The 57,671-nt window shown below is 33.9% G+C and carries 56 protein-coding genes (1 of these 56 running past the window's edge); 14 read left to right on the top strand and 42 right to left on the bottom strand.

The features are described 5' to 3' along the window. The 9 genes from CBP76_RS05820 to CBP76_RS05780 all read right to left on the bottom strand — a co-directional run. A protein-coding gene (locus CBP76_RS05820; protein WP_102196006.1) for a hypothetical protein crosses the window boundary here: on the bottom strand, nt 1-186 show its 5' end (the start). The gene continues 522 nt to the left of window position 1, outside the view; the window shows 186 of its 708 coding nt (coding positions 1-186); the start codon lies at nt 184-186; the stop codon falls past the left edge of the window. Then, nucleotides 176-2,548: an ATP-dependent DNA helicase gene (locus tag CBP76_RS05815; protein WP_102196005.1), complete on the bottom strand. Its 2,373-nt coding sequence runs from the start codon at nt 2,546-2,548 to the stop codon at nt 176-178. The genes CBP76_RS05820 and CBP76_RS05815 overlap by 11 nt, the downstream gene beginning before the upstream one ends. Before the next feature lie 140 nt (nt 2,549-2,688). Continuing rightward, complete coding sequence (locus CBP76_RS05810; RefSeq protein ID WP_102196004.1) at nt 2,689-3,516, bottom strand: putative RNA methyltransferase; 828 nt, start codon at nt 3,514-3,516, stop codon at nt 2,689-2,691. An 11-nt stretch (nt 3,517-3,527) separates the two neighbouring features. Next, the gene (locus CBP76_RS05805; protein ID WP_102196003.1) at nt 3,528-4,094 is read right to left on the bottom strand and encodes an SOS response-associated peptidase; all 567 of its coding nucleotides are present in this window, start codon (nt 4,092-4,094) and stop codon (nt 3,528-3,530) included. 83 nt (nt 4,095-4,177) lie between these two features. Next, nucleotides 4,178-4,600 (bottom strand): DUF805 domain-containing protein, encoded by a 423-nt coding sequence (locus CBP76_RS05800; RefSeq protein ID WP_102196002.1) that lies wholly within the window; start codon nt 4,598-4,600, stop codon nt 4,178-4,180. Nucleotides 4,601-4,611: 11 nt separating this feature from the next. Next, nucleotides 4,612-4,956, bottom strand: coding sequence for a fluoride efflux transporter FluC (locus CBP76_RS05795; RefSeq protein ID WP_102196001.1), 345 nt, complete (start codon nt 4,954-4,956; stop codon nt 4,612-4,614). Then, a complete protein-coding gene (gene crcB, locus CBP76_RS05790) occupies nt 4,953-5,369 on the bottom strand; it encodes a fluoride efflux transporter CrcB (protein WP_102196000.1) in 417 nt (138 codons plus the stop codon). The genes CBP76_RS05795 and crcB overlap by 4 nt, the downstream gene beginning before the upstream one ends. A gap of 142 nt (nt 5,370-5,511) precedes the next feature. Continuing rightward, nucleotides 5,512-6,417, bottom strand: a complete 906-nt coding sequence (gnd, locus tag CBP76_RS05785; RefSeq protein ID WP_102195999.1) for a phosphogluconate dehydrogenase (NAD(+)-dependent, decarboxylating) — start codon at nt 6,415-6,417, stop codon at nt 5,512-5,514. A gap of 123 nt (nt 6,418-6,540) precedes the next feature. Then, nucleotides 6,541-7,101: a hypothetical protein gene (locus tag CBP76_RS05780; RefSeq protein ID WP_102195998.1), complete on the bottom strand. Its 561-nt coding sequence runs from the start codon at nt 7,099-7,101 to the stop codon at nt 6,541-6,543. A gap of 233 nt (nt 7,102-7,334) precedes the next feature. On the opposite strand from CBP76_RS05780, the gene CBP76_RS05775 reads away from it, so the two are divergent. Beyond that, the gene (locus tag CBP76_RS05775) at nt 7,335-8,723 is read left to right on the top strand and encodes a hemolysin family protein (protein WP_102195997.1); all 1,389 of its coding nucleotides are present in this window, start codon (nt 7,335-7,337) and stop codon (nt 8,721-8,723) included. 643 nt (nt 8,724-9,366) lie between these two features. Here CBP76_RS05775 and CBP76_RS05770 read toward each other — a convergent pair. The 5 genes from CBP76_RS05770 to CBP76_RS05750 all read right to left on the bottom strand — a co-directional run bounded on the left by CBP76_RS05770 (nt 9,367) and on the right by CBP76_RS05750 (nt 13,845). Further along, a complete protein-coding gene (locus CBP76_RS05770) occupies nt 9,367-10,119 on the bottom strand; it encodes a class I SAM-dependent methyltransferase (RefSeq protein WP_102195996.1) in 753 nt (250 codons plus the stop codon). 25 nt (nt 10,120-10,144) lie between these two features. Next, nucleotides 10,145-11,845 carry a glycosyltransferase family protein gene (locus CBP76_RS05765; protein ID WP_102195995.1) on the bottom strand — a complete coding sequence of 567 codons (1,701 nt, stop codon included), beginning with the start codon at nt 11,843-11,845 and terminating at the stop codon, nt 10,145-10,147. Nucleotides 11,846-11,983: 138 nt separating this feature from the next. Further along, entirely contained in the window at nt 11,984-12,349 is a 366-nt protein-coding gene (locus tag CBP76_RS05760) for an iron-sulfur cluster biosynthesis family protein (protein ID WP_102195994.1), read from the bottom strand. A gap of 12 nt (nt 12,350-12,361) precedes the next feature. Continuing rightward, the gene (locus CBP76_RS05755) at nt 12,362-13,177 is read right to left on the bottom strand and encodes a hypothetical protein (protein WP_102195993.1); all 816 of its coding nucleotides are present in this window, start codon (nt 13,175-13,177) and stop codon (nt 12,362-12,364) included. Between the two features lie 5 nt (nt 13,178-13,182). Beyond that, complete coding sequence (locus CBP76_RS05750) at nt 13,183-13,845, bottom strand: HAD hydrolase-like protein (RefSeq protein WP_102195992.1); 663 nt, start codon at nt 13,843-13,845, stop codon at nt 13,183-13,185. A gap of 87 nt (nt 13,846-13,932) precedes the next feature. Between CBP76_RS05750 and CBP76_RS05745 the strand changes: the two genes are divergently transcribed. Next, a complete protein-coding gene (locus tag CBP76_RS05745) occupies nt 13,933-16,266 on the top strand; it encodes an HAD-IC family P-type ATPase (RefSeq protein WP_102195991.1) in 2,334 nt (777 codons plus the stop codon). A 106-nt stretch (nt 16,267-16,372) separates the two neighbouring features. On the opposite strand, the gene CBP76_RS13150 is transcribed toward CBP76_RS05745, so the two are convergent. The 4 genes from CBP76_RS13150 to CBP76_RS05735 form a co-directional block, all read right to left on the bottom strand. Further along, nucleotides 16,373-16,528 (bottom strand): hypothetical protein, encoded by a 156-nt coding sequence (locus CBP76_RS13150; RefSeq protein ID WP_166667199.1) that lies wholly within the window; start codon nt 16,526-16,528, stop codon nt 16,373-16,375. 58 nt (nt 16,529-16,586) lie between these two features. Then, on the bottom strand, nt 16,587-16,748 hold the full coding sequence (locus CBP76_RS13145) for a hypothetical protein (RefSeq protein WP_166667198.1): 162 nt from the start codon (nt 16,746-16,748) through the stop codon (nt 16,587-16,589). A 62-nt stretch (nt 16,749-16,810) separates the two neighbouring features. Continuing rightward, nucleotides 16,811-18,922 (bottom strand): SLAP domain-containing protein, encoded by a 2,112-nt coding sequence (locus CBP76_RS05740; RefSeq protein ID WP_166667197.1) that lies wholly within the window; start codon nt 18,920-18,922, stop codon nt 16,811-16,813. A gap of 150 nt (nt 18,923-19,072) precedes the next feature. Then, nucleotides 19,073-19,276 carry a hypothetical protein gene (locus CBP76_RS05735; protein WP_102195990.1) on the bottom strand — a complete coding sequence of 68 codons (204 nt, stop codon included), beginning with the start codon at nt 19,274-19,276 and terminating at the stop codon, nt 19,073-19,075. A 234-nt stretch (nt 19,277-19,510) separates the two neighbouring features. Here CBP76_RS05735 and CBP76_RS05730 point away from each other — a divergent pair, with 234 nt between their 5' ends. From CBP76_RS05730 to CBP76_RS05715, 4 genes are all read left to right on the top strand, one after another. Then, the gene (locus CBP76_RS05730) at nt 19,511-19,888 is read left to right on the top strand and encodes a hypothetical protein (protein ID WP_102195989.1); all 378 of its coding nucleotides are present in this window, start codon (nt 19,511-19,513) and stop codon (nt 19,886-19,888) included. Nucleotides 19,889-20,001: 113 nt separating this feature from the next. Then, entirely contained in the window at nt 20,002-20,370 is a 369-nt protein-coding gene (locus CBP76_RS05725) for a hypothetical protein (RefSeq protein WP_102195988.1), read from the top strand. Between the two features lie 101 nt (nt 20,371-20,471). Then, nucleotides 20,472-20,945 (top strand): DUF2975 domain-containing protein, encoded by a 474-nt coding sequence (locus tag CBP76_RS05720; protein ID WP_102195987.1) that lies wholly within the window; start codon nt 20,472-20,474, stop codon nt 20,943-20,945. Between the two features lie 9 nt (nt 20,946-20,954). Further along, nucleotides 20,955-21,161: a helix-turn-helix domain-containing protein gene (locus CBP76_RS05715; protein ID WP_102195986.1), complete on the top strand. Its 207-nt coding sequence runs from the start codon at nt 20,955-20,957 to the stop codon at nt 21,159-21,161. Nucleotides 21,162-21,224: 63 nt separating this feature from the next. On the opposite strand, the gene CBP76_RS05710 is transcribed toward CBP76_RS05715, so the two are convergent. The 3 genes from CBP76_RS05710 to CBP76_RS05700 form a co-directional block, all read right to left on the bottom strand. After that, a complete protein-coding gene (locus tag CBP76_RS05710) occupies nt 21,225-22,667 on the bottom strand; it encodes a glycoside hydrolase family 1 protein (protein WP_102195985.1) in 1,443 nt (480 codons plus the stop codon). A 202-nt stretch (nt 22,668-22,869) separates the two neighbouring features. Then, complete coding sequence (locus tag CBP76_RS05705) at nt 22,870-23,850, bottom strand: ribose-phosphate diphosphokinase (RefSeq protein WP_102195984.1); 981 nt, start codon at nt 23,848-23,850, stop codon at nt 22,870-22,872. 16 nt (nt 23,851-23,866) lie between these two features. Then, nucleotides 23,867-24,247 (bottom strand): YueI family protein, encoded by a 381-nt coding sequence (locus CBP76_RS05700; protein ID WP_102195983.1) that lies wholly within the window; start codon nt 24,245-24,247, stop codon nt 23,867-23,869. Nucleotides 24,248-24,368: 121 nt separating this feature from the next. Between CBP76_RS05700 and CBP76_RS05695 the strand changes: the two genes are divergently transcribed. Further along, entirely contained in the window at nt 24,369-24,608 is a 240-nt protein-coding gene (locus CBP76_RS05695; RefSeq protein WP_102195982.1) for a hypothetical protein, read from the top strand. 100 nt (nt 24,609-24,708) lie between these two features. Here the strand turns inward: CBP76_RS05695 and CBP76_RS05690 are convergent, their stop codons facing one another. The 9 genes from CBP76_RS05690 to CBP76_RS05650 form a co-directional block, all read right to left on the bottom strand. Next, entirely contained in the window at nt 24,709-25,686 is a 978-nt protein-coding gene (locus CBP76_RS05690) for a helix-turn-helix transcriptional regulator (protein ID WP_102195981.1), read from the bottom strand. Between the two features lie 74 nt (nt 25,687-25,760). Then, complete coding sequence (locus tag CBP76_RS05685) at nt 25,761-26,705, bottom strand: helix-turn-helix transcriptional regulator (protein ID WP_166667196.1); 945 nt, start codon at nt 26,703-26,705, stop codon at nt 25,761-25,763. 196 nt (nt 26,706-26,901) lie between these two features. Then, a complete protein-coding gene (locus tag CBP76_RS05680) occupies nt 26,902-27,405 on the bottom strand; it encodes a MerR family transcriptional regulator (RefSeq protein WP_102195979.1) in 504 nt (167 codons plus the stop codon). Nucleotides 27,406-27,417: 12 nt separating this feature from the next. Then, the gene (locus CBP76_RS05675; protein WP_102195978.1) at nt 27,418-28,248 is read right to left on the bottom strand and encodes an SDR family NAD(P)-dependent oxidoreductase; all 831 of its coding nucleotides are present in this window, start codon (nt 28,246-28,248) and stop codon (nt 27,418-27,420) included. A 175-nt stretch (nt 28,249-28,423) separates the two neighbouring features. Continuing rightward, nucleotides 28,424-29,092 (bottom strand): type 1 glutamine amidotransferase, encoded by a 669-nt coding sequence (locus CBP76_RS05670; RefSeq protein WP_102195977.1) that lies wholly within the window; start codon nt 29,090-29,092, stop codon nt 28,424-28,426. Nucleotides 29,093-29,168: 76 nt separating this feature from the next. Continuing rightward, nucleotides 29,169-29,981, bottom strand: coding sequence for a MerR family transcriptional regulator (locus CBP76_RS05665; RefSeq protein WP_102195976.1), 813 nt, complete (start codon nt 29,979-29,981; stop codon nt 29,169-29,171). Nucleotides 29,982-30,050: 69 nt separating this feature from the next. Continuing rightward, entirely contained in the window at nt 30,051-31,001 is a 951-nt protein-coding gene (locus tag CBP76_RS05660) for a zinc-binding dehydrogenase (RefSeq protein ID WP_102195975.1), read from the bottom strand. A gap of 239 nt (nt 31,002-31,240) precedes the next feature. Beyond that, complete coding sequence (locus tag CBP76_RS05655; RefSeq protein WP_102195974.1) at nt 31,241-33,028, bottom strand: SLAP domain-containing protein; 1,788 nt, start codon at nt 33,026-33,028, stop codon at nt 31,241-31,243. A gap of 218 nt (nt 33,029-33,246) precedes the next feature. Further along, the gene (locus CBP76_RS05650) at nt 33,247-34,008 is read right to left on the bottom strand and encodes a glycosyltransferase family 2 protein (protein ID WP_245865628.1); all 762 of its coding nucleotides are present in this window, start codon (nt 34,006-34,008) and stop codon (nt 33,247-33,249) included. Between the two features lie 67 nt (nt 34,009-34,075). On the opposite strand from CBP76_RS05650, the gene CBP76_RS05645 reads away from it, so the two are divergent. The 7 genes from CBP76_RS05645 to CBP76_RS05615 all read left to right on the top strand — a co-directional run bounded on the left by CBP76_RS05645 (nt 34,076) and on the right by CBP76_RS05615 (nt 44,432). Further along, entirely contained in the window at nt 34,076-34,828 is a 753-nt protein-coding gene (locus tag CBP76_RS05645) for a tyrosine-protein phosphatase (protein WP_102195972.1), read from the top strand. A 298-nt stretch (nt 34,829-35,126) separates the two neighbouring features. After that, the gene (locus tag CBP76_RS05640) at nt 35,127-36,734 is read left to right on the top strand and encodes an SLAP domain-containing protein (RefSeq protein ID WP_102195971.1); all 1,608 of its coding nucleotides are present in this window, start codon (nt 35,127-35,129) and stop codon (nt 36,732-36,734) included. An 80-nt stretch (nt 36,735-36,814) separates the two neighbouring features. Beyond that, nucleotides 36,815-38,011: a sensor histidine kinase gene (locus CBP76_RS05635; protein ID WP_102195970.1), complete on the top strand. Its 1,197-nt coding sequence runs from the start codon at nt 36,815-36,817 to the stop codon at nt 38,009-38,011. Beyond that, nucleotides 38,004-38,627 carry a response regulator transcription factor gene (locus CBP76_RS05630; RefSeq protein WP_102195969.1) on the top strand — a complete coding sequence of 208 codons (624 nt, stop codon included), beginning with the start codon at nt 38,004-38,006 and terminating at the stop codon, nt 38,625-38,627. Before CBP76_RS05635 ends, CBP76_RS05630 begins: the two co-directional genes overlap by 8 nt. Nucleotides 38,628-38,808: 181 nt before the next feature. Then, nucleotides 38,809-40,749, top strand: a complete 1,941-nt coding sequence (locus CBP76_RS05625; protein ID WP_102195968.1) for an ABC transporter ATP-binding protein/permease — start codon at nt 38,809-38,811, stop codon at nt 40,747-40,749. Nucleotides 40,750-41,011: 262 nt separating this feature from the next. Further along, nucleotides 41,012-42,370, top strand: coding sequence for a zinc ribbon domain-containing protein (locus CBP76_RS05620; RefSeq protein ID WP_102195967.1), 1,359 nt, complete (start codon nt 41,012-41,014; stop codon nt 42,368-42,370). Nucleotides 42,371-42,503: 133 nt separating this feature from the next. After that, nucleotides 42,504-44,432, top strand: a complete 1,929-nt coding sequence (locus tag CBP76_RS05615; protein WP_133120387.1) for a hypothetical protein — start codon at nt 42,504-42,506, stop codon at nt 44,430-44,432. A 400-nt stretch (nt 44,433-44,832) separates the two neighbouring features. On the opposite strand, the gene CBP76_RS05610 is transcribed toward CBP76_RS05615, so the two are convergent. The 12 genes from CBP76_RS05610 to CBP76_RS05555 all read right to left on the bottom strand — a co-directional run bounded on the left by CBP76_RS05610 (nt 44,833) and on the right by CBP76_RS05555 (nt 57,414). Beyond that, a complete protein-coding gene (locus tag CBP76_RS05610; protein ID WP_102195965.1) occupies nt 44,833-45,576 on the bottom strand; it encodes a glycerophosphodiester phosphodiesterase family protein in 744 nt (247 codons plus the stop codon). Between the two features lie 102 nt (nt 45,577-45,678). Continuing rightward, nucleotides 45,679-46,839 (bottom strand): N-acetylglucosamine-6-phosphate deacetylase, encoded by a 1,161-nt coding sequence (gene nagA, locus CBP76_RS05605; protein ID WP_102195964.1) that lies wholly within the window; start codon nt 46,837-46,839, stop codon nt 45,679-45,681. A 151-nt stretch (nt 46,840-46,990) separates the two neighbouring features. Continuing rightward, nucleotides 46,991-48,151 (bottom strand): N-acetylglucosamine-6-phosphate deacetylase, encoded by a 1,161-nt coding sequence (nagA, locus tag CBP76_RS05600; RefSeq protein WP_102195963.1) that lies wholly within the window; start codon nt 48,149-48,151, stop codon nt 46,991-46,993. A gap of 63 nt (nt 48,152-48,214) precedes the next feature. Next, a complete protein-coding gene (locus CBP76_RS05595; protein WP_102195962.1) occupies nt 48,215-49,387 on the bottom strand; it encodes an SIS domain-containing protein in 1,173 nt (390 codons plus the stop codon). A gap of 28 nt (nt 49,388-49,415) precedes the next feature. Then, nucleotides 49,416-51,431, bottom strand: a complete 2,016-nt coding sequence (locus tag CBP76_RS05590) for a hypothetical protein (RefSeq protein WP_102195961.1) — start codon at nt 51,429-51,431, stop codon at nt 49,416-49,418. Continuing rightward, nucleotides 51,424-51,849, bottom strand: a complete 426-nt coding sequence (locus CBP76_RS05585) for a PTS sugar transporter subunit IIA (protein ID WP_102195960.1) — start codon at nt 51,847-51,849, stop codon at nt 51,424-51,426. Before CBP76_RS05585 ends, CBP76_RS05590 begins: the two co-directional genes overlap by 8 nt. A 13-nt stretch (nt 51,850-51,862) precedes the next feature. Beyond that, complete coding sequence (locus CBP76_RS05580; RefSeq protein ID WP_102195959.1) at nt 51,863-52,678, bottom strand: PTS system mannose/fructose/sorbose family transporter subunit IID; 816 nt, start codon at nt 52,676-52,678, stop codon at nt 51,863-51,865. After that, a complete protein-coding gene (locus CBP76_RS05575) occupies nt 52,665-53,603 on the bottom strand; it encodes a PTS mannose/fructose/sorbose/N-acetylgalactosamine transporter subunit IIC (RefSeq protein WP_102195958.1) in 939 nt (312 codons plus the stop codon). Before CBP76_RS05575 ends, CBP76_RS05580 begins: the two co-directional genes overlap by 14 nt. A gap of 23 nt (nt 53,604-53,626) precedes the next feature. Continuing rightward, the gene (locus CBP76_RS05570) at nt 53,627-54,115 is read right to left on the bottom strand and encodes a PTS sugar transporter subunit IIB (RefSeq protein ID WP_102195957.1); all 489 of its coding nucleotides are present in this window, start codon (nt 54,113-54,115) and stop codon (nt 53,627-53,629) included. A gap of 33 nt (nt 54,116-54,148) precedes the next feature. Continuing rightward, a complete protein-coding gene (locus CBP76_RS05565) occupies nt 54,149-54,865 on the bottom strand; it encodes a GntR family transcriptional regulator (RefSeq protein WP_102195956.1) in 717 nt (238 codons plus the stop codon). A gap of 440 nt (nt 54,866-55,305) precedes the next feature. Next, nucleotides 55,306-56,232 (bottom strand): L-lactate dehydrogenase, encoded by a 927-nt coding sequence (locus CBP76_RS05560; protein ID WP_102195955.1) that lies wholly within the window; start codon nt 56,230-56,232, stop codon nt 55,306-55,308. A gap of 267 nt (nt 56,233-56,499) precedes the next feature. Next, nucleotides 56,500-57,414 carry an L-lactate dehydrogenase gene (locus CBP76_RS05555; protein ID WP_102195954.1) on the bottom strand — a complete coding sequence of 305 codons (915 nt, stop codon included), beginning with the start codon at nt 57,412-57,414 and terminating at the stop codon, nt 56,500-56,502. Nucleotides 57,415-57,671: the final 257 nt, after the last annotated feature.

The raw sequence follows: 57,671 nt of genomic DNA, 5'->3' as shown, positions 1-57,671 counted from the left end.
ATCATTTTTCGTAACCTTTAATTCATAACAACGCCATTCAATTTGATCACCTATTTGCTGATAACTCAAAGTGTCAACTATTCCCTTACTCTCAGGCATTGAAACCTCTTCAACTACGTATGATCCTTGTTCATAACAATATTGATAAAGAGTGCTCTCCAAATTCTTTGTCAATTTAGTTTTCATTTTTATGTTCCTTCCAAAAGTTATCCACCGAACTTGTTAATTGTTTAAGTGAATTTATTCTTTGATAGTTTTGCCAATGTTGTGGAAAAAGTTTCGTATAACGAGTCATTGAAAATCGCTGATCTAATAATAAAATTATTCCTACATCGTGACTACTTCTAATCAATCTACCAGCAGCCTGTAAAACATTATTAAATCCTGGTAACTGATAAGCATATTCAAATCCTTGATGACTTTTTTTATCATAATAGTCACGAATCAAATTATTTTCAGCACTTAATCCTGGTAATCCTACACTGACTATTGCTACACCTATTAATTTCTTACCACGTAAATCAATTCCTTCAGAAAATATGCCACCTAATACACAAAAACCTACAAGTGTATCTTTATTTTGAATTTGAAATTGATCTAGAAAATCCTGACGATCCTGATTATCCATTTCACCTACCTGAGAAATAGTTTTTACCTCTGGATAACTGTTCTCAAAAGCTGTCTTTATTTGCTGTAAATAAGTATAGGATGGAAAGAAAAATAAATAATTTCCTTTTTGTCCATTTACCAATGCTTTCAAACTCTCAATAATCTTTATCTGGTTTGCTTCCCTTTCACGATAAGTCGTTTGAATATAATTAGTAATCAAGATTTCCTGATTGCCAATTGGGAAAGGCGATGGTAATTGATATGCTAAACTTTTTTCCGTACCGCCTAAAACTCTTTGATAATAGTCAATTGGTGATAACGTGGCCGAAAATAAAACTGCACCTAAACCTAAATCAAGCGACTTATCAATAAAATCACTTGGATCTAAGCAAAGTATTTTCACAACGATATTCTTACCATTTGAAAATATTCTAGTTTTATAACTTTTATTATATAAGGCTCCAATTTTAGTGAATGTTAGGCAATCGAAAAAATAATCTTTCACATCTTCCAGAAAGTCAGACGGTTTTTGTTCTGCCATCCAATCACTCGCAAAATCACTGAATTTACTAATTGCTTTTAACAGTTCCTCTGGTTCATCTTCAGTAATTAGCTCTTCTTTAAATTCATCCTTCAAAGTCCGTTTAATTCTATTAAAAATTAGACGAACTTTTTTTAATTGCTTTTGAAACTTCTCACTCGATTTTGTGGGAATATCTTTAGACTCTTTCAATAACTTGGATATTTTATTATCACTAATTTCAGCCGAATACATTGATCTGGCTCGGCCAACCAAATTATGGACCTCATCAATCAAGAAAAAGTTATCAGTATCTTTTTCAACAAAGAACCTTTGTAAATATACTCGTGGGTCAAATAAATAATTATAATCACAAATAATGACATCACAAAAAAGTGAAGCATCAAGTGAAAACTCAAATGGATCCACACTATGTTCTTTAGCATATTTTTCAATCACACTTCTAGTAATCGAATCTTCATTATTCAATAAATCAGCTAACGCTGGTTTAAGTCGATCATAATACCCAATCATATATGGATCTTCTTCTGGTGGAACATCTTGCTCTGGAAAACGGATTTTATCCTTAGCTGTTAGCGTTATACTCTTAAGCCTCAATCCCTTTTCAGACATTAAATTTATCGCTTCCTCTGCCACATAACGCGTGCTTTGTTTAGCAGTTAGATAGAATAATCTCTGAATCATTTCCTGGCCCATTGCTTTAATTGCGGGAAATAAAGTTGAGATTGTCTTTCCCGTTCCAGTAGGTGCCTCTACAAATAAGCGTTTTTGAGAATAAATTGTTTTGTATACTGCCCCTGCTAATTCATGTTGACCAGTTCTGAATTTTGGAAAGGGAAAATCTAAGGCCTTGATAGAATCATTTCTGGTTTTCCTTAGTTTGGAACGTAGAGTGACCCAATATTCATATTCATCAATTAAACTTTGAAAAACCTTTGTTAATTCATCACGTGTAAAAATCTTTTCATCAGTTGTTATTTCTTCTGTGCTGACGCGAAAGTATGTCAATCGTAGCGTTACATTATCTAATTGTGGGTGTTCCTGTAAAGTTAAATATCCATAGACCTTTACCTGTCCCCAATATAAATCCAAAGTATTATTGCTTAATTCTTCATATGGTTGATCTGACGTTTTGATTTCCTCAATCAATATTTGATCATCTGTGATAGTCACCCCATCAGCGCGACCTGATAAAACAAAGTCTTGACCATTCAAAGTTAAATTTTTTTTGAGGTAGACTTCACTTTCATAATTAACGTCCTTTGACCTTATCTTTTGTAGTCGACGATGAATTCGTGAACCATTTTGAACAGTGTTTTGGCTATTTTTAGTCTCATTCAAGTCGCCGCTACGCAAAACAAATTCTACTAGCTGACGAATCCCAATTTTGGTCGACATAATTTACTTCCTCTCAAATCACTAAATAATATTGTAAAACATACGTTCGATTTTGTCTGCAATGATTTTATCAAATTTTTCAAAAAAAAATTCTAAGCAAAGGATTCAATCTTTACTTAGAACTAATCTTAAGTTACTTATTATTTAGATTTTCCAACTAAAATAGTAGCGCCAACAGTAATCTTATTAACTACATCCCAGTCTATCAAACTATTATCAACATTAAACAATAACGGCGTCATATTGATAAAAGCAGCTCTTTCTTCCTTAGAAACTGTATAGGTCTGAGTGGCATCAATCTGATCCATTATTTGATAATGTTCTTCGAAATAGTCCAAAACTTTCTTATTAGAATACTTTGGCTGTTTCAATTGGCCTTGGGCCTGTTGCCTCAATTCCTGAACATGATATTGATTGGGAATTACCTTCAAAACATATCCATTTGGAGATAGAATTCGATTAAATTCATCATAATTTGCTGGCGAGAATACATCTATTATTCCATTAATTACACCGTTTTGAATCGGTAAATGTGCTAAATCACCAATAAACCACTTTACCGGTGTGTTTATCCCCCTGGCCGCTAACTGAATTGAATCCTTAGAAATATCAAAAGCTAAAATATTATTAGTGATTTGAGAAATCTTTTTAGAATAATAACCTTCTCCGCAGCCTACATCCAAAATATTACTCAATTTTAGATCCGTAACCAATTTAACTAATTTATTAGCAATATGATCGTACATTCCCCGTTCCAAAACTAAATGACGATTTTCAAAAGATTCCAAATCATAATTTTTTTGTTGCTTATTATTCAATATCAAATCAACAAAACCTTTTTTGGAAATATCAAAATTATGACCATTACAGCAAATTAAACTATTTTCATTAAAACTCAAATTCTCTTTGCAAATTGGACACTGAAAGAATTGATTACTGTCACTAAATTTTTGAATTTTATTATTCATTAAAAAACACCTTATTTTTCCTCTTGAGATACTAACTGTGGCATATCATTCTTTAAAAACTTAGCTGCAAAATCATTGTCATAAATCCAAGCATTAATTTGGCTTTTAGACAAAATCAAAGGCATTCGATCATGTACTTTAATCATAGATTCATTTGGCTGGGTTGTGAATAGGATGCTCCGTGGCACATTGTCAAAATAATTATAACAGCCAGCAATAAATAAAGTTTCCGGATCATTACTAAAATTAAATTTGTACTTCTGTTTAGACTTATTCCATTCAAAAAATCCTGTAGTAGGGTATACACAACGCCGCTTTTGAAAAGAATCTGCAAACATTTGTTTTTGCATAACGGTTTCAGAACGAGCATTTATAATTGATTGTCCTGCTTTAAAACCTGAAAATCCCCAATTCATTCCAACAACCTGTACTTGTTTTTGACCAGCAATTATTAGAGCTGTTTCATCAGTAGGAAAAACCTCCCCCGTTTTGGGATCATATCCATTATCAATTGCTAATTGATAGATCCTTTTGATCTCCGGATTTCTATCTGGTTGAAACATATAGCGTCCACACATACAAATTCCTCCAAAAAAACGAAACAAAGCACTTTGTCTAAAACAAAATACGCCTTGTTTCGTAAGTTAGAAACTATAAATAATTATAGACTCTTAGGCCACCTATTACCGAAATCACGTTGTGGCAGACAAAGTAAGATCAATAGTGCAATATCCCCAATAAAAGGAACCAAACTAATCAATATCCACCAACCACGCAACTTACGATCATGTAATCTTCTAATCATGGCTGTAAAAACTGATATCCAATAATAACCTAAAGTAATTGCTAAGGCCACTCCTAAAATTGAACTCCAATAATAATCATTAACTGGCATTCTAGTAATGGCAAAACCTAATACTGAAATAATGAGACATGCCACAATTGTCATACCAAAATAGCCCCACCAAAAATCTTTACGGCTCATTCTTTTGGCACCAACAAACAAATCCTGAAAGTATAACTTAGTTGAAGAGATAATTCCCGGTCGGAAACTCTCGTTCCATATTTGTTCCTTCATTTGCATTTTATTATCTCCTAAATGTGAATTCCAACGATAAAACCTAATATACCAAATATATAAGTCAATAAAAAGTAGATAAAGCAACGACCTAAACGGTGTTGAAACCACAACTGACTTAATTCCATATTGAACGTTCCATAGGTGGTAAAGCCACCACAGAATCCAGTCCCTAGCAATAATAATATCGCACCATTATGAATTTGTGCAGTTAAAATTCCTAAAAGTAATGCACCTGAAATATTTATTAATAACGTAATGATTGGGAAATCAATCTTTAACTTTGATTGTTGCAAAGTAAATTCATTTCTCAAAAATGCTCCAATGGAAGCACCCAATCCAACTAATAAGAAATTTGTCATTCTTTCTTACCCCTTTTAACATAATCATTAAAAGCTTGAGTAGCCGCCCAATAGTTTCCCAACAGAGCCAAGGCAAATCCCCCTACGATCGTTAAGGTTAAGTATAGTAACAAAGCCACCCATTGTTCATTTTCAAGCAAGCGATAAGTATCCGCAGTAAATGTTGAAAAAGTAGTATATGAACCTAATACTCCAGTACTTAAACTCAAAACCACCTTTGAGGAAAGCTTATAACGGTCCTGCAAATAATGAATTAAAAATGGCAAAATGAGAGCTCCACTCAAGTTAGCAACCAATGTGCCAAGAGGAAAACCGTGGCTAGTTTTAAATATTAAGCTTTCCAAATATCTCAGATCACTACCAAAAAATGCCCCTACAAATAAAAATAAAAATACTTCTCCTCTTTTTTTCATTGCAATCATTTCCTTTCCAGATCAAAAAATTATAACTTCTTTAAAGGTTTGACACAAAAATATTATTGATTAAAAAATAAGACCTAGTGAGCATTTTCAATGGCCACTAGGTCTTATTTTGTTATTACATATCAGCTATGTTTTAATCTTTTTTACTTTCAACGGCGTGGCCACCAAATTCTTTACGTAATGCCGCCACAACTTTTCCTGTAAAAGTATCATCCTCAAGTGAACGATAACGCATCATTAACGATGCGGCGATAACTGGCGTTGGAACTTGCAACCTCAAAGCCTCGTCTAAAGTCCACTTGCCCTCACCAGATGAATGCATAACACCTTTAATTTCATCTAACTTAGGATCTTTTGAAAATGCAGATTGAGTTAATTCCATCAACCATCCACGAATAACCGAACCATGTTCCCAGACTTTAGCAACTGCTTCATTGTCATAATCAAATTGGCTATGCTCTAGCACGTCAAAACCTTCGGCAATGGCCTGCATCATTCCATATTCAATACCGTTATGAACCATTTTTAAATAATGACCACTTCCGGCTTTACCTGTATATAAATAACCGTCAGTTTGAGCAATTCCTTTGAAAATGGGTTCAATATATTCAAAGGTTTTTTCATCATCTCCACCAATCATGAAGTTTCCATCACGATTAGCACCACTCATTCCGCCTGATGTACCAACATCGAAGAATTTAATATTCTTATCAGTTAAAATCTTATTATGTTGCAATGAATCTTTGTAAAATGAATTTCCGCCATCAATTACAATGTCGTTTTCATCAAGAATTTCACTCAAGGTATTGATTGTTTCATTGGTTGGGTTCCCCGCTGGTAACATTACCCAAACAATACGAGGTGTGTTCAAAGCTTCAACAGCTTCTTGCAAATTATCTTTCACTTGCGCACCTAAGGTCGAAGCATCATTTTTAGCTCCATCGCTTAAATCAAAAGCAACCACTTCATTACCATTACGAATCAAATTCTCGGTTAAATTAATACCCATCTTACCGAGCCCAATCATTGCTAATTTCAAAATTAATCCTCCTAAGTTGTCTTCTCACAAGTTCTAATTATACATAAAAAAGCCGCACCCAAAATAACATTTTGGTACGACCCGATTACTTAAAAGGTTGACGTTATAGGCATAATTGGTTGATTAACCCATGAAACGGTTCCACCAATGTCCCTTCTTATCATCATTAACTTTTTCGTTTACACGTTCTTTAATATTTTCATCTTTTTTTGGATCATTATTTTCAATTTTTTCTTCAGCTTGTTGCTTCAAAGTATCTAATTCAACTTGTAATTCTTCTTTTGATTTTTGAACATCGGCAAGCTCTTCTTGTAAATCTTTGATCTTTAGTTCTCTTTTTTTATTTTCAGATTCTAATTTAGAAACTGTCGTCTGCAACTCAGTGATCTCATCACTTTGTTTGGTCTCTGTCTTATCCTTTGCATCAGTGGTTGGATATATCTGAGCAGCCGATGTTTCCAAAGTCATTTTAGGACCATGACTTAGTTTGACCATTTCTTTGAAGTCTTCGATATTTTTTTGAGTATATAAGCGATTATTCTGACTATTGCGTTCAAAATATTTGCTATTCTCAGTCGTACGCTCAACTATCAAAGAATATTTACGCAATGTAGCGACACTTATCCCCAAATCTTTAGCAGCTTGTGCAGGAGTTAATAAATTATTCGTTTTTACTTTACTCAAAAGGATTCCCCCAAGGTTGTTTCATTCTCTTCATTATAAAAATAATGATTGCCAACTTCAACCACAAAATTATAACGCTCTTAATTTAAAGTTGTCCTTGGTATATTTTAACCTTTAAATTAGATATACTAAAGAATAGGTGTAAAAAATAAAAATATTTACTCTTAGCCGATACAGTCGGTTTTTCTTTGGTGTATAATTCGTCTTACAAGAATAAAAGGGGAAATCATATATTGTCAAGTTCTACAATTACAACAAATTTTATTATCATACTGATAACCTTTATTTTTGCTTTCTTCTTTGTGGCGGCTGAATTTGCTTTAGTCCAAACCAGAGCTAGTCAACTAGAAGATGCAATTCAAAAGGGTACTGGTAACAAAAAGAAGCTTCAACGTGCTTTAATGATGGTCAACAATCTAAACGAATATCTATCGACAACTCAAGTTGGTACAAGTATTGCTGGTATCATCTTAGGTTGGATCGGTGAGAGTACTATTGAATATCTACTGGTTGAAGTATTTGGTGTTGTTCATATCTCTGCCGGTGGCAGTAGTGGTTTACACGCTTTGAGTTCAATTATTGGTGTTTTATTACTAACATATTTGGAGGTTGTTTTAACTGAAATCGTACCTAAAAATATTGCTATTGATTTACCTATGCCAACATTAATGTTGGTCGTTACACCGCTACGATTTTTCCATCTCGCTGTATATCCATTTGTTTGGTTATTAAATGTTTCCGCATCAGGAATTGTTCGTCTGATGGGTATGAAACCAGCTGATTCAGAAAATGAGGTTTTCTCCCAGTCAGAGATCCTTAGACTTTCCAAATCGTCAATCAAAGGTGGCGATATGGAGCCAGACGATGTTATTTTTATGCAACGTGCGTTCGAACTAAACGATAAAGTTGCAAAAGATATTATGGTCGATAGAACCAGTCTTTATGTTGTTGATATTACCGACAAAGTTAAAGATGTTATTAAAGACTACTTACAACAAGGTTTCTCAAGGTTCCCAGTCGTTGCAGATAATGATAAAGATAAAGTCCTTGGCTATGTTTATGCTTACGATATTGTTCGTCAAAATCAAGTTGATGGAGATGTTGGTATCAGTCGTATTTTGAGATCAGTTAATACTGTTCCCGAGACAATGCCTATCCAAGACATTCTATCCAAGATGATCAAGAAGCAAACTCCTATTGTAGTCGTTGTCGATGAATACGGTGGGACTAGTGGTATCGTCACCGATAAGGATATTTATGAAGAATTATTTGGAACAGTTAAAGATGAAATTGATGATGTCTCTGATGAGTACATCGTTAAAAATGAAGACGATTCTTATAATGTCTCTGGTAAAACTACCTTATACGATTTTGAACGTTACTTCAGAACCGATGTAAAAGAATTCCAGAATTCAGATATCATCACTGTTGGTGGTTATCTGATTGAAAAATATCCTGATTTACAAAATGGTTCTAAAATCGAACTCGGTAATTTCAAGTTTGAAGTTGTTGAATTCGATCATGGTTTCGTTAATTGGTTTAAAGTTAAAATTGATAAAACTGCCGTTACCAAGCAAGATAATCTAGCTTCATTAACAGATGTCGACGATTTAAAAGAATAATAAAAAAATACGATCCAGTGACTATGAATAGTTGCTGGATCGTATTTTTTTACTTCAAGCTTAGTTAGAGTGTAAGTGCTAGGTATGGAATGGATGCCGCACTCCACTGCGAAAGGAACGATTTGGAACGGAGTGGCCACAGTTTTAAGCCAATTCTGCGAACTGTCTCAAAATCTGGGCTTTTTGTAACCAGCAAGCTGTTAACAAAAATTTCACTCCTGAAATCGTCCTTTCTCCGTTGCGTGCTAGATGGCTATTGACTTTTTAAATTTAATATTGCATCAAGTGTAAATAAATTTATTCTAAGTTTTTAAAATATACAAAAAAATATACTGTATTAACTTTAACTACGCTTCTTAAATATAATGCAGTCTATTTATTTAGATAAATTGAAATTATTTTAATAACAATATATACAACAGTTGTATAGCCCGGAACAAAAATTGAAATCGGCTCAGCTATGAAATTTTACTTAGCGAATGATTTTCCCGCTTAGTAAAAGACCGAGCTTGGAAATCACGCGTTTTTTGCGTGAGTTTCAAGTCGTGTCCATAGCGTTCCGGCCGAATTTCAATTTTTGTGGAGGGCGACAAGCACTTACACTCTAACTAAACTTAATACAGAAAAAATTTATACAATTTTATTACTTTTTAATTGAATAGCTGGCCCAAAATGTAGGAATATTATAATCGCGAAGTTTTCCTTCACTATTGTAGTCTTCATACAAATCAACAATCTGAAAGCCAGCCTTGATCTGGCCTCGAATCTGTTCATCCAACGTATGTGAAAATTGAACTCCCTCTTCTTCTAAAGGAAAATCCTTACTAACTGAGGAATCTTTCAGTGGATTATAAGGTAAAGGGCGATATAATTTTGTTTCTGATTTATCAAAAATATAATTAATACCATTGTCTAAGCCGACCAAAAGACGACCGCCTTTTTTCAAAATACGAAAACTTTCATCCCAAACATGTTGCACATTTTCAATATAACTATTAGCAACTGGTTGAATTATCATGTCAAAACTTTCTTCTTCAAAAGGTAACAACTTAGTCATATCGCCACGAATGATTTCAATATCATATCCTTCTCTTTTTGCCACCATTTTTTCAGCATCGAGTTGTTTTTGCGAATAATCAAATACAGTACAACTAGCACCCAAGGTACTCAAAATTGGCATCTGTTGACCTCCACCAGCAGCTAATCCGAGAATTCTTTGTCCTTCCATAGGGTTGGGAAACCAATCCTTAGGGACGGATTTTGTGGGTGTTAAGACTATCTTAAAATCTCCTTGTTTGGCCTTAAGATATTCTTCATGACTGATTGGCTTTCCCCATTCCCAGCCGTCTTCAACCCATTGATCAATTATTTTTGAATTGTACTTTGTATAATCCATAATTTCTCTTTTCCAAATAAAATTTTTATTTTGATCTAATACCCTCTATCTTTTTAAAATCTACCAAATTCAACTTATTAATAAATAGAAGAGCTACGACAATTAGTAGCGATAAAAATGAAATCCTACGTGTCACTTTTTGAGTTGTAGTCTCAAAATAATCTATAACTACTTTCCCACTACCATTAATTTTAACTTGTGCTAAATTATTATTCCTAACATCAACCTTTAGTTTTGAAACCTGCCCTTTAGATTGGGACGATTGGAATCCATAATAAGCGATTAGCGGAACATCAATTTTAGCATGCTTGGCTTTTTTAAAATCAAAACTCATTCGGGTACCGTATTGTTTAAAATCACTTATTTCAGCTCGTCCACTTATAATTTTAGGTTTGTGAGACATCCTCTGTAAACTACTCAATCTAGTTCCTACAGGTAAAAAACTCCGATTCTGATCCAAATTATAAGAATCCAATTGATTATACTCTTCAACTGAATTCAATTGTAAAGGAGCATCTTGAACCAAACGATAGCTTGCAGAAATTGCTAATAGAAATACAAATAATAACAATAATGGTTTCGAAAACTTTCCTGAAAGAAAATTTAAAGGATCAACCGCTACAAAGATGGCTAATAATATGGTAACTAGAACATTCCAATGCCACGTATATTTAACAACACCTAAGATCGTATTATTAAATAAAAACCATGGAAAAACATTTGTACTGCAAATCAAGAGTCCAATGCCAATTAAGGAAAAGTGACGAACGGCTTTATTTTTAATCTTAGTTTGAACGATCATGATAATAATTGCAGCCAGTACTAAAACTAAGCCAACGTTCGGTTGTTCAACATCATTATTCCCCCCCCAACTGATTGTATCCGTCAGATCTGAACTTCCGTTATTCAAAATATTCTGAGACGTATTAAAAACAAATTGTGTATGACTCATTTGTTGAAACATTGGCAAAAAATAAGCTAAGCTTAGTAACCCAGATATAATTGTGGCCCATAATAAGGACAATAATCTTTGAGGATTCTCACGCAATTCTGGTATTTGACATAGTGCAACGATAATAATAAAAATTATCATCAAAATCGGAGAAATAGCCTGTGAATAAACAATCCCAGTCATCCCAAAAGCTAAATAAAGCCATTCATTTTTATTCCCATAAAAGATTTGATAAATCCCTAAAATCGCTATTGGCAAAAATAACATGGCTCCAACTTCACTTAAATCATGTCGAAATAATACATCGTATAGGCGATACGTTGACAGCGTATAAACAAAGCTAAAGACTAAACTATTAATATATTTGTGACTTACCTTATAGAAACAAAGAAAAGAAACACCAAACGTTAAAAAATTAACCAATAGATAATACATACCTAAAGTTTGTGCACTGGTGAGACCCATCAGTCTAAAAAACGCCGCTGGATATAGAACAAAATCTGAGTAGAAAACATTAACTATATAACCAAACCCACCCATAAAAGACATATTTACTAAGGGAAAAAATTGATGCCGTTGCAAAGAATGATATAGTCCCTCAATCCTCATCATTTGAAATCGATCATCGCCACTTTCCAAATATGACCAAACTTTTCCTTGGGCAAAATTCGTTTGATAAATGACTAAAAAACTTACAGCTAAGAAAAGCAAAACAGTAAAAGTAAAAATTAAAATTTTTTTATAGTTCTTGTTGCGTAACAGTGAGAATTGCATAAAATGTGATACCTTCCTTTGATACATGCAATGTATTCTTAATTACGTTAAGAATACTCTATTTTTTTAAATTTGACTTGTTCTTAACGAAAATACAAAAAAAGAGTCCAACGACTATTACTGTCGCTAGACCCATTCTTAACCAGCTTTAACTTCATCATAATCAATGATATTAACACTTCTATCAATGGTTTCTTTAGTATTACTAAAAATCAATAATTGCGTTTTAGGATCGACCTTCAATGACATACCTTTTTCATCCAAGAAATCCTTGGCACTATCTTTGAAATAAATTGTGCCTAAGTCACTATCAAGTTGCACACTATAATCAGATAAATCTTCACTAGGATCGACAGCAATAATACGGAATTTGGTAATCAAAGCACAATCACCTTCACCAGAAAAGCGACCAAACCCATCATCAAGATCCAAAAGAATTTTCTTGTCTACATCAATATATTTTTGTAATTTAGCTTGAGCCTCTTGCGTTATTTCAATTTTCATAAATATGTACCTCTAATATTTATATTTGGTAGTCGAACCCCACTCCACTAGGCTAACAATAAAGACCATAAAAATAATCGATATATAACTTAGTAAAATACCATTTAGTACATTATATAAAACATCACGAATGTTGTAATCAATATTGCTTACAATTAAATCTTGTAAAGGATAGTAGGTACCAGCCAGCAACAAAGCCAACAAAATAGATGTACAAATACCAACAGTTCCTAAATGATGAAAGAACAGCATATTTGAACCTACTTTTGCTCTCAAACGAAGCGCTAATAGAACGAAAATAATACCCGCAGCAATCATTACAACCTTAATTAACTTCTTAATCGTTTGAATCTGCTCGATCACTTGTTCAATAGGTCCTAGGTCATTATCAATGATTTGATTCATTATAGATTCATTACTACTAATAACAGTATCAATTTCACTATCAATATTTAATCCATACTGTTGTGCTTCTTTTTTTAGCTTTGTACTAATCGTCGCTAGAATTGCATTTCCAATTGTAAGCTTAGAGTCATCGCCATAAACCTCGTCCACTGATGTATTGATAATCTTTTTCACATCTTTGTCAGTTAGATTAACAGATGACAAATCAGACGAAGCCGAATAACTGTTAACCAATCGGCCTAAGCGTTGATTAGTATAATTTTTTATTAATGTAACATTAGTATCGCTACTAACAACTTTTTTGACATAATTACTGTTCAAAACTGTTGATAACGTGATACCCAAAAATACTATTACCATTAAACAAACTGACAACAAGACCAACGTAAAACCGTGTCTGTTATATGACAATGACTTACTCATAATTTCTAATTCTCCATAGCTAGTTTAGCAATCTCTTGTGGTTCATTAACGATCCATTCAGAATCAGCCTTCTTCAATTCGGCATAATCCCCAAAGCCATAAGTTACTCCAATGGCTTTTAAATTATTCTTATGTGCCCCCACAATATCACTGCTACGATCCCCAACCATAACAAGGTTATTTGGATCTAAATCTACAGATGTTTTTTCAATCCCGTAAGAAATCACATCTTCTTTCAATGAACGAATTGATTCGTCCTCCGCAGCTCCAAAAACATGTCTAACATATTGTTTCATATTTAATTGATCAATAATTTGCTTAGCAAATATCTCTGGTTTTGATGTTGCTACAAAGATTTCTTTATCTGCCTGTTTTAAGGACTCCATCATATCATAAATGCCATCAAAAACTGTATATTCTTCCCAGCCTTCTTCTTGGTAATATTCACGGAAAGCATTTAAACTTTGATTAATGTATGGATCATCCGGTTTTACATGGTCATATTTTTGCAAAGATGCTCCAATAGTTGGACCAATGAAAGCATGCAAAGTCTTATCATCATGTGGAATATAACCTAAAGTATGCTCATACATATACTTCAAACTCTTCATAATTCCTTTTTCAGAATTAATAATCGTTCCATCCAAATCAAAAAATAAATTGTTCAAATTATATTCATCCTTTTATGTTAAATTTAAGTTATGTAAAGAGTATATAGCATCTAATAGAAAATAACTAACAGTCGCAGGTAGAGTATGGTAAAGATAAAAAAGCCTAGTAATTATACCAGTCTCGATACGGGATTAACTTCTCAACAAGTAGATTCCCAAATCGCAAAGGGACTGACAAACATTCAAATAAAAAAATTATCCCGACCAATTCCTAAAATATTGGCCGATAATCTATTTACCCTATTTAATTTCTTAAACTTAGTCATTGCAATTCTGATCTTTTGGACTGGATCATATCGTAATTTATTCTTCTTAGGACCAGTAATAGCTAATATCATCATTGGAAGCTATCAGGAAATCAGAGCCAAACTAACTGTTGATAAAATCAGCCTGGTAAATGCAACTAGCTTTAAAGTTATTAGAGATGGTAAAGAAAGGGATATCGATATTGCTGATCTAGTAGAAGATGATATCGTCAAAATTAAACGTGGCGATACTATTCCGGCTGATGGTATTGTTCGATACTCTAACGGGTTACAAACTAATGAATCCAGTATTACTGGTGAAGCAGATACCATTGTTAAAGCAACTGAAGACGAAGTATTCTCAGGGAGTTTCGTTGTTGCTGGGCAAGCACAGATTCAGTTGACTCAAGTCGGTAAAGAAAGTTTTGTTTCCAAAATTTCCTCAGCCGTTGGTAAAGAAAAACGTTCCGTTAGTGTTCTAATGAAAATTATTAATAATATTATTAAGATTCTAACATATACTATTATTCCTATCGGGCTTCTTTTGTTTTTCCGTTCATTCTTAAAAAATGGCGATGTTGCTAAATCCATTTTAGGAACATCTGCCTCAGTAATTGGAATGATCCCCGAAGGATTAGTTTTATTGACCTCTGTTGCTCTAGCAACCGGAGCTTACAATCTTTCTAAGCGAAGGATCTTAGTTCGTTCTTTAAGTGCCATTGAAACATTGGCTCGAGTAGATGTCTTATGTTTAGATAAGACAGGTACTATAACAACTGGGAAATTAACTGTTAAAAAAACTATTGCCTATCAAACTAGTGTACAAAATGTTCAATCAATCGCTCAGAAAATTGTTGAGGCAACTAATGAAACCAATGCAACTGCGTTAGCAGTTAGAGCGTTGAATTCCCCTGCCTTAGCTAAAGATGTCAAAGAGGTTATTCCTTTCTCATCTGAAACCAAATATTCAGGTTTTAAAGCGACTGATGATACTAAATTCATTATGGGTGCTCCCGAGTTCATCATTCATAACCCTTCGGCTGAGGTTGATCAGACTATTCAAGAGGCTGCCAAAAACGGTTTTCGTGTCATTGCTATTCTAAAAGAAAATCCAGAACAAACTTTACTCGGTTTACTCTTAATTTCTGATGAGGTCAGAAAACAAGCACCTGATACATTTAACTATTTAAACAATCAAGGTATTGATCTTAAAATAATTTCTGGTGATAATCCCGTTACAGTAGCCAATGTCGCTGCTCAAGCTGGTATTTCTTCTGGGAAAAATTACATCGATATGAATTCACTCGATGATAATGTAGATTATCATGAATTAGTCAAAGATTACAAAATCTTTGGCCGAGTTCGACCTAGTCAAAAAGCTGATTTAATTAAAGCCATGCAAGACAATGGCTTAACTGTTGGTATGACTGGTGATGGAGTCAATGATGTCTTAGCAATGCGCCAATCAGATTGTAGTATTGCTATTGCCGGTGAAAGTGATGCTGCTGAAGCTGCAGCAGACTTTGTTCTTTTAAACCGTAATTTCGACTCAATGATTTTCATGCTTAATGAAGGTCGAAGGGTTATTAATAACGTTGAACGTGTAGCATCATTATTTCTGATTAAAACAATCTATTCAGTTGTTTTATCAATTTTCTTTATCATCTTAGGAACGGGTTATCCATTTCAACCTTCTCAATTGACCCCAATCAATGCTTTAACGGTTGGTATTCCAACCTTCTTACTAGCCTTGGAACCAAACTATACTCCTCCAGCAGGTCGTTTCATGCACAATGTTATGGAAATAGCCCTTCCAGCGGCTATCTGTAATATTCTTTTCATAGTAACGATTTCAATCTTAGGAAATCATTTAAACTTTAGTTATGAAACCACCTCAACGCTTTCAGTATTTACAATTGGTTTAATCGGATTTTGTGCCCTAGTATCTATCAGCAATCCTCTTTATATAAGAAAACAAGTAATGATCGGTATAGCCTTCGTTCTATTTATCATTACTTTTATATTCGGGGACAGTGCCTTTGGACTTCAAAGCATCCTTAATTGGAATTACACCTATCTCTACGTTGCAATCATGTTGACCTCTTGGCCATTGTTTATGTTCATGCGTGAGGTTCTGGGAAGAAGAATTTTTTCAAAAATAAATTGGAAATAAAAAAAGCGATTGTCTGCTAACTATTAAAAATAGTTGTTAGACAGTCGTTTTTATGTGGAATAATTTGTGTCTTACTTAACATTTATATAAAAGAATTTTCCAAAGCTCATAATTTAATATGTCTCATAATAAATCCAGCAATCACCAAAGCTACTAAAAGCACAACACCAATAATCAGACTACTGACTTTTAATACGCTTAAACCATAGATGACTACAAAAGCAATAACCCCAAATACTATTCCTTGCATACTTTTATCCATAATTTCTCCTTGCTTACATTACCCAGTTTACTACTTATGAAAGCGTAGACAAAGATAATTATTTAAGCCTCATGACCAAGGCCACTAAATATATAAAAATGACTAAAATAACAGCATAAATCACACTTTTAACAGTTACATTCATAGGTATCAAAGAAATCAAAGTCACTATCAATGCAGCAACTAAAGCTAATATTATTGGTTTAACTAATTGTTTCAATATAATTCACCTCAAAAAAAAACACACCATCTTCATATGAATTTGGTGTGTTAAAATTTCAATTATTTAATTGTAACATCCGAATCTTTAACCCATTCATCTGTAGCAACTCGATGCATCTTTTGACCTCTAATTGTTGCCGTACGATCCGTATACCAAGGAGTATTTTCAGCTAAAGCACGGTCAATAATCAATTGGCCCTTAGAATTGTAAACTCCCGTAGGATTCTTACTATTAGTTACTGCTATGTTTTGTACTGGTGTGTACTTATAAACATCACTTGCTTTTACGTATTCATCCGTAGCAACTCTATAATATTCAGCTCCATCGATAGTCAAAGTCTTATCAATAATCCAACTTGAGCCTTCTGAAAGCACAACATCATTATTCAATTTACCGTTCTGATCATAAATCTTAATATAACCATTTTTTGGATATCCAGAAACTAAATTGTCCACTGTTTGATCAGATTTTTGAACATAAACCTTTGAACTTGGTGTATCTTTATCAATCTTATAAGTTACATCATCGGCGCTAACAAATGCATAACCATCTGGAGCTGTTAATGTGACAGTCGAACCATCGGCACCCTTACCTGCTTGTGTACCAACTTCTTTGCCAGAATCTTGATCTACATATGAAACGCTGTATGGCGTATTAGCGGCTGTAACATACTTAGTTACATTTTGACCATCTTTTAATAATAGAAAGCCATTATCTAATAATGTTGAGAATGCGTAACCATCAGGAGCAGTCAAGCTCACATAGTCACCAAGGCTACCAGTACCAGTTGTTGTATCAACAGTCTTTCCTGTACTCTTATCTTTAAATGTTACGGTATAGTTAAGATCCTCTAAAATACTGCTCTTCTTTGTTACATAAACTGTTTTATTAGGTTTACTTGAGTCGACTTTATAGATAACATCTGATACATCAACAAAATTATAACCATCAGGAGCAGTCAAGAATTGATATGTTCCATCATTTGCAGTTCCAGTCGTTGGCGTACCAACAGTCTCACCTGTATCTTTATCAATATAAGTAATTGTATATCCAACACTTTGGTTCACGTTAACAACTTTTGTTGGTGCATTAGAATCAATCGTATATGATGCATCTGAAGAATTAGCTAAAGTATAACCTGCTGGTTTGTTAGCATCTACGTTAACCTCATCACCACTTGCTCCAATCCCTGAATATGTACCAACAATATTATTGCCACTCTTATAAACAATATTGTATGGGACCTTATCTGTATCATCGGTAACAATCAAATTACCATCTTTAGTAGCATCCCAACTTAAAGTTGTTCCTGAAGAATCTTTAAGCGGATTACCCTTAGAATCAATGGCTGTTGCTACAAGCTTCACTGGTGTACCCTCTGTTGCTGTTTGGGCTAGAGTAGTATCAAGATTCTTGATGGCAATACTATAAGTTTGACCATTATCTTTAACAATTGTTGGTTGAGCAATGCCTGTAGTATCACCCTTTTGAATTGTCTTAGTCAATTCACTATCGTTCCAGCTAGGACCCTCTAAAATATTTACGGTTTCATTAACAGCATCACTCGTTGCATAATTATCCTTTGCTGTAAATGTTATTGTATGAGAACCCGCATCTGTTAGAAAATTACTTGTTGAATCTGTCGAAATAGTAGCAGTATTTCCCCTGCCATTGGCATCTTCGCCATTAGTAGTTGCGGCCTTAGCTCCATTAACTACAGCCGTTTGATAATCATCTGGCAAATGTCCGGCCTTATAGTTCAATGTACTATTAGCTAATGTAACTGTTGGTTTAGCATAATTATAATTTACTGAAACGGTCTTCGATGTACCATTATTGGTAAATTTAACTTTAGTAGCAAACCCTGTACTACTATCAGTGTCAACAACAGACATATCAACTAGTTGACTACTATCATTAACAACATTCAATGCTTTCTTCAAGGCAGCAGCAAATTCACTAGATGATTTTTTACCAAAGATAGGAGCAACTGACATTGTTGAACCATCTTTAACATCTGAGAATTTAGTTTGATTATTTTGAGCTGCAGTATTCAAAGCACTTTTGTCTACATTAATTGTTGTAGCAGCTTGAACAACTGGCACGCCGACCCCTAAAATGGTACTTGACAACAAGATACCAGTTAAAGCTAACATTTTATATTTTTTCATAAACACATATCTCCCTGAAAAATTTAATATATATCTATACATCAATAGCATATCAGTTATAGAACAAAAAAGGAGGCATTTTTCGATAAAAATGTCTTCTTTTTTTAATATTTTTAATTAAATCTTAATTTTTTTGAAAGTGCTAACAATTTATAATTCTTCCCGATGTCGATGATGCCTCATATTTGATTCATGATCTTTTTCCATTCCGCCCAAATAAAGTATTGATAATATCACTACCGCAAACAAAGCCAAAATGGCATTGGACAAATTCAAAAAGTATAGAACTATTGAAATTAGAATCAAAATTGCAATCGACATTCTCAACGTGACCCTAGGTACTTTATCTTTCATAACATAATTACCTCTTACTTTGAGACTTCTCTTTATTATGAAAACAAATTACGTAAAATGCAATTCAGATGGATTCAAAATTGGCAACGTTTTCTACAAATTAATTGACGAAATGTACATCTTTTTGGATTAATATACATATGTAGACATTCATAAAATTTTCAAATATTCTTTAAATAGGATAAAAAGTTTAATGTTATGATGCATTTAATTCAATTTGAAAGGAGTCTTAATATGTCTCAAAATACTATCGCCGTCGCACTCGATATTAACAAGATTCCCTATGTTAACGATCATGAAATCATTCTTACCCCTGGTATCCAAAAAGTTTGGTATACAGCTAAAACAGTTCCAATAATTATTCCTAAACGTATAAAACTGATTGATTCATTAATTAATTCATTTTTGGACAAATTTTCAAAAAATAATAACAAAAGAAATATTTTGAAATTAAATTATTTTGCTAAAAAAGTTGCCAAGTATCTAAACCGAGTTGAACACGATCAAGTTATTTTCGAAAATGACCAATTAAAAAGTCTTGTTTTGTCTAATCTCAAGAATAAGAATAAATACATTACAAATAAGGAAAAGGCTTTGTCCATCGAGGGATAAAGCTTTTTTTATATAATAATTGTTAACGTTTTCTTAATTGATTAATTTATAGTACGATATAGCTTAGTTAATATTATCTTGTTTATCAAATAAAAGATTCGGGGTGAATTTTTATGAACAATAATATAGCTATTATCGTTACTGATGTGAAAAATATTCCTTACATTAACGGGAATAAGACCATCTTTATTTCATTTGATCAAAACGTTCCTGATATCCCTAATTCTAAATTTATTAAAATTCCAAATTATATTTCCTTAGGGGAAGATTTGGCCAACGTTTTTACAGATACCGTTCGACTGCCTGACACTACTGGATATCGCAATATTTTACAATATGTTTATTTCTCTCACATGGTAGCCTTTTATATCTCCCAACAAAATTATAGTAAAATAATTTTTGAAGACGACGATTTACGAGATCAAGTTTTAAAACAATTCGATAATTCTAATCGGTATGCCAACAAATACTCATTAACTTAAAAAAGTAATCTACTAAAATAAATAGTGGATTATTTTTTTATATTGTTTTTCGATATGATATGAATTAGAATATCTGTAATTACAAAACAGGAGTTTTTTAAATGAATATAAAAACAACCATGCTTAAAATTGTTACCATTATCATCGATTTATTTATTTTACTATTCGGATTCATGCTAACAATGGGACTAACATCCTTAATTCGTGAAAACTCATTTGTGCCATTTCAATTATTAACAATAATTACTTTGTATCTTTCTTGCGCTATTGTACTCGGAATAAGTTTCTACTTATTTAGAATATTTAATTTAATCGATATCCACACTTTCTTTAGCCGGAAGGCTCTAACCTCCGTCAGAAAGATTAGATATTTATTTATAATTGAATTTCTAATCTTATTAGGTAATCTTCCTTTTATCTATTATCAAGCAGACCATGGGGATGCTCCCGGATTAATATTTGTTGCTCTAGCATTTAACTTTATACCTCTGGCACTGACGGCCTTTATCTCAGCTATGGAAAAAATTCTAATTAATTCTATTAAATTCAAACAAGAAAATGATCTAACCATTTAGGAGAAAGCAATGATCAGAGTAAATTTAGATGTCATGTTAATAAAAAGAAATATTGGTGTAACTGAACTTGCAAAAAAGATTGGCATTACTCAAGCGAATCTTTCGATTTTAAAAAATGGCAATGCCAAAGCAGTTAGATTCTCTACGTTGGAAAAGATTTGTCAAACCCTTAATTGTCAGCCTGGAGACATTCTTGAGTTTGTTACTGATAAGTGAAATTTGTAAAAAAGGATACGGCGACCATTTACATGGCTGCCATATCCTTTTTATTAATGCCTATTATAATTCTTCTCCGTTTGATTCAATAACCTTTTTGTACCAATAATAACTCTTCTTTGGCATTCGACTGAAATCACCTTTTTGTTCATCATCACGATTAACATATACGAAACCATAACGTTTCTCCATCTGACCAGTTCCGGCAGATACTAAATCAATACAACCCCACGGAGTATAACCAATCAAATCAACACCATCTTTGATGGCTTCTTTCATTTGTTCGACATGTCCTTTGAGGTAATCAATACGATAGTCGTCGTTGATCGAACCATCCTTTTCAACAGTATCACGAGCGCCTAGACCGTTTTCTACAACCATAATTGGAATTCCATAGCGTCCATAAACATCGTTTAAATACCAACGTAGTCCCTTAGGGTCCATGCTCCAGCCCCATTCGCTATATTTCAAATAAGGATTTTTAACTCCTTGTGAGAAGTTCCCGGCTGCTTCTGCTTTACTTGGATCAGTTGTTACAGCGTTTGATGAATAGTAGCTGAACGTATAATAATCAACCGTTCCTTCTTTAAGAACTACTTGATCTTCTGCAGTAATATTCAATTTAACGTTATGTTCATTCCAAAAACGTTGAGCAAAATGTGGGTAAGCTCCACGAACTTGAACATCACCGCAATAATAATTGCTGATTTCATTTTGTAATTGTGCTTTCAAAATATCATCTGGATTTGATGTCAAAGGATAACTGACATTTCCTGCTATCATACAACCGATCATATTATCAGGATTAATCTTATGACCAATTTTGACTGCTAACGCGCTAGCAACAAATTGATGGTGTAATCCCTGCATATTTGCCTGAATATCTTCATCCGACATATTACCATTAAATGGTGCAGCACCATCTTTAACTGGCAATCCAAGTGACATATAGCCCCCAAACATCATTCCAATATTAATTTCATTAAATGTTAGCCAATACTTAACAAGATCCTTATATTCAGTAAACAAAGTTTTAGCATATTTAACATAAAAGTCGATCACCTTGCGACTGCCCCAACCACCATATGCTTCAGTTAAATGATAAGGCATTTCATAATGGGAAATCGTTACCAATGGCTCAATACCATATTTATGGCATTCTTCAAATACATTACGATAAAAGTCTAATCCTTTTTGATTTGGTTCTTGATCGTCACCGTTAGGGTAAATTCTAGTCCAAGCGACTGACATACGATAAGTTTTATAACCCATACCAGCTAATAATTTAATATCTTCTTTATAATGATGATAAAAGTCACTGCCTTGATGTGATGGGTAATAGCCATCAGGTTGTAGGTTTTTAGTAAAAGTACGAGCTTTTTCATAAGTTCCGCCTAACAAAAGATCGGCTGTGCTGACACCTTTTCCATCAACATTCCAGGCACCTTCATATTGATTGGCAGCAGTAGCACCACCCCACAAAAAGTTCTTTGGAAATTCTGTCATTTTTATTTGCTCCTTTTTTTCACTATTATCATTATACATGTTAACGCTTTCTCAAACCTAATTGATTCAACTTTCTTTTTTGATTTTAATTTATTTTTGAAAAAAAGTGCAACCTGTTCTGCTTAAAATAAAAGGTTCTCCAGTAATCAAAATATGATTACTAGAGAACCTTTATTTTGACGCTTGTAAGTTAAGCATCATTCTATTTAATTTCAGTATAGCTATCACGAACCTCAAATAATGAATCAATTGACTCATTTGATTCTGTCATGCGAATAGCATCACCAACAAGTTCAGTTACTGATAGGACTTTTAATTTATCAAATTGACATTCATCTGGTACAACAATTGAATCAGAAACAAGAACCTGCATAAGATCTGAAGCTTCCAATCTCTTAGCTGCATCTTTAGAAAAAATAGGATGTGTAGCAACGGCTGAAATGGTCTTAGCACCAGCAACTTTAACTGCCTGAGCACTATTGATCATTCTTGTACCTGTATCAATTAAATCATCTACAATAACACATTGTTTACCATTAACATCACCAATAATGTCAGGCACCACTTCATCATCTTCAGTTGATCTTTGGTCAACAATAGCAATCTGTGAACCAAATACCTCAGCTAGTGCACGAGCACGTTTTGTTGAGTTGTGATCTGGGGCTACAAAGACAAAGTCATCCGGATTTTTAATTCTCTTTTCAAAATAACTAGCAAAGATCGGCATAGCACGTAAATGATCAACTGGGATATCAAAGAATCCTTGAATTTGATCGGCATGCATATCCATTGCAATTACACGGTCAACTGAACCCAATTCCAATAAGTTAGCAAACAACTTGGCTGAAATTGGTTCTCTTGAACGAGATTTTCTATCTGAACGAGTATAAGCAAAGTATGGCAAGACACAAGTGATTCTAGAAGCACTTGCACGTCTTAATGCATCTACAGCAATCATCAATTCCATGAAATTATCATTAACAGGATCAGAAACTGAATGAATGATATAAACGTCTTTTCCACGAATACTTTCATTAATTTGAATGTTGATTTCACCATCACTAAAATGTGAAACTGAAGCATCCAATAATGGAATTCCCATATAGTCAGAAATTCTCTTAGCTAATGGTTTGTTACCATTTAAAGAAAGTAAAGCAACTTTATCTAATGTACTATTAGACATATTTGTCCTCCAAAAATTATATAAGCACTGGTCTATCAACAGGTTTCCCTTCGTTAGCGATAACCAATCCCATGTCATTATCTGTTAACTTACGATCACGGTTACGCACACCCGATTGTGAAACTATTGTAAACTTATACTTTAATTTTACACTCAAACGTAGGTAATTATCTAGTAAATATGAATCTATTTTACCATTTAAGTAAAGATGATAATCTGGGTACTTTTTCATAACGCTTTCAACCGTATTCTGATTATCTGGATTCTTTATTTGGGCAACAGTTAAAGCAATTGCCACCCTTTCAGCAAAATTGCCGAGGAATTTATTTTTCTCATCAGGTTTCAACTGTGGCTTGCCAAAAATATTATCTTTAATGTAATCTTCAACGTTAGTCATATTCGCCCTCCATACGTCATAGTATATCTTATCTCAAAATATAGACAAGTAAGGTTATTCTTTCCTTTATGGTCATATATAATTGTATAATATGAGTAAGTTAAGAAAGGATGTGTTACTTATGGATGAAATGGTATTTTTTAATCCCGGTGATGCAATTGCCAATTCAAGAGATTATGGTGAGGCTGTCCGCGGAGCACAAATTTACAAAGCAAAAGATCCTTATGAATCATCCCTAATTATCGCTGAAGATATGACCGATAATAAGAGCTTTGCGGTTTACTTTGCTAAAGACGAAAAATCAGATGTGAAAGATTCTGACAAGAGTGTTGTTCAATATCATTTGAAGAAAAAAATTTAAATTATTTTCTTACAAAAAGAGCTAATCAAATGACTATTTATAATAGTTAATTGACTAGCCCTTTTTGTGTAGAATAACTTATATTTTGTTCCGAAGTTCTTCATTCCTCATACATACTTAAAGTATCATGTAACTTTTGCTTCACCGCATCGATTAATGATTGTGGACGCAAAACCTCAACTTGTGTCCCTTGGCTCAAAACCCATAAAACTGCTCCTTGAGAATACAATCTTCCTTCTACAATTGTTACATCAGAGTTATTTGCATCATCATCAGATGAGATATGTGAATTAGGAACATTATTTAGTGCCACCTCTTTATTAGCTCCATAGCGAAATTTATAATCGATCACGCCGCCACCATTTAAAAGAAAAGTATTATTAATCATCCTTCCTTCATCTGGCCTCCTAATATAAGGAACATTAACTGCTTTACCTACTACCTCTATGTCCTCATTGAATCGATCAATTCGATATGTAGCTGTAACATCCTTTTGCGGCAAATACATCAACAAATAAAAATGATGACGTGAGAAGTACATGCTAATTGGTACTCCTAAACGGCTCTTAGTATGATTTGCCCCTTCATAACTACCATTATAACTAAATTTTATTTCTCTTTTTTCATTAATATAATCTGAAAATTTTTCGATTCTAGGTAAAATATTGTCAGTTTCATTAGGAATATAGTTCTCCTTTGATGTAGTAATGGAAATCATTCTTTTCAAAACCGAGCTTTTATCCGTAGGAACTAACTGAACAAGTTTATTAATAATTTTTTCTAGTTCTACCCTATTAAAAGTTTTACTTCCAATTATAATTTGTAAAATGGCTATGGCATCTCCAAAATCCAATTGTCCCTTATTTTTTAAAATATATTTTCGATTACCATCAAGATAGTAATTAGGTGTAAATTTGCTAATTTTTTCTTTAATAACTGAAAAATCATTATAAACGGCTTTAGGACCAATACTATATCTATCCTCAGTTTCTTTTAAATCGATTTCTTCACCGCTCAACAGCCTAAAAATTAATTCAACAACACGTTCACGACTTTTTATTGTTCTTTCTTCAACCATTATTTGATCCCTCTTTATTATTTCATCAAATAAAGATTAACATTCAAATATGTCATAATGTGTCATTTATTTATTTATTTTTCATCAGGATAAAATTCGAGATTCTTTTTTAATTCTTTACGTAATTTATCAATCAAAGATTGTGGTTCTAACACTTTAACATGAGATCCCTGACTCAAGACCCAAAGTAATGCCCCTTCAGAAAACAAATCTCCTTCAACAATCGTCTCATTCGAATTATTGGGATCATCATCTTCAGACACGTAAGAATTTGGGACATTATTCAATGCCGTTTGCTTATTGCTTTGGTAGTCAAATTTGTAATGAATATGATTTCCCTTATTTAAGGCAGTATTTCCGTTAATATTTTTACCAACATCAATCCTCTTATTAGCTGGAACATTGACAACTTTTCTTTTTGCTTTAGCCTCTTTGATCTGATCTAAATAATAGAGGGTCGTCTTATCCTCATCGACCAAATAAATCATTACGTAAAAATGACAGCTATCAAAATAAATACTCAATGGTACTCCTATCATTCTCTTAGAAAAATCTGCATATTTAAATGTAATTTCTCGTTTACTAACAACCCAATCAGCGAAGTCTTTTACCATTGGAAAAATAGGTTGATCTAATGCTGGTCGATAATTTTCAATAGTAGGTGTAATTAATTTTTTTACCTTAGAACGGTCACTAGTACTAACCAAATCAAGTAGTTGATTAATTAATTCTTCTAATTCGTCCTTACTGATAGCTCGACTGGCCATCAATACTTCCAAAACAATCAAAATTTTTTCTGAATTTATCAAACCATTTTTAGTAACGAAATTCTTTTTTGATGCTGAATTATATTTCATAGAATATTCAGCCAAAAAATCTGCATTATTTTCTATAGCCTTCATATCGCGACGATAAGTTCTATAATCTCTACCATAAAGCGATTTATAACTATCTAAATCGATCGTTCCACCTCGTAAAAGACCCATAAGTATATCAACAATACGTTCACTATTATTCATTAGTTGATTCATCCCCACTTCAATGATAATCAGGATTTTTTAAACTTTTAATGATTAAATCCTTTTAACAATTTTTAGATTATCATCAAGGCCTGACACAATATGTCTTCTACGGGATATCGACAAAATTTCTTCAAAAAAAGAGCAATGTTGAAAATCTTTCAACACTACTCTTTTATTTCACTGACATATTATGTCATCTATTACGATAATCTCTAACATTCACAAAATTATCTAACTCTATTAAGTCACCCTGCTTTTTTAGATAGTCACAATATTGTTCTTCAAGTTCTGGCAAACAACCATTGGTACAAGGAACAAAGTGTATTTCTTCAGTTCCTGCCTCCACAGCTGTTTTGTAATACCATTCTTTATACTTTAAATAACTCATTGTATCCTTTAAATCAGTGATCTGTTGTTGCAAATTCTTTTCATGATTCTTTAATAGGTTATACCTCTGTTCCAAAGTACCATCACCTTTAAGACGCATCTGAATAAAGATAGATATGTCGGCCACCGATACGCCTGCATTCTTTAAACAAATTATTGTTCGCATTAAATGAACGTCGTTATCAGTAAATTCTCTGCGACCAGCTTCATTACGATTAACAAACGGCAACAATCCCGCTTTATCATAATAACGAATCGTATCAATCGTAATACCCAATTCCTTTGAAACTTGTCCAATACTATAACTCATAATTTTCTCCAATTAATCATCTGTCGAAAGTGAAACATTTTTTCTACTCTTAATTTCCTTGACAATCTTTTCTAGACTACCTAAACCACCATTATAAGCAAAATCTCCCAATGGCAAATGCTCTGGAATAATTTCTTCTTTAGTTACCTGATCAAAAATCACTTGAGCAATTTTCTTAGGATCTCCAGGTGCTGCCGTCACTGAATCGGATACATTTTCTACTGAATCGCTGAATTTTTGATAATCAGAAATTTGAGGTACTACTTTATTAGAAGAACGACCAGACCAATCTGTTCTAGCTCCACTTGGTTCAACGTTCATAACTTGAATTCCTAAATCTGCGACCTCTTGGCGCAAAGTATCCGCATAACCTTCAACCGCAAATTTAGTTGCACTATAAAATCCCATTGTTGGAACAGTTACCAGCCCTAAAGCAGATGATAAATTAACAATTATCCCTGACTTCTGTGCTCGCATCATTGGTAATACAGCATTAGTCATATTGGCCAAACCGAAGACATTGACATCAAACATATAACGTACTTGTTTCATATCACTTTCTTCAATGGTTGAAAAATATCCTAAACCAGCATTATTAACCAAAATATCAACTGTTCCAAAACGTTTCTTGGCTTTTTTAGCAACTTTTTGAATTCCTTCGAAATCAGTTACATCAACAATTGATTTTTCAATCCTACTACTATCAAATTCATTTAAATAGTCTAAATCTTGAATTTTTCTAGCCGTCGCAATCAAATTAGTATCACTCTGTTTGGCAACTATCTTAGCCAACTCTTTTCCAAAACCACTTGATGTTCCAGTAATTAACCATGTTTTATTCATATTTTAAAATTCTCCTTCATTTAAATAAGTAATATTAGTTTATAACCTGGAGTCAACTCCAGGACAAGCAAAAAAACTTATTTTTCACTTGAAAGTGTTTTCCAAGAATTTCAAAAATAATATAGTCCAAATATGAAAAAAGCCAGTAATCAAAATTCGACCACTAGGCTTCTTCCTATCTTTTTGAAATGTAATCCAATAACTTATACAACGTTTGCTTATTGTTATCAGCTATCTTAGTTTGTAGAATCTCAGTTTTAGTTTGATGAAGGCTTGATCCTTCGAGATATGGAAAATCATTAACAACCATTTCTCGAACATTATCAGCTTTAGGTTCCAAATGAAATTGCAATCCAACGATTCGATGGTTCATTATGAATCCTTGATTTTCAACTTTATCGCTTGAAAATAACAGTTGTGCACCGCTTGGTATCTCAAACATTTCTTCATGCCAATGCAAGACATTTAATTCTTCTGGTATATTAAGAAATTTTGCATCCCGTCGATAAACTGGTGCAAATCCCACTTCTTTAGCTGGCGCCTTGGTAACCTTATAACCTAATGTTTTAACAATTTGTTGAGCCCCGTAACAGACCCCCCAAATTGGTTTATCCTGAGAAATTAATTTCTTGATTAATTCTCGTTCTTGTTTGATCCAAAGTAAGTCATCATTAGGACTCATTGGACCTCCCAAAATAATTAACATATCGGTCTCACTAGCCGTTGGCAAATAACCAAATTGATATGGATGATAAATAAACATTTTATGACCATGCTTAGTTGACCAATCTTGGATCATTCCTGGACCTTCATTCGGCGTATGTTGTAAAACATTTATTCGCATAGTTTTCCTTTCATATCAACGGCAATATTGGTTTGGGTATCGCCTGCAAATCCCCAAGATAAAATTATTATATCATTTATTTTTTGATCAGATATTCCAGCCACAGATAATCCGAACCGCCCTTATTTGTTAAATCATCCTTCTCATTTATTTGCCACATATCATCAGTGACATTTAATTTATGATTACCACAAAATACTTTTAACAAATCCAATCCCCTACAAACGCCCATCGTACTATTTTCAACTTTCACAGCAACGTATTCTCCGGCAATCTTCTCGATTTTAGGCATAGCTTTCCCACTATTATTAGTTGCCGTTTCTTTAATAACTCTAAAAGCTGCTTCTGGATACTCCTTCGAATCCATATTAGGTACATCAGCTAAAAAGCCTGATTGATTTCCATCCATCAAAGCTAATTTATCCAATTGTTGATAAAACTCTGAAAACAATTCAGCTATTTCTTCTTCAGTACAAGACACAGCCTCTCTTGAACACCAAAATGTTAATCTTGGACGTTTTACAATTACCGGTTGATAATTTTCTATTACTAATTCCGAAATTCTTGTTTCTTCCAATATTTTTCTGGATACAATCGATTCTACTTTCGATAATTCAGTGATTTTGGAATCAACTGCTTCTTGAATATTAATCAATTCATCGATTATTTTTGAACTAGAATCATTTTGAATTTCTTTAATTTGATTTAATGATAATCCCATATCCTTCATAGATAATATAAATAGCAATTCGTACAACTGCTCATATTTATAATACCGATAACCCGAAGAGCTACGTTCTATGGGATGAAACACGTCTTGTTCATCATAAAAGATCAAAGTTCGTCTCGTTGTATTGGCCAATTTTGCCATTTCACTAATTTTTAACATAATTAAACCTCATTATAAATAGGTATATGATACCAAAAAAGTGTGCCAAGATTTGACACACCTTTTTATCTAATCAGTTGTAACAATAACTTGCCCCATGGGACGATCACGTTTCATGATATATTCTTGTGCAGCCTGAATGTCATCTAATTTGAACACCTTAGAAATAGGGATCGTCAAATGATTATCATTAATTAATTTAAACATTTCATTAATTATTTCATCGTTGATATCTACACCGTCAAAAGCTGTGATATATTTACCACCAATATTTTCAAATGGATCAAAATTTTCCCATATCCATTTTCCAGAAAGCAACCCAACAGTTGTATAGTATCCACCACGTTTAACATGTGCTAACGAATCACTAACAACCGGTGCCCCAACCATATCGAGAAAACCATCAAATTCTTCATCCGTTTGTAACTTTCCATCCTCATCAACTACAACATCTATCGCACCCATATCTAATAACATTTGTCGACGTTCTTGTCGTCTTGTAGTTGAGGTAACTTTTATCCCCATAGCATTTGCCATAACCATCGCTGCCATTCCAACACCTGTGGTACCACCACGAACTAGTAATGTTTGTCCTGTCTGTAATTTAGTTGTTTTTAAGGCACCAAATGCTGTATAGAATGTTTCGGGATAATTAGCAAACTCTACCCAAGATCCTTCAAAATCAACTGGATGAATAATACTATCAGGTATTAAGGCATATTCTTCTTCACTACCATCAAACTCACGGTCAAAGCCACCATTAACAACCAGAATTCTTTGCCCTTTAGCAAGTTTACTATTCTTTGAAGGCTGATATACTTCACCGACAGCTTCAATTCCAATAACTCTTGGGAATTTAACCGATGGTGAACCCCCTTCACGGGTTAAAACTTCATAACGATGTACTGCAAATGCCTTGATATGAATAACTGTTTGGTCCGTCGTTGCTTTGGGAATCGGACTCTCCTCTATCTTCAAAACCTCTGGACCACCAGCTCGACTAATAACTACTGCTTTCATATTTATGTATCTCCTTTGTATTTAATTACTTATCTCTCAACAATTAACTACTATAAACTGTCCAGTCACGTTACAGTCAAGGGTTACTTTTATTTGTCCGATCTAATTTCACTATCTCCATATACTTACAGTTGCCAACGAACCAATGCGAAATTTATTAGATGATTTTTTTAAATTAAAAAGAGAGCAACTTCTTAAACAAGAAAAATTGCTCTCTTTTTATCAAACTAGATGAATACTTAATATTCTGTAACATCGCTAGCTTTAACAAACTCATTGGTTCCAACTCGATAATACTTCTGATCATTAATATTCGCAGTAATATCGCTATACCATTTAGATTGTTGAGCTAAAGCTCGATTTTCGATTCTATTACCCTCTGCTTTGTATAAATCTTTTACATTCCCTGGCTTTGTCTCAACATCAACAGAATGAGATTGATATACGTAAACGTCCTCAGCCTTTACCCATTCATTTGTCGCTACACGATAGTAATATTTTCCATTGATATTTAGTTGTTCATCGCTTAGCCAACCAGAGTCCTTTTGAAGAGCTCGATTAGTAACTAATTTCATTGCTGAACCTGAATCCCACATATATAAACGTGCAAATGGTTTATCACTGTATGTCATTACAGTTAGCTTACGATACATCATTTGAACATTTGAATTTATATTTGAATCGTTATTATTATGATTTTGACTTGGAGCTGTGGAATGGGAACTACTACTTGAATGATTGGTCTGATCTTTTTTATAAAAGACCTTATCAGTAGTCGTAATTGAACCATCGTCATTAATTTTTGCAGAAACATAATCTTTATCTGATGTATATCCCTTTATTAAAGGAACCTTTACCTTGACTATATCTCCAATATTCCCAGTTACACTATGGACAGTTTGATCTGATAAATTTGATTTTATTACTAAATCACCCATTACATGTTTGTCAGGAACAAATGTATCAATTTTAAATTTGTCCTTTTCGACATCAGAATATGGATATCGTATAATGTTAGAACCATCGTAATAGTCTGCAATGCTTGCTGTAGAAAAACTCTTATCACCTTGAGGATCTTGAGCCGTTCCATTACCAATATTCAACCATCGACTGGCATTCTTAGCTGGTAGAGCAGTACCATCAGTAAATTGATTTAACGTACTTAATTTAATTGATTGTAAATTGGTACCTTTAAACATTGTAGTAGTATCCATTAAATCTCTTTTGGTCCACATTCCCCAGTTAGAAAGATCCAATGTTTTTAATGAACTATCATTCTCAAACATATTTTTTACGTTGGAAAGTGAAGCAATATCGGCAAATGGAGCCTGCTCAAAGAACTTTACCCCAACTTTTTCAAGTGCGGTATCACCAGCAAACATGTTTTCCATTGTTGTAACATTGTCCACGTCCCAACCGGATATATCAACACTTGTCAATGAAGTATCATTTTCAAACATATGTGAAAATTCTGAAAAAGCTCTAGTTATTGAACCATCCCACTTAGGAAAGTCCATTTCCTTTAGAGACGTATCCCCGCTGAAGGTTCCAGTCCAGTCTTCTGTATCCGGCATAGACAAATTATTCAAATTATCAAATTCAGTCACATTTTTTAAATTAGCAAATAAATATTCAACATACCTTGGAAGAACAACGGTTCCATCAAAAGAGACTTTGGTTATATCGTCTGAGTACTTAGACCATGGCGACGTTTTACTGCCAGTATTATTTTGTATATTTCCTGAGCATAAATGAAGAACTTTGTCGCTAGAAATATACCATTGTATATCTGTAACTCCCTGTTCACCATAATTACCACTGTAAAGAGCATCTTTAGGAATTTCTAAATTCGATTCTTGAACAGTAGAGTTTTTTTGTTCGTCTACAACTGAAGGCGTTAAATCTGCCCTAACGGTCGTGCCAGAATTAATGAATCCGACTGCACCTATAGAAATTCCTATTACAAGTAACTTATAGTTTAAATGTCTACCAAATAAACCTGAACGATGTTTCTTTTTTGTTATCATGCGTTCATCCCCTATTAAAAATAATTTATAGAATACTGCATTTTAACCTTAACACTATAAAGCCAAACAATCCTCATCATTAATAGAAAATACACATTTTTTCAAACTCTTTTTGAAAGCAGCTCTAACATCTAAAATGTTATTCTTAGATGGAACCACTTCCTAAGACAAACAAAAAAGCCAAGCACTTAGCTCGACTTACCCACTATTAATATATATTAAATCTGGTCTTTCTCATTTCGAGTGCTTTCTCGAATGGTCTTATAAACTTTCATTCTAGCAACACCGACATCACGAACATTTTCCATTGCAAATTTTTGAGTAATACTGCCCTTACGAGAAATGTAATGATAAAGTGGAACATTATCAAAATAAAACTTTCTGGCTACGGTTGCATACTCAACATTAAAAACTTGATCTTCCATTAAATCTAGATCAGTTTGAAATGAGAGGTTATTTTCTTCAATAATGGAACGAATATACGCTTTGTTCCACGTATATCCCATTACAGTACCCGTCATTTTGATAATTTGCTTCACTGCTTCATCCCGTCCAACGATTGAGGTCTGATGTTTAGCAATTTTATTTTTTACTTTGCCATTTTCAGTTTGATTATAAAAACCACATGTAACCATGTCTACATCTTTATCACTGAAAATTTCTAAAAAATGATCAACATAATTGGGTTCTACCCAATCATCGCCATCAATAAACGTCACAAACTCACCATCTGCATTTGCTAATCCAGTATTTCTTGATGTAGAAACGCCCGAATTTTCTTTGTGGCAAATAACAGAAATCCAATCATACTTTTTTTCATAAGAACGGATTATCTTTTGAGTTTCGTCTGTAGAGCAATCATCGACTATAACCAGATTGAAATTCCGATTAGTCTGAGCAATCACTGAATCGATTGAGCTAGAAATATAATCAGCCACGTTATAAGCTGTCATAATAATTGAAAGTTTATTTTTCACCATAAATCACCTTAGTATTATTTTACTTCTAATAACCCAAAATACGCAACAATCCGGGGAGGATAAAAAAATGAAACGCATATTAAATCTAGAAGGTGCAATAAATTTACGTGAACTTGGTGGATATCCCACTAATGATGGTACAACAATTAAATATAATAAACTCTTACGTTCAGGGGATATAAGTAACTTAACAGGAAAATCTTTAGATTACCTTAAAAAATACGGATTAAAATACGTTGTAGATTTTCGTTCCAATAATGAACAAATGACTTGGGCCGATACGACCTCTGATTTTTATAAAATATATTCCGATCCAGTTTATCCCTTAAAAGGCAACGGCGACAAACTTGCTGGTATTATTAATAAAGACAACTATAGTTATTTGGGTATGATCTACCAAAGCGTTGTTTTAGATGCCCACGGACAACAAGCTTATAAAATTTTTTTTGATTTGTTATTGAACAATGATCAACCAAATCAATCTTTACTCTTCCACTGTGCTGCGGGAAAGGATCGAACTGGTATTGGAGCATTATTAGTTCTCAAGGCCCTGGGCGTTGATGATGAAACTATTACCAAAGACTACTTATTAACCAATTTGATGTACGAAAGCAAATCAACAATTGAAGAAACTTTGAACGACAAAAATGGTAACCAAGATATCAATAAAATGAATATGACCAAAGGTGACCTCGAAAGTATCACTTCCGTCTTTAAAGCAATTGACCATTACTATGGTAGCTTTAACAATTATCTTCGTACTGCTTTGGGAATTGATGGCGAGAAACTAGCCAAACTAAAAGCTATTTATACTGAATAATCAGCTTTGTAATATTCTTTTATATCAAACTAGATTGGTAAAGTCGAATTTACTTTAGTTATAATTGAATTGCGAGGGAGGCGAACCTCACCTCTTACAAAATAATCTAACTTGTTCTTCCTCGTTACTGCCAATAAGTCATATCTTCATATTTTTTGGTTGACTGAAACAAAACCAAATCGTTTTCCTCATACATTTAAGTGTATGAGTTTTTTTATTTATGACACATAATGTCACATTCATCCTTAATTAATATTATAATGTACTTATAATATTGTTGTTTATGGAGGAAAAAATTTTGAGGAAAATACAAGCTTTAAAAAAGCAATTGATCCTATCATCAATCACACTTGCCTTAATACTATCTGGAATTACATTTATTATTTCTAATAGCACTAATGTATTGGCTGATGACACAGGCACCGCTGAAGCTGAGTCCACTGCAACTAGGACTTATAAATTAGGTGAACCACTAACTATACCCATATACTTATCTGGTGACACTAACAAAACAGAAATCGGAACATACACTACTCCGCCAATAACCAAGGATAGTATTAATAATTATAACCCAAGCCCTGAACCTGGTACTCCCAATGGGAGTCTTTACTTCGATGGTACAAAACTTCCCGATTCATATAATGGACATTCAATCAAACTATCATTACCACTTGGTCCTATAAATATATACTTCTTTAACGTAACAGACTCAACTTATCAAATCGGTGATATCAAGGGACCATCAGATAGTTACGCTATACCCGCAAGTTTGGATTCAGCTACGATAGCCATTAATCTTATTACTGATGATTCTAATAAACCGTTTTTAACTACGACAGTAGATTATACTAAGGGTAATAATTCGTATCACGATCTACTTACTAAGGAAATATATCCATATACAAAAAAGGCGCCTGTAGGATACTACTTGACCAATGATATAGACGTCAAAACTCCAATATTATCCCCTAATGATTTAACCCAAAATATTCAACTTGAAAAAGATGGAACGTATACATGGACATTCAATACCTACGTCAATGGAAAACTTTCCAAGACACAAACAGTACATCCTCTTACTTATCAATCCTTAGACGATATTATTAGCCCTATGCCTGCTCCAAGTGGTTATGAACCAAACAAAGCAGACTCTGAAAAGACCAAGATTTATTTAAAAGATTCCAATGGAAATCCAATTGCTGGCTCTGATCCTAATGGCTATGGTCTTGAGGAAATCAAATCACTTCTTGGACTTCAAACAGTTACCACAAACGATTCTGATCCAGTCTCATACATAACCTCATTAAATAATGCTTATCTGGATTATTGGGCAAAGGTTACAGGACATACTTTGCCTAGTTACAAAAACATCCTTACTTCATTATACCCACCCCTCCTCCAGAATATAACTATCGACCAATACTATACAGTTAAAAATACCAACACCTCTGGTGGCGGATCAAGTTCATCTTCAAATAATTTCAACATAACGGATAAAAAACAATTAGTTTCAACATTCTTAACTCACTCGCCTGCTAAGCTGTATACCATTAATGGCGATAGGTTATCTTCTAACAATAGCTTTTCACTGAGTCCAGGTACAGATTGGGTAAGTGATAAAACAGCAACTAGAGATGGTGCAACTTATTATCGTGTTGCCACAGACGCTTGGGTCAAATCTAGTGATGTTTATCAATATGTCCCACAAGATTCAATTGTTACAACTGATAATAAACTCACTTATTTATTGCATGGTGATGCATCTTCCGTACATAATCGGGGATTAGACAAGAATTCTTCCTGGAAGAGCGACCGAATTGCTTACTTGTCAGGATATAATACAACTACTAAATTCTATCGGGTTGCAACAGATGAATTCGTTGCTGCTGACGATATTGTAAAATAATTATTCTAAAAGCATTCTCTTTGAGGATGCTTTTTTGTTACAGTATAGAAAGTTCATTACTATAATTGAAGGATCAATCTATGCAATTTAAAAAACATTTAGGATTTTACTTAAAACTATTCACACTATTAGTCGTTATTTTAGAATTAATTTTTAATAACACTAGCTCTCGAGAAAAAACCTTTCTTCTACCTATTCTAGTATTCTCTATCCTAGTAGAGAGCTGGTTTCATAGTCCATGGAGCAAAGCCAAAAATGGTAGCCTAGCAGAATACTCTAGCTACTTAGTCTTTATCCTACTAGGTTTTGTTCAATTACTCAGTCCCCCAACTATTATTGTTATTTATTACTATCTAGCAATTGTTACAACCACTGAATTCACTGTTAAGCAAAATCCTCGTCCTAAACATATAATTATTATTCAATTCATTATCTATTTTTGTTTTTTCACTATTCCCAGATCAATTGACTTAAATTTTCATTCTTGGATCGGTTATCTTCAGCTGATATTGTCACCCTACACAATTCAATTTTGGAGTACCTATTTAATATCTTATTTATACTTAAATTTATTAGAAAAAAACCGTGCCATTGATGCCTTGAATAAAGAACTAATGACTAAGGTTGACCAATTACAGGACTACTCCAGTAAAATCAAAGAATTAACTTTAATTGAGGAGCGCCAAAGAATTTCTCAAGATCTACACGATATGTTAGGACACTCCCTAATTGGTTTAAGATTACATCTGGATGCCTTAAACCAAGTTATCGACACCGATACCGAAAAGTCACATAAAATCCTAAACAAATCAAAAAAGATTATTGACCACAGTTTAGTTGAACTAAGAGAAACAGTTAATGAATTGAAAGAAACTAAAGAATTAGCTGATTTAAAGTCTGCTTTAGAAGAACTACAGAGTTCCATCTCCGTAACTGACAAAGTAAAAGTTGATTTGAAAATGTATTTTGATGTTAATAAATTGGATATCTCAATTAAAGATTTAATTTATAAAACTTATCAGGAATTTATTACCAACAGCCTTAAACATGGGCATAGTTCTCTAATTACTATTAAATTAAGAACAATTAACGATAATTTGATTTTCAACTTGAGTAATAACGGCCTTACTGCTAAAAACATCACTGCATCTAACGGTATCAATGGTATCAAGAGTCGGGTGATTAAATTAAAAGGAACAGTTGAATTTTCAGACAATCAGCCTAGTGGTTTCAAGACCGATATAACTCTTCCGATTGGAGTAAATGAAAATGATTAAAATGATTATTGCTGACGATCAGGCAATCGTTCGTGAAGGTTTAAATTTGGTATTGAGTTTTGACGATGATATTGACATTGTTTTTCAAGCCAAAAATGGTCAAGAAGTAATTGACTATTTAGCGGATAATGAATGCGATATGGTCTTAATGGATATCAAAATGCCAATATTAAACGGTGTTGAGGCTACTAAAGTGATCCATCAGCAATATCCTCAAGTCAAAATTTTAATTTTAACAACCTTTAATGATTATGAGTATATTTTCCAGGCCCTCAAAAATGGCGCCAATGGTTACCTTTTAAAGGATACCGACAGTAAGGAATTGATCACCGATATTAAAAAAGTTTATCAAAACGAATCAATTATCGGTAGCCAAATCAGTGACAGTTTAGTCGCTGGACTTCAAAACAACTCTCAACAAGATATGATTGCTTCATTAACTCCTAGGGAATTAGAAATTGCCCGTGCTATAGCTGATGGCAAGAGTAATAAAGAAATCAGTACTATGCTCTTCTTATCTGAAGGAACAATTAAAAACTATGTCACAAATATCTTCGAAAAATTACAACTAAGTAATCGAACTGAGGTTGCCCTTTTCATGAAAAAATATGACTAAAGTCATATTAATTTTATGACCTATTTCAATATCTAAATATTTGGATTCTCGATATACTTCTAATTGTTGATGAAACAGTTAGAATTTTTTTGTTTCATAATCTTAAAAAAGGCAAAATAATTTTACAAATATTATAATAAATTTTATAGTATTGCCTAAATAACAAAAAAGGGGTAAATAAATGAGTTTACTTGAATTAAAGAACGTCAAGAAATCATTTACATTAAATAAACAAGAATTTCCTGTTTTGAAGGGAATAGATTTAAAATTAGATCGTGGTGAATTTGTTTCTATTCTTGGTGAATCAGGTGGTGGTAAAACCACTCTTTTGAATACAATTGGTGGACTTGATTCCCAATTCCAAGGTGACATTTTAGTTGATGGAAAATCTCTAAAAAAGGGCTCCGATAAAGCGCTTGATAATTACCGTAGTCATACCGTTGGTTTTGTTTTCCAAAGTTTCCATTTGATTAGTCATTTGACCATTCTAGAAAATGTCATGGTTCCTCTAGAAATGTCTTCACTAAATAAATCTCAAAGAACCGATCGTGCCAAATCATTACTTGCTAAAGTTGGCCTTTCAGAACACCTAGACAAACATCCTAGTCAATTATCTGGTGGTCAAAAGCAACGTGTCGCAATTGCTCGTGCTTTGGCTAATGATCCTGAGATCATCATTGCTGATGAACCAACTGGAGCCTTAGATTCCGAAAACACTGAAGAAGTTTTGAAGATTTTAGACGATATCGCCAAGGAAGGCAAGTTAGTTATCGCCGTTACCCATTCCCAAATAGTAGCCGACTACGGTACCAGAGTCGTTCATTTACAAGATGGTAAAATTGATTCTGATAAAAAACTGCGTGATTCCTATCCTATCCCCAATGAAACATCTACTGACAAGAAAATTACCCATTTAAGCTTTGGTGATACTTTCCGATTAGCATGGGAACATATGCGTTATACCAAAGGTCGTAATATTTTAATTATTATCGGTGCCGCAATTGGTATTTTCTCAGTTATCTTCATGCTTGGACTAGGCTCAGGTATTACCAATTACATTAATGGTGAAATGACCAAGCAAGTTAACCCCAATGCTATCCAAGTAACTAAGACCGTTTCTCGAGACAATACCGATCCTAATAGTATTAATATGAGCAATTCAGACGTTAATACTTTCAAAAGAATCAAAAACGTCAAAAAAGTTGAAAAAGCTTATTTTGCACAATCTCCAAAAGTTAACTACGATAATAAGAATGTTTCCGTTCAATTCTTCCAAACTTGGAATGCAACTGAAAAACCGGACGATATCACTAAGGGTAAGAAACCAGGTAGTAATCAAATTATCCTTCTAAAATCGGATGCACAAAAACTAGATAAAAAGAATTACAAAAACATGGTTGGTAAAACCGTTAAGATGTACGTCACAAGTATGGATGCAAACAACCAACCTACTCAAATAACTATGAATCTAAAAGTATCAGGTATCATAAAATCTGGATCTTCAGTTGTTACCTATAACACCTTGGAATCAGCTGCTAAAGATGCCAATGTAACTATCAAACCAAACTTTGTTACATTATCAGTTAATAACACATTGAATGTTAAGGGCGTTCAGGAAAAAGTTAAGTCTTACAAGACAACAATCGATAATAAAAAACAAAACAAATACACTATTACTGGTGTAGGTGCCATCATCGATTCATTGAATACTTATTTGAGACTAGCTTTTGATGTCCTAGCTGCAATTGCAGGTATTTCTTTAATCGTTTCAGCTATCATGATCATTGTTGTTCTATACATCAGTGTCTCAGAACGTACTCAAGAAATTGGTATTTTACGTGCTATTGGTGCCAGAAAGAAAGATATTAGAAATATGTTCATCTCTGAATCTTTCTTAATTGGGTTATTATCAGGTGTCTTTGCTTCAATAATCGCTTGGTTAGTACAAATGGGAACCAATTCAATTGCTCAAAGTGCTTTTAAAGCAACCATAGTATCAATTTCACCAGGTAACTTTATCTTTGGTATTGTTATCAGTATCGTTATTAGTTTACTTGCTGCCTTAGCCCCATCAAGACGTGCCGCTAAACTAGATCCTCGTGATTCACTAACAGATGAATAACAATAAAAATAATCTAGTGACTATTAAAAATAGTTGCTAGATTATTTTTTAATTCTCGTTTAATTTCAGTTAACATATAAATATTTGCCAACTCCCCAACAAACTAAACACTATTTTTAAGCAAATCTCTAATTTCTTTTGTATAATTAAGTTTCGGATATATACAACATGTGACATTTCTGTGAACTTTCACTGAATGTCTTCCTATAGAATAGGTTGTCTTGTATACTTATTTTGTCAACATAATGGAGGAATGCGAATAATGTTTTGTCCAAATTGTGGCCATAAAGTTGAAGCAGATCAGAAATTTTGTGATAACTGCGGCTGGGCCCTTAAAAAGAAAAGCAACAGTGATTCAACTGAAACAAAAGATGATGATACAATCCGTTCATTGTCAGATATCGAAAATGAATTAAATGAGGAAGATTCTTCCCCAAAAATAAAAACCGAACAAAAGCCAGTTCAACAAGCACCTGCTCAACAACAAGAGTATGGTTCTTTTGATCATCCCCGTGAACAAAAAAAATACGAGACACAAAAATCAGTTCAGCCTAATCCCGAACCAGAGATGAAAACTTACAGTGGATCGAACCGTTCTTCATTTAGTAAATCAGAAACTATTCCTGATGAACCATTGGATGATAAGACTCAAATTTACAGTAAAAATGATTTCAATCCGATCTCTCAAAAGCCCTACAAAAAAAAGCAAGATGATTCCTACAAGGCCCCCTTTGAGGACTCAATAAAGGAACCATTGCGTAATCCTTTTGAACCTACTGAGAGTGAAAAACGTGCTGCTGAGGCTAAGAAAAAGGCTGAGGAGACCGATCCAAATGACGGATTTATTCATAATATGCTCAAATTTGCTAAAAATAATGTTTATGTTAGTATCTTTGCCGTTATTATTACAGCGATTCTTCTAGTCGTAAAAAGAAATTATGGTTATATTGCTTTAGCAATCATTATCATCTTATGGTTCTTACTTTCTCAATTGCGTCATGGAAATGAGCTTGGTGCTAACAAAGCCTTAAAGAAAGAAACATCTTTAAAGAAACGTGACGAATCTGATGAAACGGGTGACAACTACACTGCTAAGCCTCAATCTCAAAAGAACCACAAGAAGGAAAAATATCAAACAGCAGCCGACAGATTAAGACCTAATCAAAAAACAACTACCCAAAAAATAATTATTGTTTCTTCAATTATTGGCTTTATAGCCTCAATTACTGGGCCATTTTTAGATACCCTTTCTTTATCTAGTACTATCGCCAACGCTGCCAACTATACTGCTAGTTCATTAGGGTCTCAGCCAACTTGGATTACCAATGGCTTCTCAGCAATTAGATTGATTTGTTTCTTATCACCAGTCATTGCATTAATTGCTGCCTGCTTTAGATCTCGTGGTAGTATTCGTTTGGTAAGAATCTTCACTTTATTACCAACTGTACTCTATGCTGCCCTCTATGCCGTCTTGTACGCTGGAGTGGTAAATTCCTCATCAATTACTGGTCAAGTAGCTGTAACAACAAGTGGTTCTTTTGGAACTAGTTTCTACGTCCTATTAATCACATCAATTGTTTCACTAGTTATGGCATATGCTTTACGCCCAAGAATTAAATAGACCTTTTAGGTCTATTTTTTTATAATTAAATTTATTTTTACACAATATTCAGAAATTTTTTTTCAAGAATTTGCTTTATTATTTCCTGAAATTTAGATATACTTCTATTGGTATAGACAACTAGGGGGATATTGTGAATCTTATAAAGATAATTAAAATGATAATTGTCATATCAATTATTTCTATAACTTTTTGTAGTTTATTTCTTATCAACCAATCAAAAACTATTTTTGGTGAATCACAGATTGATCCTATTCAGAAATATGAACCCAGTTCTAGCCCTAAACGTGGTCTGGGAATGTGGTTAACCAGTGGTTATAATTTACAGCCAAAACCTCGTTATTTTGTAACTTTAGGAAATACTGTAAAAATAAAGGCTGATACCGTCAGGGGGATTTTAGAAAAGGCAGCCGACCCGTTTGCCTATCCCCGTTACTCTTGGTATAAAAGTAATGATGGGATTGTATGGTCCAGAGTCTCCTCACGACCGGCCACAAGACCTACTTTAAAAGTCCAGGCAGATACAATTGGAAAAAGTTGGTATCAATTATCTACAGATTATATTGGCGTTTTTCCCTTTTCTGATTTATATTCCAATGTTGCAGAACTAAACACGACTCACGCTACCATTCCAGCAACATCCTTAAACGTCCGAACCGATGAAAATTATCTATTTAATATCAATAATGATCTTGCCACCAGCTCAGCATACGCATTTGCTGACCTAGAACCGGCCGATTCCACCGAATCGAATAACGTTAATTGGGATACATCAGATCATAGTTTGGCCACTATTGATGAAAATGGATTAATAACTGCCAATACCAAAGGTAGATCGGGTATTGTTGAAATTATTGGCTTTATCAAACGTTCAAATGAATCTGATATCATCGATTTTAAAAAGATTCGAATTGGTGGTGGTTTAGACGATCAAACTGTTTATGCTGGACAGTCAGCAACATTTGAATTACAAAGTGATTACGGCGAATCTAGAGATGTATCAAGTAATATTTCTGTGGTTTGGTATCAAAAGAACCCTTCAGGAAAAGATAAAATAGTAAAGAAAGAGACCAATCCAGAAAATTCAATCTCATTTACAAAAGATACATCCAGTACAAAAGAAAACGGCAGCCAATATTACGCTACTATAACGGTTACAAATAACAATAAAACTAAAAGCTTTACAACCAACACAGCAACTTTGAATGTTCTTCCTTCAAATATACCAAATGTGAATATTACATCTGAATTAGAAAATTCTACTTTCCAAGACAAATTGAACTCAACAACTGAATTAAACAACGTAGCCTCTAAAGATAATATTATTTATTCATTTAATTTAAATAATGATAGTGGTAAATTGATTCACAATTCTTCACTAGTGTTGCCACTATATGTTCAAACTGATATAAATTCTATAGAAATTGATAATAAAAAAATTGATCCTAAAGACTATTCTTTAATAGATTCTTCAAACCACCAAAAAGAGCTAACTATAAATATAAACGATCTGCCATCATTAACATCAAAAAAAATAAAAATATTCACTACAGTTAAAGAAATAACCGATGGATATTCCTTTTCAAATAATGTGCACTATATTGGTTACGATGACGAACAAAATAAGTATAAAAACGACGGTTCTAATTTTAAAATTAATTATATAAATGGAAAATTAAGTGCTAGTTTCAATGATATTACCTTTCAATCAATCCATATCTTCGATCATGATAAATTAAAATATCGTCATAACAATTCAGAGATGATTATATTCAACGATCAAAGAAGGATTAAAAAGCCTCTAAAAATTTATCTTGAACAGGATCATCCCTTTATCCATGAATCTCATATTCTAAATGTTGATATGAGGTTCTACCAATATGGTTCATTCCTTAATACATTAAACAATAAAATTCTTATCATCGAATCCAAAATCGATGAAAAACTAAATTCTCTTAAGTGGAACCACGATGAAGGTTTACTTTTATATGTTAACAACTCAAATCATATTGCTGGAAATTACTCATCTAAACTAAATTGGTATATTGAAGATTCCTTATAATCCAATTATACAAACGGTATTATGACTATCACTTTTGTTGGCTTAAACCCCAAAATGTTTATACTTATGTGCAAGAAGAGAGGAAACAAATTAAAGTAGTTCTTTTCTTCGAAGTCTCACATTGTGAGCTCTCAATTACCAAAGTATCACCGATTAAAAAAATCGTAATGGCGGTAATTGTATGAATGGGATAAGTTCGAAAATATGGGTTGAATCGAGATGATGCAAGATCAGAAATAATTTTAGATTTTGCCAGATCGATCAATGTTAATTTATAAATATCGTATTTGGAGTAAGTTATTATTTTTCATAATGAATCCTCCTAAAACGCAAATTCGTCTAGACAAAAAGGCCCCGGGATGATCAAGTCTATAAAGACAATCCCGAGGTCATTTTGTTTTTATTCTTCTAAGAATTTCATTCTATCAGCAATATTAGTAATTACTCCATCAACGCCCCAACTCAAGAGTTCTTGAGCTCGATTAATGTCATCGACCGTCCAAACGTTTATTTCGTAACCGTAATCTTTCATTCTTTTTACTTTATTTTCAGTCAAACCAACACTATCAGGATGAACTATCTTGGCATGGCAAGCTTGCATAACCAAATTCCAATCATCTCCTAAAGTACTTTTACTGAATAACACCGCATACTTGAGATTTGGTTTTAATTTATACATCTTTTCCAGCATGATCGGATTAAAACTTGAAATAATTAATTCAACATGTTCATCCAATCTATCAAGTGCCTTTGAGAATTTCTCAACCAATTTATCGGCTAAATGGTTAGCATTGTCCCCCACAACACCTTTTAATTCAATATTAGCGTTAATCTTATGGATATTAAGGAAATCAATCAATTGATCTAGGGTAGGTACTTTTTCACCACGAAACCTTTCAGCAAACCAAAAACCGGCATCGGCATTTGACACTTCAGAACTATTAACGGTTTCAATTGAACCAGTTTGATTGGTAGTTCTATCTAATTTGTCGTCATGAATCACAAAAACTTCTTCATCCTTAGTGATACTCAGATCTGTTTCGATCCAATTAACCTCATGATTTACAACAACATTAAATGATGCCATTGTATTCTCTGGTGCTAAGGTTGGTATTCCTCTATGAGCAATAATTTTTTTATCCATGATAATCCTCCAATGATTAGAGTATACAACATTCACAAGAGTTAAAAAAACCGAGAGATACATTCGTATTCTCGGTTTTTATTTTCTAGTTATTAGTATAAGTTATGCTTGGTAGCGTGAAACACCATCTAAGTATGTTTCTGATAATGTCATATCATCATCAAGTACGATAAAGTCAGCATCACGACCATCTGCAATAATCCCACATTTATCGGCAATCTTTGAACTCTTAGCTGCTGTATAGCTGGCCATTTCAACAGCTTCTTCATCCGTAGCAATATTCCAGTCAACTACGTTCTTGATAGCATCTTTAAGAAGTAAAATTGAACCTGCCAAGTTGTGTGTTTCGTCTTTTAATCTAGCTGTTCCATTTTCAACAACAACTGGTAATTCACCAAGTACGTAATCACCATTTGGCATAAGTCCCGCACGCATACAATCAGTAATCAAAGCAACGTGTTCGGCACCTTTCTTTTCGATAACGATTCTAGCGGCAAATGGATTAACATGATGACCATCACAGATCAATTCATCATTAACTAAGTGCATTGAAAGTGCAGCACCAACCATACCAGGTAGACGGTGATTTAAACCACTCATACCATTGTATGTATGTGTAAATCCAGTAGCACCAGCTTCGACACAGGCCTTAGCTTGTTCAAAAGTGGCGTCACTGTGACCAAGGTAAACAGCAACTTTATCCGATGCAACTGCCTTAGTAAATTCAGGAGCACCTTTTCTTTCAGGAGCAATAGAAATTTTCTTGATCATACCATGAGCTGCTTCTTGCCAATCTGCAAATTCTTCAGCATCAGGGTCACGCATATACTTAGGATTTTGAGCACCTTTATGTTTTTCAGTATAGAAAGGACCTTCAAAGTGAATACCTTGAATCTTGGCACCAGTGGCCTTCTTATAATTATCACCAATTGTGGCACAAATATGTCTTAATTGTTCATGTGAGGCTGTCAAAGTTGTTGGTAGCCATGATGTTACACCGGCCTTTAATAGTCCTTCTGACATTTCGTTCAACTTGCCAAAGTCGTCATCCATTACGTCATGACCGACTAAACCATGAATATGTGTGTCAACAAGACCAGGAGCAATAAACTTATCTGAATAATCGACAATTTTACCTGCTGGTTTTTCTTCGTCAGCGTAAATAAATTTACCAAACTTACCGTCATCAGTAACTTCTAGATAGCCACCATTTTCAGTTGTATTTTTCAAAAAGAATTTTTTAGCATGAATATAATATGACATTTTATAGTCCCCTTACTAATTTTAACGTTTTCATTATACCATTGTTTAATGGTCTATACCAAGATCGAAACAAAAAAAGAATACTGAAGTACAGTATCCTTTTTATACTAACCCATTCTCATTAGATAAACTTCCGACGAAATCGTTGTCTCTATGCTTGGTAACGTGAAACACCGTCTAAGTATGTTTCTGATAATGTCATATCATCATCAAGTACGATAAAGTCAGCATCACGACCATTTGCAATAATCCCACATTTATCGGCAATCTTTGAACTCTTGGCTGCTGTATAGCTGGCCATTTCAACAGCTTCTTCATCCGTAGCAATATTCCAGTCAACTACGTTCTTAATAGCTTCATTAAGCATCAAAATTGAACCGGCCAAACTATGTGGAGCCTCTTTTAACTTAGCCGTACCATTGGCAACAACAACAGGTAATTCACCCAATACATAGTCACCATCTGGCATAAGCCCTGCACGCATACAGTCAGTGATCAAGGCAACATGTTCGGCACCCTTCTTTTCAATAACGATTCTAGCAGCAAATGGATTAACATGGTGACCATCACAGATCAACTCATCATCAACTAAATGCATTGAAAGTGCAGCGCCAACCATACCAGGTAATCTATGGTTCAAACCGCTCATACCATTATATGTATGTGTAAATCCAGTAGCACCAGCCTCAACACATGCCTTAGCCTGTTCAAATGTGGCATCACTGTGACCAAGATAAACAGCAACTTTATCTGATGCAACTGCCTTTACAAATTCTGGAGCACCTTTTCTTTCAGGGGCAATAGAAATTTTCTTGATCATACCGTGAGCTGCTTCTTGCCAATCTGCAAATTCTTCAGCATCAGGATCTCTGAAATACTTAGGGTTTTGAGCACCTTTATGTTTTTCAGTATAGAAAGGTCCCTCAAAGTGAATACCTTGAACCTTGGCACCAGTAATTTTCTTATAATTATCACCAATTGTGGCACAAATGCTTAATAATTGATCATGTGAAGCTGTCAAAGTCGTTGGTAACCATGATGTTACGCCGGCCTTTAATAGTCCTTCTGACATTTCGTTCAACTTGTCAAAATCGTCATCCATAACATCATGACCAACTAGTCCATGAATATGTGTATCAACAAGTCCCGGTGCAATAAATTTATCTGAGTAATCAACGATTTTTCCTTCTGGTTTAGGTTCATCAGCTGTGATAAACTTTCCAAATTTTCCATCATCGGTAACTTCTAGATAACCACCATTTTCAGTTGTATTTTTTAAAAAGAACTTCTTTGCTTGAATATAATATGACATTCCTAATTCTCCTTTTTCTCAATAAAAGGCTGAAACAAATTAATGTTCCAACCTCAAAGATTTCTATTCGTAATCGTGGATTGTTACACCTTTAACAACACGATTTACAGTACCGCTAGCTGATGGTGTATCAGGTGTGTTATTTACCTTGATTGAGTTCATCAAAGCAAATGTTTGAGCAAAGACTACATCTGGCAATGCTTGATACAATTCTGGAAGGTCTTTGTCTCCAGCCTTGATAAAGAAGTTATCGCCTGAGAAGTCGTTGTCATCTGATGTACCAACACCAACAACCTTTTCACAAATTTCATCACCTTTGATTTCTTCCAAAATATCTACATCATATTGACGTGTATATTTGTCATTACTTAGGAAGTCAAAGACAACCGTCTTACTATTAACATATGACTTTGGACCATGACGGAATCCCATTGATGAATCAAAGATTGTTGTCAATGCTCCAGCTGTTAACTCAAGTACCTTTAACTGGGCTTCACGAGTTAATCCTGATAATGAACCACTACCAAGATATGTGATACGGTCATAATCAAGGTTCGCATAAGCTTGAATTTCATCTTCACGACTAATGACCTCTTGACCCATCTTGATCATTGTATCAACCCAACTAGCTTTTTTGTCCTCTGCATTTGTATCAAAAATCAAGGCAGCTGTAAGTGTCATACAAGAGAAGCTTCCGGTCATGGCGAATCCCTTATCGTTTGAAAGGGCTGGTTGAAGAAGTAATAAGTTTCCATCTTCATTTTCAGCCTTCTTTGCAAGATGACCTTCAGGAGCACATGTAATTGTAATTTGATACAAATTTTTAACTAACTTTTCAGCTAATTCAACTGTAGCAACACTTTCTGGAGAGTTACCACTTCTAGCGAATGATACCAGGATAGTTGGATCTTCACTTCTTAGATTATCCAATGGAGCAGAAACAATATCTGTTGTGGGAATGCTTTCAAAAACGAATTTTGAAGTATCGCCAACACGGTTTAAATATGGTCTAAGCGTATCCCCTACATAAGCCGATGTTCCAGCACCTGTAAAAATAACCCTAATCTTTTGATCTGGATATGCTGAGGTTACTTTGCCAAGAAAACTATCAATTTCTGATTTCTTGCTTGTGTAGTTTTGGAAAGCCTCTTTCCATAAGTCTGGTTGTTGTTGAATTTCACGAGTCGTGATTTTAGCACCCATTTTTTCTAGTTCTTGATCTGTTTTAGTAAACATGATATTGAATCCCTTCTCTATTTATTTTCTAGTCTAAGAATTGAATGTGAATAACTGCTAATTCCTTAACAGTGAAGTCAACGTGGTAGATTCCCTTCGAATCTAGAGTCACATCTAAGACTTCATTTTGTATTTGATTGTCTGCGTCACGATATGTAACAGAAACTTTCCTAACGCTGCGATCTTTCAAGAAGAAATTAATCCCGTCAACATCATCAATGGACCAATTAGAAACAATCATTTCTGACTGATCTTCATCAATAACCATCTTGCAATTGTACATGTTGACTAAATGTGGAGTACTTAACTGTTCTTCAAAGAATTGCTTAATATCTCCTTCACGAATATCCGTGTATTGAGCTTGCCAGCCATATTTGGCCGAATCCATCATTGGTAAAATATAGAACTTGTCGCTACTTGTTGTGACTGGTCCCAATTTATTTTCCAAACGATCGTATGCTGAAGAGTGAACTCTAACAGGAGATTTATAATTAATTTTTACGTAGTCGCCAGTGTGAGTTAACATGGTCAATCTTGGATTGTTGATACCTGAAATAGATTCACCATCAAACTGTTCAAACGATTGCTGTCCTGAGCGATTCTTCAAGACTTCAATGTCTGTTACATTGATCAATTTCAATAGATGACGATTATTCAAAATAACTATTGCATCCCCGTCTAATAAAACAAAGTTGCGAGTTAATAATTGATTGATCTGTTCATCTGACAAAGTATTCAAGAAATTACCTGTAATCGCTATACACTTATTTTTGATTTCCTGACCAATATAATTAAGTGGTTTTGTTGCAATACCCATAACGGATAACAATTCTAACCATTGTGTTTGCGAGGCCATCAAGCCTTCTAGAGTACCTTCTGAATCTATCTTTGTTCTAGCAACATCTTGATTCATTGGCACAATCACACCACCACGATGTTCAATATCAATGCCATTCTCATTCAAGAAATCCAAGAATTCCTTATCATGGTTTAGCAGGTCATCGTAATGATAAGTTTCATTGATACCATCGCCCATCATACTGAACATATTGAGGAGTACTCCGTTAGCATGAACCAAACTGGTTGTATCTAATTGAAATTGAGTAAACTTATTTGATTTAGCATATGGTGAATACAAAAAGCTTTCCATTTCTGGATAAATTTTATGATTTTCACCGATCTCAGTTCTTGTCGCAACTGTATATTTCTCAAAATCACGAGCATATTGTTGAGGACTGACTTCATTATATGCAGGCAGGTGCGGGCGTGATACAGCTGGAGTATCTTCTCCACTTAATTCATCTAACAGTTTTTGCCAATCACGTCCTTCAAGTGCATGTACTTCTGGCCATGAACTCATTAGGCCTAAAGTCGTTGTCGGAGAAACTGCATGAACTTTTTGTTCGATCATATGCGCTACATGTAAAATCTCAGCACGTGCGACTTTTAAATATGTATTACGATATTTATTTTCTCCACCTGTGAACATCTTAGAAACGAAATCCTCAAGAGACAAATCAGTTCCTAATATCTCGTTATATTGTTTCATGTGATCTTCGCAGAAACAGCCTAACTTGAACGGAGCATTCTTATAATGTCTGAAATCGTCTTCTAACCAAAGTTCATTGGGACGAATACTTGCCCAAACTGCATAGATATCACTAACATAATCAGCCCAACCAGCATATCCGGGACAAGCCATTGAAATACTTTTAACACCTTGGTAGCTAACCATTGGCTTAATATCAAGTTCTGGTTTGATATGAATACCACGATCAGAATGATTCATGGTTGTCCAGGGGTTCAAACTAACTGTAATACCAAGTTCTTTTAACGGTTGACTAATTAAATCAACATTTTTGATCAGTTCTTTTGCTTTATCTAGAGTTACATGTGCATCTGATAATTCCTCTTGATTGAGAAAAAAGGCAACATCTGAAATGTGAGCTTTTTTAACAAAATCAAGCAATCGTTTTTTCTTATCAGCATCATAGATATTCTCATCAATCGCTAATCTTAATGTATAACGATACGGATTATTCATCCTCTTCATCGTCCTCATCAGAGTCAGCGTTTAAGAAAGCATTAACATCAACAATGCCATCTTTAGCTTCTTTCATAAGATCTGTGACTTTGATATCTGAGCCAATAAATTTTTGATTAGCGTAATTAATAACCATTGGTAAATTCAAACCAGAAATAACTTGCATTTCAGGATAAGTTTGTGTCAAATTAACAGCGACGTTGCCTGGTGTTCCACCAAGTAAATCAACGATTAAGAAAACAGGTTCCTTACCATAATATTTTTTAATTTCTGCTTCAGCCTTTGCTTTTAAATCTTCAGGACCATCTGATTTTTGTAGTCCAAGCGCTACTGTTTCAGGTAATTCACCAATAATCAATTCTGCTGATTTTAAAGTTTCAATTGCCATGTTGCCATGACTCATCAAGATTAATGCCATAATTTAAATCCTCCTAGATTTTACCAAGTACACCGATTGCTGATAGAGCAATGGCGAAGATGATAACGATAAAGATAACTTTTGTTGATGTCATACCCTTCTTACCTAATAACCAGTAAACAAGACCTACGACACAGGCTGGAACAAGCTTTGGAAGAATCATATCAATGTTACTTTGAACACTCAATGTAACCTTGCCTAAATGAGCAACATATGGAACTTGAATATTGATCATACTTGCGATCAAAGCACCAACGATGAAGACACCAAGCAATGTAGCAGCATCTGTTAAAGCATTTAATTGTCCTTGCATTTCAGTAACAAGTTTTGTACCCGTCTTATAAGCAAAGTGCAATTGTTTCCAACGGAAAACCATAATAGCAACGTTTACTGCTAGCCATAGGAATAATCCAACTGGATTACCTTGTGCAGCCATTGTTGCTGCAATAGCTCCCATAATAGTTGGTACTAAAGAGGCAAACAATGAATCACCGATGGCAGCAAATGGTCCCATAAGACCTGTCTTAATACCGGCTACAGTGTCTAGTGAATCAACACCTTCTTTACCTTCAACGGCAAGATCAATACCTGTAATAATTGTGTTAAAGAAATTACTTGTGTTGAAGAATTGGTTATGAGTCTTCATAGCTTCTTTTAGTTCTGGAGTACCATCACCATAGATTTTTCTTAGTTGTGGCAAGATTGTATATAGATAACCTGAACCTTGCATTCTTTCATAATTCCAACCCATTTGGAATCCAAACAAACTACGTCTGTTAATTTGTTTGTAATCTTGTTTAGTTAGTTCATATTCATTATTCTTCTTCATCACCGTCTACCTCCCCATTAGCGTCTTCAATTTCATCGTCTTCATCTTCATCTTCGTCTTCAGAACCACTGTTTTTGGGACCAGCAGCTGGAGTAGCAGTTAATTTAGCCATCGACTTTTTATATTCAAGAAGGGCAAACGCACCACCAATTAAGGCAATAGCTAACATTGGAAGGGCATTAAATGTTGTAGTAAAGGCTTTACTTGCGGCACCTAAGCCTGTACCAAGTGCTTGGATATTTGTAAATACTGTTGATAATAAAGCTGTAATTGTGAATCCAAGAATCAAGTAAGCAAAGTGTTTTTTAACTGGTAGATAGTGAAGCAAAATGGCAAAACCAACGGCTGGTAATGTTGCACCGGCTGTTTGTAAACCTGTGTTCAACCATTGTAGGTCTCCATTTAGATATGTAACCATTGTCTTAACAACACCTTGACCTAGAGCCAAAGCTAGGAACACTGGAATACCACGTGATAGACACCATGGCAAAGCACCCATTACAGTATGTCTTTCAATACCCTTATAGTTGAAATTTTCAATATCTTTATCAACTTGGTGCTGGAAATATGTGTTAGTGAATCTAGCAAGAATATCAAACGATGTTAATAGTGCAGCAACTGGAACACCGATAGCAGCGATAGCTGTAGCAGCTTTCATACCAGTACCAATTGAAAAGGCCGTAGCCAAAACAGTACCTGAGTTAGCATCGATCTTTGAAGCACCACCGAAAGTACCAACACCTAGAACTGTCAATTGAAGAGCAGCACCAATGATAAGTCCAGTTTTCATGTCACCCATGATTAAACCAGAAATCATTCCGGCCCAGACGGGTTGACTCAATGATGAATTCATTTGCAATTCATCATAGATGTTATACATAGAATATGCCGTTAAAAGCAATATTTGAACAATTGTAAAACTCATAGTTCATTCCCCCGAATTAATTTCTATTTTTTGTAATCTTTCAAAATACCAGCAAAGTCTTTGATAGGGTCACTTGGAACCATTTGTGCAGTGATGTTAATACCTGCATCCATTAATTTATGGAAAGCATCGTAGTCATCATCTGTAACGTTGATTGATTGTGTCAAATGTTGTGTATTGTCTTTTTGTGACATATTACCAACATTGATAGTATCGAATTTAACGCCTTCTTCAACCATTCCTACAAGTGTTTCTGGCTTTTTAACAACAAGAAATACTTTTTGTGAGTCATATTTGCCGGCCAAGATATTTGCTGAGGATTTCTTTGTACCTAAAATACTTAGGTTAACCCCAGCTGGTTTAGCTAATTTAAGGGCAGTCTTTTGAATATCACTCTTTATAATTTCGTTATCAACTACCATAATTCTTGATGCTTGTAATTTAGTTGTCCATAAATTAGCAACCTGTCCATGAATTAATCTTTCATCAATTCTTACTGCAATAATACCCATATCTCTTTACCTCCAAATATTAATTACTCTTCCTTAGGATTTATTACTGATATCGTGTCGAATGTGATAAGCAAATTGATCACTTCTCGCAACACTCAAAGTAAACTCAATTATTTGATTATGTGGATTATACGTTTGTCTTCTTAGATTCAAGCAAGGTGCGCCTTCTTTGATATCCAAATATTTACTGTCATTGGCACTAATAATACCGGCAAGAAAATATTCATCAGCATAGTACACTTGTTCATTGAACTCTTCTGAAAAAATCGAGTATAACGATTTATTACTCAACATCGATTCAGTCATCAAACTAAAATGTTCAGCCGGTAAGTAAGTTCGCTCCAGCATAACAGGAATACCATCAGCATAACGGAGCCTCTTTAGCTTAATGATTTGACTGCCCACCTCAGTTTCCAAGTTCTTAGCGAAATAAGCATTGGCCTCCTTTCGTTCAAAACTAAGAATTTTGGTTTGTGGTTTTTTCCCCAGCGAAATCATCTGCTTGTTAAAACTATAACTACTATTCAAATCGCTATTCAGATCAACTCTATTAACAAAAGTTCCTTTACCGTGCACCCGACGAATCATCCCAGTAACCTCAAGCTCCATTAAAGCTGCTCTCACAGTGGTACGAGATAATTCATACTTTTCAGCTATTTCCCTCTCAGAGGGTAATTTGGCATTGGCTGGTAAAGTTTGAATATAATTAGTCAGCAAGTTGATTAACTGTTCTTGAAGAGTAATTTTCATACGAATCGAATCCTTTCTGGTATCAACCACAAGACCATTGTATACGGTTACAGATAATAAGACAACAACCGGAATAGACCTTTCGTATGGTGGTTTATTTTAATAAATCAATGATATCAACCCTTTTGTTGAAGCTAAATTTAAGTGGTACTTTTTTCAATACCATCTGCAAAAGATACCAGTTAGATAATTGGTCTTACCAATTTTCATATGTGTATCCCTTTTTCATAAATGGTATTTCAATTAGATTCATCGTTGATATGACAGCAAATAAAAGAGAGCATAACGACATCGTTACGCTCTCTTTTTGTTATTTTTAATATAGATTATCTGGCTTACAAATTTTCTTTGCTGAAAAATTGAAATTATTGTGTTTTAAAAATATATTTCTAATAGAAAAACAATACTCTACATATAGGAAGAAAAAACTATACAACCAATTAAACATTCAATTCAGTGGGTAATTTACTCTTAATATAATCGGCTGAATATTGCAACTTATCCAATTCATCTTGTGGCAAATCCAAATGAATCTGTTTCTCAATTCCGTTCCGGCCAATAATAGCTGGATATGACAGATAAACTCCATATTCCTCACGGTAATTAGAAACAGGCAATTCAATATAAGCATCGTTCAAAATTGCCATGGTCAATCTGACCGCAGCGGTAGAAATACCGTAATTAGTATATTTCTTACCGCTAAAGACTGTAAATCCACCCATCCTGATATCTTCATTTAATTTATCTAAATCTAGTCCATCTTTTTGAGCTAAATCAGCGATAGAACGATCCAGAACTTTAACTGTTGACCAAGCTGTAAATTGTGAATTTCCATGTTCACCCAGATTGTATCCTTGAACCGATCGAGGATCAACGTTCAATGCTGCTCCAACAGCTCGTTTCATTCTTGCCGAATCCAATAAAGTGCCAGTTCCCAAAACATGCTTCTTAGGTAAACCGGTAACTTTTTGATAAATGGAAACCATCACGTCATTAGGATTACTGATAACAACTATCTTTCCATCAAATTTAGTTTGTTTAATATTCTCAGCTACATTTTCTACAGCCTTGCTTGTAAAATCTAGTTCTGCAAAACGGTCAGGTTTAACACGATCTTGTAATTTGATATTACCTACAGCTGAAATAATCACATCAGTATCATCTAATTGTGAGTAATCATTGACAAAAATATTTGTATGATATGCCAAATTAGCCATTGCATCTTCAAAGTCTAAGGCATCAGCTTTTACTTTCTTCTCATTAATATCAATCAAAACCAAATCATCTACAAATCCATTAGAAACTATATAATGAGCACATGCCGCCCCAACATTACCCATTCCAATTATTGCTACTTTTCTTGTCATATAAATTACCCCTCAATTCAAATAAGTTGTAGTTGCCATTATACTCTAATTTTATTAAAAGATAACTAATATTATGAAATAGACATTAATTAACTCATATCTGTATAATTTAAGAAAATATTCTTCCACTATTGGGGTCGGTTTATAGCTTTGCAATTGCTTACTGGATAATAAAAAAAGCTAACCACAAGGGTTAGCTATACACAAAATCTATTCGACTTATGATTGAAACTGTAGAACAGCACTCCTGCAGTCTCTTTTCAACTTTTAGTTATTCAAATTCTTTTTAATATAATCAGCTGAATATTGTAATTTATCCAATTCATCTTGTGGCAAATCTAATTGCAATTGTTTAATAATTCCGGCACGTCCGACGATTGCTGGATATGATAGATAAACCCCATACTCTTCACGATAATTAGAAACTGGTAACTCAATCTTTGCATCATTTAAAATTGCCAATGACAATCGGACGGCGGCAGTTGAAATACCGTAATTAGTGTAACCTTTACCGTCAAAGACCGTAAAGCCTCCCATTCGGACATCTTCATTGATTTGATCCAAGTCTAGCCCTGATTTTTCAGCTAACTTAGCAACTGGTTGATCCATAACCTTAACGGTTGACCAAGCTGTAAATTGTGAATTTCCATGTTCACCCAAATTGTAACCTGCAACTGAACGTGGATCTACGTCAAAAGCTTTTCCAACGGCTCGTTTCATTCTTGCTGAATCAAGTAATGTACCAGTACCAATCACTCGTTCTTTAGGAAATCCAAGTACTTGTTGATACATTGAGGTCATAACATCATTAGGGTTACTGATAACTACCATAATGCCGTTGAATTTAGTTTGTTTAATTTTTTCAGCAACCTCTTTTACAGCATCTCCAGTAGGTTTTAATTCACCAAAGCGATTAGGATGATCGCCACCAATTAAATTAATATGTCCAACCGATGAAATAATAACGTCAGCATCATCTAATTGAGAGTAATCATTCACAAAAATATTAGTATGATATGGCAAATTAGCCATCGCATCTTCAAAATCTAAAGCATCAGCTTTTACTTTCTTTTCGTTCTGATCGATCAAAACTAAATCATCGACAAATCCACTAGCAACAATATAATGCGCACAAGCAGCACCAACGTTACCCATTCCGATAATTCCCATTTTTCTAGTCATAAAAATATGCCTCACAATCAAATATTTTATAAGCTCTACTAACATCATACCTTATATTCACCATTAGGAATAAGGATATAAGGTTTTACTTTTTAGGAATTGGGTTGAAACATAAATTTAAAATAAGGTCATCTAGTAACCAAAGTACGATTACTAGATGACCTTATTTTAATGTTCACAAGCTAAGTATATTTCTTCTTGTTCTAATTTTATTTTTTATTTTCGTAATAAGTAACTTTGCTCTTAATGATTCTTTT

Origin of the sequence: Companilactobacillus nuruki (genome assembly GCF_002872255.1) — a bacterium.
In the GTDB taxonomy this organism is placed as follows: Bacteria; Bacillota; Bacilli; order Lactobacillales; family Lactobacillaceae; genus Companilactobacillus; species Companilactobacillus nuruki.
Note: the sequence above shows the minus strand (reverse complement) of the source record. Positions and strands in the feature narration are given on the sequence as shown.

Bases quoted from the DNA above. Each gene is read 5' to 3' on its own strand.
- CBP76_RS05815 (WP_102196005.1), bottom strand. From the start codon at position 2,548: ATGTCGACCAAAATTGGGATTCGTCAGCTAGTAGAATTTGTTTTGCGT.
- CBP76_RS05810 (WP_102196004.1), bottom strand. From the start codon at position 3,516: ATGAATAATAAAATTCAAAAATTTAGTGACAGTAATCAATTCTTTCAG.
- CBP76_RS05805 (WP_102196003.1), bottom strand. From the start codon at position 4,094: ATGTGTGGACGCTATATGTTTCAACCAGATAGAAATCCGGAGATCAAA.
- CBP76_RS05800 (WP_102196002.1), bottom strand. From the start codon at position 4,600: ATGCAAATGAAGGAACAAATATGGAACGAGAGTTTCCGACCGGGAATT.
- CBP76_RS05795 (WP_102196001.1), bottom strand. From the start codon at position 4,956: ATGACAAATTTCTTATTAGTTGGATTGGGTGCTTCCATTGGAGCATTT.
- crcB (WP_102196000.1), bottom strand. From the start codon at position 5,369: ATGAAAAAAAGAGGAGAAGTATTTTTATTTTTATTTGTAGGGGCATTT.
- CBP76_RS05770 (WP_102195996.1), bottom strand. From the start codon at position 10,119: ATGGATTATACAAAGTACAATTCAAAAATAATTGATCAATGGGTTGAA.
- CBP76_RS05765 (WP_102195995.1), bottom strand. From the start codon at position 11,845: ATGCAATTCTCACTGTTACGCAACAAGAACTATAAAAAAATTTTAATT.
- CBP76_RS05760 (WP_102195994.1), bottom strand. From the start codon at position 12,349: ATGAAAATTGAAATAACGCAAGAGGCTCAAGCTAAATTACAAAAATAT.
- CBP76_RS05755 (WP_102195993.1), bottom strand. From the start codon at position 13,177: ATGAGTAAGTCATTGTCATATAACAGACACGGTTTTACGTTGGTCTTG.
- CBP76_RS05745 (WP_102195991.1), top strand. From the start codon at position 13,933: ATGGTAAAGATAAAAAAGCCTAGTAATTATACCAGTCTCGATACGGGA.
- CBP76_RS13150 (WP_166667199.1), bottom strand. From the start codon at position 16,528: ATGGATAAAAGTATGCAAGGAATAGTATTTGGGGTTATTGCTTTTGTA.
- CBP76_RS05740 (WP_166667197.1), bottom strand. From the start codon at position 18,922: ATGAAAAAATATAAAATGTTAGCTTTAACTGGTATCTTGTTGTCAAGT.
- CBP76_RS05735 (WP_102195990.1), bottom strand. From the start codon at position 19,276: ATGAAAGATAAAGTACCTAGGGTCACGTTGAGAATGTCGATTGCAATT.
- CBP76_RS05730 (WP_102195989.1), top strand. From the start codon at position 19,511: ATGTCTCAAAATACTATCGCCGTCGCACTCGATATTAACAAGATTCCC.
- CBP76_RS05725 (WP_102195988.1), top strand. From the start codon at position 20,002: ATGAACAATAATATAGCTATTATCGTTACTGATGTGAAAAATATTCCT.
- CBP76_RS05720 (WP_102195987.1), top strand. From the start codon at position 20,472: ATGAATATAAAAACAACCATGCTTAAAATTGTTACCATTATCATCGAT.
- CBP76_RS05715 (WP_102195986.1), top strand. From the start codon at position 20,955: ATGATCAGAGTAAATTTAGATGTCATGTTAATAAAAAGAAATATTGGT.
- CBP76_RS05710 (WP_102195985.1), bottom strand. From the start codon at position 22,667: ATGACAGAATTTCCAAAGAACTTTTTGTGGGGTGGTGCTACTGCTGCC.
- CBP76_RS05705 (WP_102195984.1), bottom strand. From the start codon at position 23,850: ATGTCTAATAGTACATTAGATAAAGTTGCTTTACTTTCTTTAAATGGT.
- CBP76_RS05700 (WP_102195983.1), bottom strand. From the start codon at position 24,247: ATGACTAACGTTGAAGATTACATTAAAGATAATATTTTTGGCAAGCCA.
- CBP76_RS05695 (WP_102195982.1), top strand. From the start codon at position 24,369: ATGGATGAAATGGTATTTTTTAATCCCGGTGATGCAATTGCCAATTCA.
- CBP76_RS05690 (WP_102195981.1), bottom strand. From the start codon at position 25,686: ATGGTTGAAGAAAGAACAATAAAAAGTCGTGAACGTGTTGTTGAATTA.
- CBP76_RS05685 (WP_166667196.1), bottom strand. From the start codon at position 26,705: ATGAATAATAGTGAACGTATTGTTGATATACTTATGGGTCTTTTACGA.
- CBP76_RS05680 (WP_102195979.1), bottom strand. From the start codon at position 27,405: ATGAGTTATAGTATTGGACAAGTTTCAAAGGAATTGGGTATTACGATT.
- CBP76_RS05675 (WP_102195978.1), bottom strand. From the start codon at position 28,248: ATGAATAAAACATGGTTAATTACTGGAACATCAAGTGGTTTTGGAAAA.
- CBP76_RS05670 (WP_102195977.1), bottom strand. From the start codon at position 29,092: ATGCGAATAAATGTTTTACAACATACGCCGAATGAAGGTCCAGGAATG.
- CBP76_RS05665 (WP_102195976.1), bottom strand. From the start codon at position 29,981: ATGTTAAAAATTAGTGAAATGGCAAAATTGGCCAATACAACGAGACGA.
- CBP76_RS05660 (WP_102195975.1), bottom strand. From the start codon at position 31,001: ATGAAAGCAGTAGTTATTAGTCGAGCTGGTGGTCCAGAGGTTTTGAAG.
- CBP76_RS05655 (WP_102195974.1), bottom strand. From the start codon at position 33,028: ATGATAACAAAAAAGAAACATCGTTCAGGTTTATTTGGTAGACATTTA.
- CBP76_RS05650 (WP_245865628.1), bottom strand. From the start codon at position 34,008: ATGGTGAAAAATAAACTTTCAATTATTATGACAGCTTATAACGTGGCT.
- CBP76_RS05645 (WP_102195972.1), top strand. From the start codon at position 34,076: ATGAAACGCATATTAAATCTAGAAGGTGCAATAAATTTACGTGAACTT.
- CBP76_RS05635 (WP_102195970.1), top strand. From the start codon at position 36,815: ATGCAATTTAAAAAACATTTAGGATTTTACTTAAAACTATTCACACTA.
- CBP76_RS05630 (WP_102195969.1), top strand. From the start codon at position 38,004: ATGATTAAAATGATTATTGCTGACGATCAGGCAATCGTTCGTGAAGGT.
- CBP76_RS05625 (WP_102195968.1), top strand. From the start codon at position 38,809: ATGAGTTTACTTGAATTAAAGAACGTCAAGAAATCATTTACATTAAAT.
- CBP76_RS05620 (WP_102195967.1), top strand. From the start codon at position 41,012: ATGTTTTGTCCAAATTGTGGCCATAAAGTTGAAGCAGATCAGAAATTT.
- CBP76_RS05610 (WP_102195965.1), bottom strand. From the start codon at position 45,576: ATGGATAAAAAAATTATTGCTCATAGAGGAATACCAACCTTAGCACCA.
- nagA (WP_102195964.1), bottom strand. From the start codon at position 46,839: ATGTCATATTATATTCATGCTAAAAAATTCTTTTTGAAAAATACAACT.
- nagA (WP_102195963.1), bottom strand. From the start codon at position 48,151: ATGTCATATTATATTCAAGCAAAGAAGTTCTTTTTAAAAAATACAACT.
- CBP76_RS05595 (WP_102195962.1), bottom strand. From the start codon at position 49,387: ATGTTTACTAAAACAGATCAAGAACTAGAAAAAATGGGTGCTAAAATC.
- CBP76_RS05590 (WP_102195961.1), bottom strand. From the start codon at position 51,431: ATGAATAATCCGTATCGTTATACATTAAGATTAGCGATTGATGAGAAT.
- CBP76_RS05585 (WP_102195960.1), bottom strand. From the start codon at position 51,849: ATGGCATTAATCTTGATGAGTCATGGCAACATGGCAATTGAAACTTTA.
- CBP76_RS05580 (WP_102195959.1), bottom strand. From the start codon at position 52,678: ATGAAGAAGAATAATGAATATGAACTAACTAAACAAGATTACAAACAA.
- CBP76_RS05575 (WP_102195958.1), bottom strand. From the start codon at position 53,603: ATGAGTTTTACAATTGTTCAAATATTGCTTTTAACGGCATATTCTATG.
- CBP76_RS05570 (WP_102195957.1), bottom strand. From the start codon at position 54,115: ATGGGTATTATTGCAGTAAGAATTGATGAAAGATTAATTCATGGACAG.
- CBP76_RS05565 (WP_102195956.1), bottom strand. From the start codon at position 54,865: ATGAAAATTACTCTTCAAGAACAGTTAATCAACTTGCTGACTAATTAT.
- CBP76_RS05560 (WP_102195955.1), bottom strand. From the start codon at position 56,232: ATGACAAGAAAAGTAGCAATAATTGGAATGGGTAATGTTGGGGCGGCA.
- CBP76_RS05555 (WP_102195954.1), bottom strand. From the start codon at position 57,414: ATGACTAGAAAAATGGGAATTATCGGAATGGGTAACGTTGGTGCTGCT.